The sequence below is a fragment of the Arthrobacter sp. 210 2 genome, assembly GCF_059093025.1.
Genome location: NZ_JBNHIE010000001.1, coordinates 681,425 through 737,516 on the forward strand (window position 1 = coordinate 681,425; position 56,092 = coordinate 737,516).

General features: G+C 66.3%; 57 protein-coding genes and 2 tRNA genes (2 of these 59 cut by a window edge). 33 read left to right on the top strand and 26 right to left on the bottom strand.

Annotation, left to right across the window (positions count from 1 at the left end; all coding sequences use genetic code 11):
* Positions 1-744, bottom strand: partial view of an efflux permease Rv1217c-related protein gene (locus AC5RWA_RS03215; protein ID WP_494056540.1) — the 5' portion only. Its footprint begins 57 nt before the window's first position; the window shows 744 of its 801 coding nt (coding positions 1-744); it begins with the start codon at positions 742-744; its stop codon lies off the left edge, out of view.
* On the bottom strand, positions 741-1,664 hold the full coding sequence (locus AC5RWA_RS03220) for an ABC transporter ATP-binding protein (RefSeq protein WP_115526318.1): 924 nt from the start codon (positions 1,662-1,664) through the stop codon (positions 741-743). Before AC5RWA_RS03220 ends, AC5RWA_RS03215 begins: the two co-directional genes overlap by 4 nt.
* A 149-nt stretch (positions 1,665-1,813) precedes the next feature.
* On the opposite strand from AC5RWA_RS03220, the gene AC5RWA_RS03225 reads away from it, so the two are divergent.
* Positions 1,814-2,236 carry a thioredoxin family protein gene (locus tag AC5RWA_RS03225; RefSeq protein WP_494056541.1) on the top strand — a complete coding sequence of 141 codons (423 nt, stop codon included), beginning with the start codon at positions 1,814-1,816 and terminating at the stop codon, positions 2,234-2,236.
* Positions 2,237-2,323: 87 nt separating this feature from the next.
* Here the strand turns inward: AC5RWA_RS03225 and AC5RWA_RS03230 are convergent, their stop codons facing one another.
* On the bottom strand, positions 2,324-2,602 hold the full coding sequence (locus tag AC5RWA_RS03230; protein ID WP_079596724.1) for a putative quinol monooxygenase: 279 nt from the start codon (positions 2,600-2,602) through the stop codon (positions 2,324-2,326).
* A 99-nt stretch (positions 2,603-2,701) separates the two neighbouring features.
* Between AC5RWA_RS03230 and AC5RWA_RS03235 the strand changes: the two genes are divergently transcribed.
* Positions 2,702-4,381 (top strand): AMP-binding protein, encoded by a 1,680-nt coding sequence (locus AC5RWA_RS03235; protein WP_494056542.1) that lies wholly within the window; start codon positions 2,702-2,704, stop codon positions 4,379-4,381.
* A gap of 133 nt (positions 4,382-4,514) precedes the next feature.
* Entirely contained in the window at positions 4,515-5,447 is a 933-nt protein-coding gene (locus AC5RWA_RS03240; protein WP_494056543.1) for a type IV toxin-antitoxin system AbiEi family antitoxin, read from the top strand.
* A 77-nt stretch (positions 5,448-5,524) separates the two neighbouring features.
* Here the strand turns inward: AC5RWA_RS03240 and AC5RWA_RS03245 are convergent, their stop codons facing one another.
* The 3 genes from AC5RWA_RS03245 to AC5RWA_RS03255 all read right to left on the bottom strand — a co-directional run bounded on the left by AC5RWA_RS03245 (position 5,525) and on the right by AC5RWA_RS03255 (position 8,411).
* On the bottom strand, positions 5,525-6,331 hold the full coding sequence (locus tag AC5RWA_RS03245; protein ID WP_494056544.1) for an ABC transporter permease: 807 nt from the start codon (positions 6,329-6,331) through the stop codon (positions 5,525-5,527).
* Positions 6,331-7,299: an ATP-binding cassette domain-containing protein gene (locus tag AC5RWA_RS03250; protein ID WP_494056545.1), complete on the bottom strand. Its 969-nt coding sequence runs from the start codon at positions 7,297-7,299 to the stop codon at positions 6,331-6,333. The genes AC5RWA_RS03245 and AC5RWA_RS03250 overlap by 1 nt, the downstream gene beginning before the upstream one ends.
* Positions 7,300-7,412: 113 nt before the next feature.
* Positions 7,413-8,411, bottom strand: a complete 999-nt coding sequence (locus AC5RWA_RS03255) for a DNA-3-methyladenine glycosylase family protein (RefSeq protein ID WP_494056546.1) — start codon at positions 8,409-8,411, stop codon at positions 7,413-7,415.
* A gap of 151 nt (positions 8,412-8,562) precedes the next feature.
* Here AC5RWA_RS03255 and AC5RWA_RS03260 point away from each other — a divergent pair, with 151 nt between their 5' ends.
* The 6 genes from AC5RWA_RS03260 (at position 8,563) to AC5RWA_RS03285 (ending at position 14,355) form a co-directional block, all read left to right on the top strand.
* Positions 8,563-8,982: a VOC family protein gene (locus AC5RWA_RS03260; protein WP_176156827.1), complete on the top strand. Its 420-nt coding sequence runs from the start codon at positions 8,563-8,565 to the stop codon at positions 8,980-8,982.
* A 17-nt stretch (positions 8,983-8,999) separates the two neighbouring features.
* Positions 9,000-10,385 (top strand): cystathionine beta-synthase, encoded by a 1,386-nt coding sequence (locus AC5RWA_RS03265; protein ID WP_079596577.1) that lies wholly within the window; start codon positions 9,000-9,002, stop codon positions 10,383-10,385.
* Between the two features lie 38 nt (positions 10,386-10,423).
* Complete coding sequence (locus tag AC5RWA_RS03270) at positions 10,424-11,587, top strand: cystathionine gamma-synthase (RefSeq protein ID WP_494056547.1); 1,164 nt, start codon at positions 10,424-10,426, stop codon at positions 11,585-11,587.
* A 119-nt stretch (positions 11,588-11,706) separates the two neighbouring features.
* On the top strand, positions 11,707-12,216 hold the full coding sequence (locus AC5RWA_RS03275; protein ID WP_494056548.1) for a winged helix-turn-helix transcriptional regulator: 510 nt from the start codon (positions 11,707-11,709) through the stop codon (positions 12,214-12,216).
* On the top strand, positions 12,213-13,559 hold the full coding sequence (locus AC5RWA_RS03280) for an MFS transporter (RefSeq protein ID WP_494056549.1): 1,347 nt from the start codon (positions 12,213-12,215) through the stop codon (positions 13,557-13,559). The genes AC5RWA_RS03275 and AC5RWA_RS03280 overlap by 4 nt, the downstream gene beginning before the upstream one ends.
* A gap of 25 nt (positions 13,560-13,584) precedes the next feature.
* A complete protein-coding gene (locus AC5RWA_RS03285; RefSeq protein ID WP_275728525.1) occupies positions 13,585-14,355 on the top strand; it encodes an SDR family oxidoreductase in 771 nt (256 codons plus the stop codon).
* Between the two features lie 99 nt (positions 14,356-14,454).
* Here the strand turns inward: AC5RWA_RS03285 and AC5RWA_RS03290 are convergent, their stop codons facing one another.
* The 4 genes from AC5RWA_RS03290 to AC5RWA_RS03305 are packed head-to-tail and all read right to left on the bottom strand — an operon-like array spanning position 14,455 to position 19,004.
* Positions 14,455-15,654, bottom strand: a complete 1,200-nt coding sequence (locus AC5RWA_RS03290) for an acyl-CoA dehydrogenase family protein (RefSeq protein WP_494056550.1) — start codon at positions 15,652-15,654, stop codon at positions 14,455-14,457.
* 7 nt (positions 15,655-15,661) lie between these two features.
* Positions 15,662-17,185: an APC family permease gene (locus AC5RWA_RS03295; protein ID WP_494056551.1), complete on the bottom strand. Its 1,524-nt coding sequence runs from the start codon at positions 17,183-17,185 to the stop codon at positions 15,662-15,664.
* Entirely contained in the window at positions 17,182-18,393 is a 1,212-nt protein-coding gene (locus tag AC5RWA_RS03300; RefSeq protein WP_494056552.1) for a glutathionylspermidine synthase family protein, read from the bottom strand. Before AC5RWA_RS03300 ends, AC5RWA_RS03295 begins: the two co-directional genes overlap by 4 nt.
* A 2-nt stretch (positions 18,394-18,395) precedes the next feature.
* Positions 18,396-19,004, bottom strand: coding sequence for a Tat pathway signal protein (locus AC5RWA_RS03305; protein ID WP_494056553.1), 609 nt, complete (start codon positions 19,002-19,004; stop codon positions 18,396-18,398).
* A 159-nt stretch (positions 19,005-19,163) separates the two neighbouring features.
* Here AC5RWA_RS03305 and AC5RWA_RS03310 point away from each other — a divergent pair, with 159 nt between their 5' ends.
* From AC5RWA_RS03310 to AC5RWA_RS03345, 8 genes are all read left to right on the top strand, one after another.
* Complete coding sequence (locus AC5RWA_RS03310; protein WP_494056554.1) at positions 19,164-19,820, top strand: MOSC domain-containing protein; 657 nt, start codon at positions 19,164-19,166, stop codon at positions 19,818-19,820.
* Positions 19,821-20,224: 404 nt separating this feature from the next.
* The gene (locus tag AC5RWA_RS03315; protein WP_494056555.1) at positions 20,225-22,360 is read left to right on the top strand and encodes a DEAD/DEAH box helicase; all 2,136 of its coding nucleotides are present in this window, start codon (positions 20,225-20,227) and stop codon (positions 22,358-22,360) included.
* Between the two features lie 438 nt (positions 22,361-22,798).
* Positions 22,799-22,870, top strand: a tRNA-Thr gene (locus AC5RWA_RS03320).
* Positions 22,871-22,931: 61 nt separating this feature from the next.
* Positions 22,932-23,005, top strand: a tRNA-Met gene (locus AC5RWA_RS03325).
* 298 nt (positions 23,006-23,303) lie between these two features.
* Positions 23,304-24,251: a hypothetical protein gene (locus AC5RWA_RS03330; RefSeq protein ID WP_275726472.1), complete on the top strand. Its 948-nt coding sequence runs from the start codon at positions 23,304-23,306 to the stop codon at positions 24,249-24,251.
* A gap of 137 nt (positions 24,252-24,388) precedes the next feature.
* Positions 24,389-25,204, top strand: coding sequence for a membrane protein insertase YidC (gene yidC, locus AC5RWA_RS03335; protein ID WP_494056556.1), 816 nt, complete (start codon positions 24,389-24,391; stop codon positions 25,202-25,204).
* On the top strand, positions 25,197-25,754 hold the full coding sequence (locus AC5RWA_RS03340) for a dihydrofolate reductase family protein (protein ID WP_494056557.1): 558 nt from the start codon (positions 25,197-25,199) through the stop codon (positions 25,752-25,754). The genes yidC and AC5RWA_RS03340 overlap by 8 nt, the downstream gene beginning before the upstream one ends.
* A gap of 16 nt (positions 25,755-25,770) precedes the next feature.
* Positions 25,771-26,430: an SDR family oxidoreductase gene (locus tag AC5RWA_RS03345; protein WP_494056558.1), complete on the top strand. Its 660-nt coding sequence runs from the start codon at positions 25,771-25,773 to the stop codon at positions 26,428-26,430.
* Here AC5RWA_RS03345 and AC5RWA_RS03350 read toward each other — a convergent pair.
* Positions 26,423-27,628, bottom strand: a complete 1,206-nt coding sequence (locus AC5RWA_RS03350) for an ROK family protein (RefSeq protein WP_494056559.1) — start codon at positions 27,626-27,628, stop codon at positions 26,423-26,425. The two genes, AC5RWA_RS03345 and AC5RWA_RS03350, sit on opposite strands and share 8 nt — an antisense overlap.
* 98 nt (positions 27,629-27,726) lie before the next feature.
* Between AC5RWA_RS03350 and AC5RWA_RS03355 the strand changes: the two genes are divergently transcribed.
* From AC5RWA_RS03355 to AC5RWA_RS03395, 9 genes are all read left to right on the top strand, one after another.
* Positions 27,727-29,439, top strand: coding sequence for a glycoside hydrolase family 13 protein (locus AC5RWA_RS03355; protein WP_494056560.1), 1,713 nt, complete (start codon positions 27,727-27,729; stop codon positions 29,437-29,439).
* A gap of 16 nt (positions 29,440-29,455) precedes the next feature.
* The gene (locus tag AC5RWA_RS03360; RefSeq protein WP_494056561.1) at positions 29,456-30,397 is read left to right on the top strand and encodes an aldo/keto reductase; all 942 of its coding nucleotides are present in this window, start codon (positions 29,456-29,458) and stop codon (positions 30,395-30,397) included.
* A gap of 166 nt (positions 30,398-30,563) precedes the next feature.
* Positions 30,564-31,427: an HpcH/HpaI aldolase/citrate lyase family protein gene (locus AC5RWA_RS03365; RefSeq protein ID WP_079596621.1), complete on the top strand. Its 864-nt coding sequence runs from the start codon at positions 30,564-30,566 to the stop codon at positions 31,425-31,427.
* 29 nt (positions 31,428-31,456) lie between these two features.
* Positions 31,457-32,398, top strand: coding sequence for a DUF2797 domain-containing protein (locus tag AC5RWA_RS03370; protein WP_494056562.1), 942 nt, complete (start codon positions 31,457-31,459; stop codon positions 32,396-32,398).
* Positions 32,399-32,418: 20 nt separating this feature from the next.
* Complete coding sequence (locus tag AC5RWA_RS03375) at positions 32,419-32,643, top strand: DUF3188 domain-containing protein (protein ID WP_275727684.1); 225 nt, start codon at positions 32,419-32,421, stop codon at positions 32,641-32,643.
* Positions 32,644-32,696: 53 nt separating this feature from the next.
* Complete coding sequence (locus AC5RWA_RS03380; RefSeq protein WP_494056563.1) at positions 32,697-33,158, top strand: FAS1-like dehydratase domain-containing protein; 462 nt, start codon at positions 32,697-32,699, stop codon at positions 33,156-33,158.
* A 2-nt stretch (positions 33,159-33,160) separates the two neighbouring features.
* Positions 33,161-33,598 (top strand): MaoC family dehydratase, encoded by a 438-nt coding sequence (locus AC5RWA_RS03385; protein ID WP_494056564.1) that lies wholly within the window; start codon positions 33,161-33,163, stop codon positions 33,596-33,598.
* 7 nt (positions 33,599-33,605) lie between these two features.
* Positions 33,606-34,883, top strand: coding sequence for an MFS transporter (locus tag AC5RWA_RS03390; RefSeq protein ID WP_494056565.1), 1,278 nt, complete (start codon positions 33,606-33,608; stop codon positions 34,881-34,883).
* A 22-nt stretch (positions 34,884-34,905) separates the two neighbouring features.
* A complete protein-coding gene (locus tag AC5RWA_RS03395; RefSeq protein ID WP_494056566.1) occupies positions 34,906-35,973 on the top strand; it encodes a UDP-N-acetylmuramate dehydrogenase in 1,068 nt (355 codons plus the stop codon).
* On the opposite strand, the gene AC5RWA_RS03400 is transcribed toward AC5RWA_RS03395, so the two are convergent.
* Positions 35,954-36,445 (bottom strand): hypothetical protein, encoded by a 492-nt coding sequence (locus AC5RWA_RS03400; RefSeq protein ID WP_494056567.1) that lies wholly within the window; start codon positions 36,443-36,445, stop codon positions 35,954-35,956. The two genes, AC5RWA_RS03395 and AC5RWA_RS03400, sit on opposite strands and share 20 nt — an antisense overlap.
* Before the next feature lie 55 nt (positions 36,446-36,500).
* On the opposite strand from AC5RWA_RS03400, the gene AC5RWA_RS03405 reads away from it, so the two are divergent.
* Positions 36,501-37,613 (top strand): winged helix DNA-binding domain-containing protein, encoded by a 1,113-nt coding sequence (locus AC5RWA_RS03405; protein ID WP_494056568.1) that lies wholly within the window; start codon positions 36,501-36,503, stop codon positions 37,611-37,613.
* 169 nt (positions 37,614-37,782) lie between these two features.
* Positions 37,783-38,751, top strand: a complete 969-nt coding sequence (locus AC5RWA_RS03410) for a hypothetical protein (RefSeq protein ID WP_494056569.1) — start codon at positions 37,783-37,785, stop codon at positions 38,749-38,751.
* A 67-nt stretch (positions 38,752-38,818) separates the two neighbouring features.
* Here the strand turns inward: AC5RWA_RS03410 and asd are convergent, their stop codons facing one another.
* The 14 genes from asd to AC5RWA_RS03480 all read right to left on the bottom strand — a co-directional run bounded on the left by asd (position 38,819) and on the right by AC5RWA_RS03480 (position 52,100).
* The gene (asd, locus tag AC5RWA_RS03415) at positions 38,819-39,949 is read right to left on the bottom strand and encodes an aspartate-semialdehyde dehydrogenase (protein ID WP_494056570.1); all 1,131 of its coding nucleotides are present in this window, start codon (positions 39,947-39,949) and stop codon (positions 38,819-38,821) included.
* A gap of 110 nt (positions 39,950-40,059) precedes the next feature.
* Entirely contained in the window at positions 40,060-40,476 is a 417-nt protein-coding gene (locus AC5RWA_RS03420) for a hypothetical protein (protein ID WP_494056571.1), read from the bottom strand.
* Positions 40,477-40,491: 15 nt separating this feature from the next.
* Complete coding sequence (locus AC5RWA_RS03425; protein ID WP_494056572.1) at positions 40,492-40,926, bottom strand: hypothetical protein; 435 nt, start codon at positions 40,924-40,926, stop codon at positions 40,492-40,494.
* 608 nt (positions 40,927-41,534) lie between these two features.
* Positions 41,535-42,194, bottom strand: coding sequence for a hypothetical protein (locus tag AC5RWA_RS03430; RefSeq protein ID WP_494056573.1), 660 nt, complete (start codon positions 42,192-42,194; stop codon positions 41,535-41,537).
* 28 nt (positions 42,195-42,222) lie between these two features.
* The gene (locus tag AC5RWA_RS03435; protein ID WP_494056574.1) at positions 42,223-43,194 is read right to left on the bottom strand and encodes a WXG100 family type VII secretion target; all 972 of its coding nucleotides are present in this window, start codon (positions 43,192-43,194) and stop codon (positions 42,223-42,225) included.
* A 120-nt stretch (positions 43,195-43,314) separates the two neighbouring features.
* On the bottom strand, positions 43,315-43,533 hold the full coding sequence (locus tag AC5RWA_RS03440) for an NF038396 family protein (protein WP_115525250.1): 219 nt from the start codon (positions 43,531-43,533) through the stop codon (positions 43,315-43,317).
* A gap of 4 nt (positions 43,534-43,537) precedes the next feature.
* The gene (locus tag AC5RWA_RS03445) at positions 43,538-44,122 is read right to left on the bottom strand and encodes a dihydrofolate reductase (RefSeq protein ID WP_494056575.1); all 585 of its coding nucleotides are present in this window, start codon (positions 44,120-44,122) and stop codon (positions 43,538-43,540) included.
* Positions 44,119-44,922: a thymidylate synthase gene (locus AC5RWA_RS03450; RefSeq protein ID WP_079596638.1), complete on the bottom strand. Its 804-nt coding sequence runs from the start codon at positions 44,920-44,922 to the stop codon at positions 44,119-44,121. Before AC5RWA_RS03450 ends, AC5RWA_RS03445 begins: the two co-directional genes overlap by 4 nt.
* 37 nt (positions 44,923-44,959) lie before the next feature.
* Positions 44,960-45,349, bottom strand: a complete 390-nt coding sequence (locus AC5RWA_RS03455) for a GntR family transcriptional regulator (protein WP_494056576.1) — start codon at positions 45,347-45,349, stop codon at positions 44,960-44,962.
* On the bottom strand, positions 45,346-46,917 hold the full coding sequence (locus AC5RWA_RS03460) for a hypothetical protein (protein ID WP_494056577.1): 1,572 nt from the start codon (positions 46,915-46,917) through the stop codon (positions 45,346-45,348). The genes AC5RWA_RS03455 and AC5RWA_RS03460 overlap by 4 nt, the downstream gene beginning before the upstream one ends.
* A 121-nt stretch (positions 46,918-47,038) precedes the next feature.
* Positions 47,039-48,007 (bottom strand): NUDIX hydrolase, encoded by a 969-nt coding sequence (locus tag AC5RWA_RS03465; protein ID WP_494056578.1) that lies wholly within the window; start codon positions 48,005-48,007, stop codon positions 47,039-47,041.
* 11 nt (positions 48,008-48,018) lie between these two features.
* Entirely contained in the window at positions 48,019-50,268 is a 2,250-nt protein-coding gene (locus tag AC5RWA_RS03470) for an RNA degradosome polyphosphate kinase (RefSeq protein WP_079596640.1), read from the bottom strand.
* Positions 50,269-50,384: 116 nt separating this feature from the next.
* Positions 50,385-51,368 (bottom strand): mycothiol synthase, encoded by a 984-nt coding sequence (gene mshD / locus AC5RWA_RS03475; protein WP_494056579.1) that lies wholly within the window; start codon positions 51,366-51,368, stop codon positions 50,385-50,387.
* A 33-nt stretch (positions 51,369-51,401) separates the two neighbouring features.
* Complete coding sequence (locus tag AC5RWA_RS03480) at positions 51,402-52,100, bottom strand: winged helix-turn-helix transcriptional regulator (protein WP_079596642.1); 699 nt, start codon at positions 52,098-52,100, stop codon at positions 51,402-51,404.
* 340 nt (positions 52,101-52,440) lie between these two features.
* Between AC5RWA_RS03480 and AC5RWA_RS03485 the strand changes: the two genes are divergently transcribed.
* The 5 genes from AC5RWA_RS03485 to AC5RWA_RS03505 form a co-directional block, all read left to right on the top strand.
* Positions 52,441-53,208, top strand: coding sequence for a permease (locus AC5RWA_RS03485; RefSeq protein ID WP_275727364.1), 768 nt, complete (start codon positions 52,441-52,443; stop codon positions 53,206-53,208).
* A 168-nt stretch (positions 53,209-53,376) separates the two neighbouring features.
* Positions 53,377-53,985, top strand: coding sequence for a nitrobindin family protein (locus tag AC5RWA_RS03490; RefSeq protein ID WP_079596644.1), 609 nt, complete (start codon positions 53,377-53,379; stop codon positions 53,983-53,985).
* An 18-nt stretch (positions 53,986-54,003) separates the two neighbouring features.
* Positions 54,004-54,732, top strand: a complete 729-nt coding sequence (locus tag AC5RWA_RS03495; RefSeq protein WP_494056580.1) for a flavodoxin family protein — start codon at positions 54,004-54,006, stop codon at positions 54,730-54,732.
* Between the two features lie 124 nt (positions 54,733-54,856).
* Positions 54,857-55,939, top strand: coding sequence for a CAF17-like 4Fe-4S cluster assembly/insertion protein YgfZ (ygfZ, locus tag AC5RWA_RS03500; protein WP_176156822.1), 1,083 nt, complete (start codon positions 54,857-54,859; stop codon positions 55,937-55,939).
* On the top strand, positions 55,939-56,092 hold the beginning of the coding sequence (locus AC5RWA_RS03505) for an ankyrin repeat domain-containing protein (protein ID WP_275725488.1). Its footprint extends 251 nt past the window's final position; only the first 154 of its 405 coding nucleotides appear in the window; its start codon is at positions 55,939-55,941; its stop codon lies off the right edge, out of view. The genes ygfZ and AC5RWA_RS03505 overlap by 1 nt, the downstream gene beginning before the upstream one ends.

Consider the following 56,092-nt stretch of genomic DNA (forward strand, 5'->3'; position numbering starts at 1 on the left):
AGAAAGGCTCCAAAGCCACCCGGCTGCCGCCCAGTCGGCACCGTTTGCCACCGGTGAGTTCCCGTAGGCCCAGTGGTACGGGCTGAGATTCAGCAGCCACTCCACGTCCTTACTCTGCCGCCCGACGGCATTGAAGACATATCCCAGCACACCGACGGCAGCCCCGGCGGCCAGTCCATAGGTCCTTCGGCCGGTCACGGCGCCCGCGCAAAGGGCGGCGGTGCCGCTGAGCAGGGCCAGGCCGGCGAAGAGGACCGTGGCGCCCAACAGGTTTCCTGGCTCTATGCCCAGCTGGGACGGCCCGTTGAGCAGGAGCACCAGGACAAAGACCAGGCCTGCCAGGAGCACCACCCGCAGCAGCAGGGCGAGGGCCCGCTCAAGGACCACTTGGACCCGCTTCACACTGTGGGCCAAGGTCAGCTCAAGCTGGCCGGACTCCTCGTCCCCGCCCACGGCAGCCGCGCCCCAGGCCACGGACGCGATGGTCATCAGCAGGAAGCCGAGCAGCCCGAACAGTGTGGCCTGCGTGTAGCCGGGGCCGGTGGCGATCTGGTCGTAGTTGAGGGCCTTGGTCATCTCGGACGGAAGGGCATCGATCATGTCCTGCATCTCAGCGCTGCCGCCGATGGAGGGGTACAGCGGCAGGTAGAGGAAGGCGGCAGCTGCCAGTCCGGCCGCCCAGCCGAGGGTGGAGCGCCAGGTGTCGAAGAAGGACCGGCGGAACAAGGGCAGGGTGGTTGTCACCGGGCATCCCCCCGGGGCCCGGCGTACATCTTCAGTACCGCTTCCTCCAGGTCAGGCTCGTCGAGGACAAGGTCCGTCAGCTCAAGCGAAGCAAGCACCCGGACCAGCGGCTGGATGGCACCCTCCAATGTGGCCGACAGCGTGACAGCGCCGTCGGACTCAAGCATCTCCACCTGCCCGACGCCGGGAACCCCACTGAGCAGCGCAACGGCGTCGTGCTTTCCGATGCCGGTGGCCGTGAGGCGGACGCGGCGCACGGCCCCTTCGCGCAGTCCGCTGACCGATTCGACGGCAATGATGCGTCCGTCCCGGAGGATGGCAACTGTGTCCGCAGTCTGCTGGACCTCGCTGAGGACATGGGAGCTGAGGAAGATGGTTTGCCCGCGGTGCCGGGCCTCGCGCACCATCGCATGGAATTCCTGCTGCACCAGCGGGTCCAGGCCGCTGGTTGGCTCATCCAGCACAAGCAGTTCGGGCTGGTGCATGAAGGCCTGCACAAGGCCGAGCTTTTGCTTGTTGCCCTTGGACAGCTTGCGGGTGTGCCGGTCCAGGTCCAGCGTTAGCCGTTCCGCCAGTTCCTCCACCCGGCCACGCGGGACAGGGCCGCTGATCGCCTGGTAATGGGCCAGCAGCTTGCGGCCCGTCACCCGTCCCTCCAGGAACAGCTCTCCTGGCAGGTAACCGATCCTGCGCCGCAGCTCCGGGCCGCCGGCACGGGGATCACTGCCCAGAACCCTGATTTCGCCAGCTGAGGGACGAATGATGTCCAGCAGGCAGCGCATTGTGGTGGTCTTGCCGGCACCGTTGGGACCGATCATGCCGAAGACGGAACCGGCCGGTACCGTGAAGTCAACGCCATGCAGCACTTCCCGGCGGCCGAAACTCTTGGTCAGGGACCGGGCCGAAATTACGGTGGCCATAGGCCCTCCTGGATGCGGCAGGCAACGCTGATGACCCCCAGACTAGGCCCCCAGCGACCCGCTGTATACGAGCAGGCGCCGGTTATTCCCAATGACGCGGGCAGCGAACAGCCGCGACAATCACGGGGCGTCCCGCGTACCGTTGACTCATGGCTACCCTTGACATCACCGGTGAACAGTTCGCATCAACCATCGAAGGCAATGACATTGTCCTGGTCGATTTCTGGGCTGAATGGTGCGGTCCCTGCAAGCAGTTTGGCCCCACCTACTCGGCTGTCTCCGAGAAGCACCCGGATGTCCTCTTCACCAAGGTGGACACGGAGGCTGAGCAGCAGCTCGCCGCAGAGGCCGGCATCTCGTCCATCCCCACACTGATGGCATTCCGCGAAAAGGTGCTGGTGTTCTCGCAGCCCGGCGCACTGAACGCCCAGCAGCTCGAACAGGTGGTGGACGCCGTGAAGGCTCTGGACATGGAAGAAGTCCACGCCCACGTGGCACGCCAGCGGGAGGAAGCCGCAGCCGCCAGCAAACCGGCCGGGCCGCAGGACGGCTCCCAGATCCCGGATCTCTAACCCCTCCAAAAGCAACGCGGGGTCACACCGCGCCCAATAACCTCGGTTCTGTGGGCGCGGAGTGACCCCGCGTTTTTGGTTTAAGGGCTAGATACGTTCCACCTTGACCGGCTCGGCGAGCAGTGCGCTCAACGATTCGTTCAGGTCCTGCACGGCGATGCCCTTGGAGTGCTTGTCCAGATCCTCTTCGGAGGCCCACTGCTCGGTCAGGACCAGCTTCTCCTCGGTGGCTTCCGTCAGTTCGTAGCGGATGCAGCCCGGCTCGTTCACCACCTCGTCGATGGCGATTTCCAGGGCGAGCTTCACGCGGAAAAACTCGCCGTCGTTGGGGATGAACGTTGCCTGCAGGTCGATGGGTGCACTCATGGATTTCACAATACCGGCCTCCTGCCCCTCCCCAGGTTCTGTTGCGCCGGGCCCGCCTGAATGCTTCTTTTGCCGGGGACGTGTTGGTAGCGTGCCACCATGCGTGCTTATACAGCCGGGGACACTGACGTTCCACTGCTCGAAGAGACCATCGGAGCGAACTTTGAGCGGGTTGTGGCGCGGTTTCCGTACCACGACGCCCTGATCGAGGCGGGGCCGGTGCCGGGTGCGGACGCCCGGCGCTGGAGCTACACCAAGATGAACGACGACGTCGACCGGCTGGCCCGTGCGCTCCTCGCCGTGGGCATCGCCAAAGGGGACCGGGTGGGAATCTGGAGCCCCAACTGCGCGGAGTGGACGCTGCTGCAGTATGCCACTGCCAAGGCCGGCGCCATCCTGGTGAACGTCAACCCCGCCTATCGCAGCCATGAGCTCGAGTTCGTGGTGAAGCAGAACGGCATGCGGATGCTGGTGACTGCGCCGTCGGACCGGAACAGCGACTACGTGGGCATGGCCCGCCATGCGCTTGCCGAGTGCCCCGGGCTGCGCGAACTCGTGTTTCTCCCGGCGCCCGGAGGCGACGTGCGCGACGACGGCGCGACACCACTCACTGACGCGGAACTGACGTACGCCGAACTGCTGAAGAGGGCGGACGGCGTCGGGCATTCCCTACTTAAGGCCCGGATGGCGGAACTGAGCCCGAACGACCCCATCAACCTGCAGTACACCTCCGGCACCACAGGCTTCCCGAAGGGCGCCACCCTGACCCACCACAACATCCTGAACAACGGCTACGCCATCGGGGAACTGCTGGGCTACACCGAGCATGACCGGGTAGTGATCCCGGTGCCGTTCTACCACTGCTTCGGCATGGTGATCGGGAATCTGAACGCGCTGAGCCACGGCGCGGCCACCATCATTCCCGGGCGGGGATTTTCGCCGGCGGCAGCACTGGAGGCGGTGCAGGACTTCGGCGGGACGTCCCTGTACGGCGTGCCCACCATGTTCATCGCCGAGCTCGCCCTCCCGGACTTCGCCTCATACGACCTGTCCACCCTCCGCACCGGCGTCATGGCGGGCTCGCTGTGCCCCATCGAAGTGATGAACCGGGTCATTTCCGACATGAACATGAAGGATGTGGCCATCTGCTACGGCATGACCGAAACGTCGCCGGTTTCCACGATGACGCGGCAGGGGGACACGCTGCAGCACCGGACGGAGACGGTGGGCCGGACCATGCCGCACCTGGAGAACAAGATCGTGGATCCTGCCTCCGGTGAGGTCCTGGGACGCGGGCAGATCGGTGAACTGCTCACCCGCGGTTATGCGGTCATGGCCGGGTACTGGAACCAGCCGGAGAAGACCGCCCAAGCGATCGACGCGGACGGCTGGATGCACACCGGAGACCTGGCCCGGATGGACGATGAAGGATTTGTGATCATCGAGGGCCGGATCAAGGACATGGTGATCCGCGGCGGTGAAAACATCTACCCGCGGGAAATCGAGGAGTTCCTCTATACCCACCCGGCCATTCAGGACGTGCAGGTGATCGGTGTCCCGGACGAAAAGTACGGCGAGGAGCTGATGGCCTGCATCATCCTCAAACCCGGGGCAACGCTCCTGGACTCCGATGCCGTTGCCGGGTTCTGCCGCGGGCACCTGGCGCATTACAAGATCCCGCGCTACGTCGAGGTGTGGGACAGCTTCCCGATGACGGTGTCCGGAAAGGTCCGCAAGGTGGAGATGCGCGAGGAAGCCGTGGCCCGGCTGGGGCTCTAACTGCAACGCGGGGTCAGATCTGGCCCAAAAACCGGGGTCTCTTCGGGCCGGATCTGACCCCGGGTTGGGTGGGTGCGCCTATACCTGTGGATAACTCCAGAATGTGTTCCTTCGGGGGTGCACACTTGTTGCCATGGTTACTGCCAGGCCACTTCCCGAGACTCTCGCCAAGCAGCCTTTTACGATCTATCAGGCACGCGACCTTGGCGTTACACAAAAGCGCTTGCGCGCCAAGGACCTGGTTGGTTCGGGCCGGCTGATTCGAGCCCATGCGGGGCGGGATCTTGACCTGGCCGAGCGGGCCCGTGTGCTCTGCGCGGCAACCCCGGATGCCTGGGTTTCCCACGAGACAGCGGCCATCCTATCGGGATTGGGACTTCCTCCCTGGCTGGGCATCGAGCCGCGGATCCACCTCAGTAAGCCGCACGGGTTGCCGCGTGTTCGGCGGTCCGGCATCATCGGTCACCGCGTGCATGTGATTCCTGGTGAAGTCGTGGAGGTGGACGGAATCAGGGTCAGCGGGCCTGCCAGGACATGGCTTGACCTGGCGCACCAGCTGCCCCTGAAATACCTCGTGGCCATGGGCGACCAGCTGATCCGGATTCCGCGGCCGGAGTTGGAGTCCCGCAGCGCGCCGTTTGCCTACAAGGACGGGCTGCGCCTGCTGATCCGGCAACATCCCAACATGAAGGGGGTGGAGAAGGCGCGCCTGGCCATTGATGAGATGCGGGTGGGGTCTGATTCCTTTCCGGAGACGTTTCTTCGGCTGGCGTTGCTGGACGCGCACCTGCCCGAGCCGGAACTGCAGCTGCGCCTTGACCCCGATGATCCACGATCGCCGGCAGCCGACCTTGGGTACCGGAAGTACCGGATCGCCGTACAGTACGACGGCGAACATCACCGCTCCCGGGAGCAACAGTCACGCGACAACCGGCGCGACGAATTCTTCATCAACGCCGGCTGGTCCTACTTCAAGCCGAACGCAGACGATCTCGCCGACGATTTTCAACGGCTCATCGCCAGGATCAAACGGGCACGCCGCTCTTCCCAAAACCGCTCTTCCTAAACAACGCGGGGTCAGGTTTAGCCCAAAAACCAGGGTCTATTGGGCCAGGAGTGACCCCGCGTTGCTTTAAGAAGTGGTTACTTGATGTTCCGGTTGATGGCCTTCACGCCAACAGCGAGGCCGACGGCGGCTGTCACCGAGGCGGCGAGCAGGCCAAGGAGGGTGTCCGTCCCGAAGCTGCCGGCGAAGAGTTCCCGTTCAGCGTTGACCAGGTAGGTCAAGGGGTTGAAGAGGCTTGCGGTCTTCATCCAGGCCGGCCCGGCTTCGATGGGGAGCATGATGCCGGAGAGGATCATCAGCGGGAACAGCAGCGTCTGCTGCACACCCCAGAAAATCCACTCCTTGTTCTGCGACACGAGCGCCAGGGCGTAGGAGAGGGCGCCCAGCCCGATCCCGAAAATCCCCAGGATCACCAGGCCGATCAGCACATGCAGGGGGTAGAAGACGAATCCGAACGGAATGCACACCAGGGCTATCAGCAGCCCCTGGACCACCAGCGGCGCCCACTCCTTCAGGGCCCGGCCGATCATCAGCGACGACCTGGACAGCGGCGTGGCCAGGATCCGCTCGTAGGAGCCCGTCATCAGTTCATACTGCAGGTTGGACCCGGTCATGGACGTGCCGAACAGGGCAATCATCACCACAACTCCGGGGAGGAACCACTGAAGGGTGGACTGGCCGCCGAATGCCGGCGCGCCCACGGCCGCTCCCAGCAGCGGACCGAACAGCCCCAGGAACACCAGCGGCTGGATCAGCGAGAAGATCAGCGAGAACGGGTCCCGCAGGGGCAGCAGCATCTCGCGCCAGAACACGTATTTGGTGTCGCGGAGGATCCGGCCGAGGCTGGGCTTCTCCCGGACCTCTGACGCGGCGAGCGAAGTCATCAGCGGTTCGCCCCTTCCCTCAGGTTGCGGCCGGTCAGTTCCAGGAACACGTCGTCCAGGGTCGGCGGCTTCAGCTCCAGGGACTGGGCGGGAGCGCCGGCGTCGTGCATTTCCTTCAGGAGCGCAGGTGCCAGACGGGCACCCTCCGGCAGGCGGAGCCGGAACGTCACCACGCCGTCGAGCCGGTTTTCCTGTACCTCGCCGCCCGCTGCAGCACGCCCCAGCAGCCCCCGCACGTCAGGCGCTGCGTCCGCGGCGACCTCCACCGCAAGCAGGTCACCTGCCAAGTTGGCCTTCAGCCGGGATGCGGTGTCATCGGCGATGATCTGGCCGTGGTCTATGACGATCACCCGCTCTGACATCGAATCCGCCTCGTCCATGTAATGCGTGGTCAGGACGATGGTTGTGCCGTTCTCCTCGCGCATCCGCATGATGTGCTCCCACAGATTGGCCCGGTTCTGCGGGTCCATGCCGGTGGACGGCTCGTCCAGGAACAGGAGCTGCGGGGAATGCATCAGGCCCAGCGCCACGTCCATCCGGCGCCGCTGGCCGCCGGACAGTTTTACCACGGTGCGTTTTGCGAGCTCGGCGAGGTCAAGGGATTTCAACAGCTCCTGCGCGCGGGCCATGGCATCCGCGGAATTCATCCCGTAGAAGCGGCCCTGCATCACCAGCTCGTCAATGACCCGGAAGCTGTGCCCTCCGCCGTTGCCCTGGCCGATGTACCCGATCCGTGCGCGCACTCCCGCCGGGTCCGCGGTGACGTTGACGCCGGCGACGGTGGCCATGCCGGAGGTGGGCCGAAGCAGGGTGGTGAGCATCCGCAGCGTGGTGGACTTTCCCGCGCCGTTGGGACCCAGGAAGGCCACCAGTTCGCCCCGGGCAACATCGATATTGACGCCCTTGACGGCTTCTACTGTTTCCTTCTTCACCGTGAAGGTCTTGGTGAGCTTTTCCGTGTGGATCATGCTGACTCCAGAGGTGCGGGGCGGGGCTCCGGGTCGGGCTCCTTGCGCCACGCTACTCCCGCAGGACGTGCCCGTCCACGCATTCCCGTCCGGGCAGGACGTTCTGCCGGGCCTTAGTGCCGGCGGTGGTCCTGGATGGTCATCCGCGGGCCGAAGGTGGGTTTGCGGAAGCCGGTGCTCTGGATCATCCGGACCACGCGCTGCCGCTGTCCCGTCCACGGTTCCAGCAGCCGGAGCATGCCGGCGTCGTCAGTCCTGCGCCCGGTCAAAGCCGCCCCCACATAAGCGGCCAGATGGTAGTCACCCACGGAAATGGAGTCCGGGCAGCCGTGCGTCCGTTGCACCACTTCCGCGGCGGTCCAGATGCCGATGCCGGGGATGGTCTGCATCTTCGCCGAGGCCTCATGGGCCGGCAAGGCTGCCAGGCGTTCAAGCGCGACGGCGGAACGCAGCGCGCGCATGACCGTTGCCGAGCGCTGGGGTCCTACACCTGCCTTGTGCCATTCCCAGCTGGGGATCTGCAGCCACTGCGCGGCGGTGGGGGCAACCACCAGGCCGGCAGGGGTGGAGGCGCCGGCCCGCGGAGCCGGTGTGCCGTACCGGTGCACCAGGTACCGGTAGGCCCGCCTCGCCTCGATGACCGTCACCTTTTGCTCGAGAATGATGGGCACCAGCTGGTCCACCATGCGGCCACTCGCGGGAAGGCGCAGGGCCAGGCTCCGGCGCCGTGCTTCCCGGACCATGAGCGGGAGGGTGGCGTGGAAGGCGGGCTCGTCAAAGGCGCGCCAGTCATCGTCAGCCCCCAGAAGCCGTGGGACTGCCTCCACTGCGGCGGCAGCACCCGGACCCCACGCCTGGACGTCCACGAAAGGTTCAGCCACGGCACTGGGGCCGTCGCCACCGCCCGCCGGGCTGAGCCGCAGCGTTGCCGGACCGTCCGGCGTCGTATATGCATTCCAGATGACGCCGCCCTGGATGCTGAACGACGGATCGCTGGTGCCGCGCAGGAGTGGTCCGAGGGTCCGGCCCAGGCTGAAGGGGCCACCCGGATACCAGCGTAGGGAGACGTCGGCGGCAGCGGCCAGCCGGGGAGGTGCCTCTGCGATGGTCATGCATCCATCGTCCCACGCGGGGCCGACAACGCTGCCGGACGTGCCCCGGCAACCGGCAAAAACACTCTTATCCAACGCTCCATCCGGGACTAGACTCCACCGTGTGGCGCGGAATCGCTGCGCCTTTCCTACAATCCGGCAGGTGAGCGCATTGGGTGCAGTGGTACATTTCGAAATCCCCGCGGACGATCAGGAGCGGGCCAGGAAGTTCTACCAGGAGGCCCTCGGCTGGCGGATCGATCCCGTCCCCGGCATGGACTACAACATGGTGGTCACCACGCCAATGGACGAGTCCACCGGGCAGCCCACGGAAGCAGGCGCCATCAACGGAGGCCTGATGGCCCGGGAACCGGACCTCAAGAACCCGGTCATCACCATTGACGTGCCGGACATCAACGCCACCCTGCAAACCGTTGAATCGATGGGCGGAGCCGTGGTGAAACCCAGGGAAACCATTCCCGGGATGGGCTCCTTCGCGTACTTCAAGGACACCGAGGGCAACGTGATGGGCCTGTGGGAAAACCTTCCGCCGGAGGAGGCAGGGCAGGCGGGGCAGGCCACCGGGCAGTAAGCGGTAGCTTTGTACCTATGAAGTACGCCCAGTCCATCCTGGACCTCATCGGCAATACCCCGCTCATCAAACTCAACCACGTGACCGACGGCGTCAAGGCCACCGTCCTGGTCAAGCTGGAGTACCTGAACCCGGGCGGTTCCATCAAGGACCGCATTGCGGCGCAGATGATTGAGGATGCCGAACGGGAGGGCAGACTGCAGCCCGGCGGCACCATCGTGGAACCCACCTCGGGCAACACCGGAGTGGGCCTGGCGCTCGTGGCCCAGCAGAAGGGCTACAAGTGCGTGTTCGTGGTCCCGGACAAGGTGGGCGAGGACAAGCGCGCCGTACTCCAGGCCTACGGCGCTGAAGTGGTGGTCACGCCCACCGCGGTGCCACCGGACAGCCCGCAAAGCTACTACGGCGTCTCGGACCGGCTGGTCCGCGAAACCCCCGGCGCCTACAAGCCCGACCAGTTCTCCAACCCTGCCGCCCCGGCCAGCCACTACCGCACCACGGGTCCGGAGATCTGGCGCGATACCGACGGCAAAGTCACCCACTGCGTGATCGGCGCCGGCACCGGCGGGACCATCACCGGCACCGGCCGCTACCTTAAGGAGGTCTCGGCTGACAGGCCGGAGTCCGACGGCGGCCTGGTCCGGATCATCGGCGCCGACCCCGAAGGATCGGTCTACTCCGGCGGCACCGGACGCCCGTACTTCGTCGAAGGCGTGGGTGAGGACATGTGGCCCGCGAACTACGACAAGTCTGTCCCGGACCAGGTGATCGCCGTCAGCGACGCCGACTCCTTCGCCATGACCCGCCGCCTCGCCCGCGAGGAAGGCCTGCTCGTGGGCGGCTCCTCCGGCATGGCCGTGGTGGCCGCGCTGCAGGCCGCGCGGGACCTGCCGGAGAGCGCCGTCGTCGTCGTCATCCTGCCGGACTCCGGCCGCGGCTACCTGGCCAAAATCTTCAACGACCAGTGGATGCGCTCCTACGGCTTCCTCTCCGGCGGGGAAGAGACGTCCGTGGGTGAGGTCATCAAGTCCAAGAACGGCGAACTGCCGGACCTGGTGCACATCCACCCGAACGAGTCCGTCCGCGATGTCATCAACATCATGAACGAGTTCGGCGTCAGCCACATCCCTGTCCTGTCGCAGGAACCGCCGGTGGTCATGGGCGAGGTCCTGGGCGCGGTGGACGAACGCACCCTGACCGCCAAGCTTTTCCGCGGCGAGGCCAAGCTGACGGACAAGATCTCCGAACACATGGGCCCCAAGCTGCCGGTGATCGGATCGCTGGAAACCATCTCCGCGGCCAGGGAGCTCCTCTCGGACGTGGACACCGTCATGGTCACGTTCGTGGGCGCGCCGGTGGGCATCCTCACCAGGCACGACCTGCTGGCCTACCTCAGCAACTGAACCTGCTTCCCCGAACTGCTCACCCGATAAGGAGCATCATGTCCGCCTCTGAAAACCAAGGTTTCAACACCCGTGCCGTGCACGCCGGCCAGGCATTCGAACCCCGCACCGGGGCTGTGGTTCCGCCGCTGCACTTCAGCACCACCTATGCGCAGGACGGCATCGGCGGGCTCCGCGACGGCTATGAGTACGGCCGCGGCGGCAACCCCACCCGGGACGCACTGCAGGAACAGCTGGCCGCCCTGGAGCTGGGCACCCACGCCTACAGCTTCAGCTCGGGGCTCGCGGCGGAGGATGCGCTGATCCGCGCGCTGACCCGGCCCGGCGACCACATCGTGCTGGGCAACGATGCCTACGGCGGAACCTACCGGCTCATCAGCCGCGTCCTCGGCGACTGGGGGATCGGCAACACTCCGGTGGACATGGCCAACCTGGATACCGTCCGGCAGGCCGTCGCCGCCAACAAGACCCGCTTCGTATGGGTGGAAACCCCGTCCAACCCGCTCATGAAGATCACCGACATCGCAGCGCTCGCGGACATAGCGCACGACGCCGGGGCCCTCCTGGTGGTCGACAACACCTTCGCGTCCCCCTACCTGCAGACACCGCTCGCCCTGGGTGCCGACGTGGTGGTCCACTCCACCACCAAATACATCGGCGGGCACTCCGACGTGGTGGGCGGCGCCGTGGTGGTCAAGGACGCCGAACTGGCTGAGAAGATCGGCTTCGTCCAGTTCGCGGTCGGCGCGGTGTCCGGCCCCATGGACGCCTTCCTGACCACCCGCGGCCTGAAGACCTTGGGTGTACGGATGGACCGGCACAGCCTCAACGGCCAGGCCGTTGCCGAATGGCTGCTGGAACGCCCGGAGGTGGAGGCGGTCCTGTACCCGGGGCTGCCCAGCCACCCCGGCCACGAGCTCGCGAAGAAGCAGATGCGGAGCTTCGGCGGCATGGTCTCCGTCCAGTTCAAGGGCGGCGAGGCGGCGGCGCGGAAGGTGGCCGAGTCTACGTCCGTGTTCGTGCTGGCGGAGTCGTTGGGCGGCATCGAGTCCCTGATGAACTACCCGTCCGAGATGACCCACGCCTCGGTCAAGGGCACCGCGCTGGCCGTTCCCGTCAACCTGCTTCGCCTGTCCTGCGGCATCGAGGACGTGGAGGACCTGATCGCGGACCTGGAGCAGGCCTTCACCTCCATCCCGTAGTAGTGCTTCCTCGCCCCGCGAGATTGCACTTCACGGCAATGTTTCCGGCAGAGATTGCCGCGAAGTGCCATTTCGACGAGAGCCTGGCTTTCTTCAAAGAAGTCAGCTAGGGTGCCCGTATGGCACTTCGATCTGACTGGTCCCGGCGCACGTGCAGTATGGCCCGGGGCCTGGACATCCTGGGCGACCCGTGGACCATCCTTGTCCTCCGGGAAGTCTTCTTCGGCAACGGGCGCTTTGACGCCATCAAGGCCCGCCTGGAAGTTGCGGACTCGGTGCTCACCAAGCGCCTGGCCGGCCTGGTGGAGTCCGGGCTACTGGAGAAGAAGGCGTACGACGACGGCGGCCGCACCCGCCAGGAGTACGTCCTCACCCCCATGGGCGAAGATGCCCTGCCGGTCCTGAATGCCGTGACCATCTGGGCGGAAAAGCACCTTCCGGCCCCCTCGGACACGGCCCATATGTACGTCATCCATTCGGGCTGCGGGAAGCGGACCGGCTCCGCGGACACCTGCACCGGGTGCGGCGAGCGGCTCACCGCCGCGAACACCAGCTGGCACAGCCAGTCCAGGTCGGAGCAGCCCGTCCCGCTCTCGACCGCGGCGTCCGCAAAGGAAGCTGCAGCATGAGCACCCTTCCCGATGAAGCCGCTGTGCCGGACGAAACAACAGTTCGCCCGAGCCCGCGGCGCCGGCTGCACCCTGCCTGGATTGTGGCGGGCGTGGCCTTCCTCGCCCTGGTGGGTGCCGCCGGTTTCCGCGCCGCCCCGGGCGTCCTCATGGTCCCCCTGCAGCAGGAGTTCGGCTGGTCCACCACCGTGCTGTCCGCGGCGGTCAGCATCAACCTGGTCCTCTTCGGCCTCACGGCACCCTTTGCCGCTGCCCTGATGGAACGCTTCGGCATCCGGAAGGTCACGGCCACGGCGCTGGTGCTGATCGGCGCCGGCAGTGCCCTGACCGTGCTGGTCAACCAGTCCTGGCAGATCCTGCTGACCTGGGGATTGCTGATCGGGCTGGGCACCGGGTCCATGGCACTGGTCTTCGCCGCCACCATCGCCAACACCTGGTTCGTGAAAAGCCGGGGGCTGGTCATCGGCATCCTGACGGCCGGGAGCGCGGCAGGCCAGCTGGTCTTCCTGCCGTTCATCGCGGTGCTCGCGCAGGATCCTGGCTGGCGGCAGGCCTCGCTGCTCATCGCCGCAGGCGCCCTGGCAGTAGTCCCGCTGGTGCTGAAGTTCCTCAAGAACTCCCCGGCCGACGTCGGCGTCCTGCCGTACGGAGCGGAACCACCTGTCACGGCGGCGGCCACTGAAGCCATCGCCGGACACGCAGCCCCGCGCGGCAATGCGGCGATGCGCGCGCTGCAGGTACTCCGGCGGGCCAGCCGGGTCCGGACCTTCTGGGCGCTGGTGGCGGGCTTCGCCATCTGCGGGGCAACCACCAACGGGCTGATCGGCACCCACTTCATCCCGTCCGCACACGACCACGGCATGCCTGAAACCACCGCCGCGGGGCTGCTCGCCGTCGTCGGGATTTTTGACATCGTGGGGACCATCGCGTCCGGCTGGTTGACCGACCGCTTCAACCCCCGCATCCTGCTTGCCGTCTATTACCAGTTCCGGGGCATCGGCCTGCTTGTGCTGCCGCTGCTGCTGAGCGCCGAAGTGCAGCCCAGCATGATTGTGTTTGTGGTGATCTACGGCCTGGACTGGGTTGCCACCGTCCCGCCGACGGCCGCCATCTGCCGGGAAACCTTCGGAGCGGACGGCAGCGTGGTCTTCGGCTGGGTCTTCGCAGCACACCAACTCGGAGCGGCCGCTGCCGCCCTGGGCGCCGGGTTCATCCGGGACGCGACGGGCCAATACACGTACGCGTGGTTCGGTGCGGCGGCCATGTGCACCATCGCGGCGGTCATCAGCGCCACCATCCGCCGGCATGCCGCCCCGCGGGAAGAGCCGGTCCCGGTGCCCTAGGCGAATGGCCTATTACGCTGGTGCCATGGAAACCCCTTCGCAAGGCGCTGTGCGCAACACTGCCCTGATCACGGGTGCCGGACGGCTGGCGGGCATCGGCGCCGGCATTGCCCGCCAGCTCGCCGCCGACGGCTGGGACCTGGTCCTGTCCTATTGGCAGGAGTACGACGAGCGGATGCCGTGGGGGAGTGAACCCGAGGACGTCATCCGGCTGACCGCCGAGCTCGAAGCCATCGGCGCCCGGGTCCACGTCCTGTCCGCTGACCTGCAGGACCCCGGCGTCCCGGACCGGCTGGTAGCGGAGGCCGTTTCGCTTGCGGGACCGCTGCAGGGGATGGTGCTCAGCCACGCGGAGTCCGTGGACTCAGGAATCCTGGACACCAGCCTGGAATCCTTCGAGCGGCATTTCGCCGTGAACACCCGGGCCAGCTGGCAGCTGATTGCCGCATTCGCGCGGCAGGCAACGGACGACGGCGGCGCGATCGTTGCGCTGACCAGTGACCACACCGCGTTCAACCTTCCCTACGGCGCCTCAAAGGGCGCGCTGGACCGGATCGTGATCGCGGCGGCCCGCGAACTGGGTCCGCAGGGCATCTCCGCCAACGTCCTCAACCCGGGTCCGGTGGACACGGGCTGGATGACGGACGAGATCCGGCAAGCCGTCGTCGAACGTCAGCCCACCGGCCGGCTGGGCACTCCCGCTGACGTTGCAGGCACAGCAGCCTTCCTGCTCTCACCGGCAGGCCGCTGGGTGTCCGGCCAGCTGATCAAGTCCGACGGCGGCTTCTCGGCCTAGGTGCCCGGCCCACCTTCCACGGATCCCGCCCAAGTAAGTAGCGCTATCTGTCGTTTTGACCACTCAAAACGACAGATAGCGCTACTTACTTGGGGTGGGTCAGCGGAAGGCGCCGAGGCCGGTGATGTGCTGGCCGAGGATCAGGGTGTGGACTTCGTCGGTGCCCTCATAGGTTCGCACCGACTCCAGGTTGGCGGCGTGCCGCAGCGGCGGATACTCCAGTGTGATGCCGTTGCCGCCCAGGATGGAGCGGGCTTCGCGGGCGATGGCCAACGCCTCCCGGACGTTGTTCAGTTTCCCCAGCGAAATCTGCTCGGGCCTCAGCGTTCCCGCGTCCTTGAGCCGTCCAAGGTGCAGCGCCAGCAGCGTGCCCTTCTGGATCTCCACCAGCATGTTGACCAGCTTCTCCTGGGTCAGCTGGTACCCGGCCAGCGGCTTGCCGAACTGCAGCCGCTCCTGCGAGTACGCCAGTGCCGCCTGGTAGGAATCCCGCGCAGCCCCCATCGCGCCCCAGGCGATGCCGTACCGTGCCTCGTTCAGGCAGGTGAGCGGAGCGCCCAGGCCACGGGCGGCCGGCAGCAGGGCCTCGGGTCCCAGCCGGACGCCGTCGAACACCACATCGCATTGGATGGAGGCCCGCATGGACAATTTCTGCGTGATGGGAGTGGCCGTCACGCCCGGGGTGCCGGCGGGGACCAGGAAGCCGCGAACGCCGTCGTCGGTCCTGGCCCACACCACCATGACGCCCGCCACTGACGCCAGCCCGATCCAACGCTTGGCGCCGTCCAGCACCCAGCCTGCCTGGTCTCCGGCGCCGTCACGGCGGGCGACGGTGGTCATGGAGGAGGGGTCGGAACCGGCCGTCGGTTCGGTCAGGGCAAAACATCCAATGACTTCGCCGGCCGCCATCCGGGGCAGCCATTCCTGTTTCTGCTCCTCGGAACCCCACTTGTGGATGGCGGTCATGGCCAGGGAACCCTGCACCGAAACGAACGTGCGGATCCCGGAATCGCCCGCCTCCAGTTCCATCGCGGCCAGGCCGTATTCGACGGCGGACCTCCCGGGGCACCCATAGCCCTGCAGGTGCATCCCCAGGACGCCCAGCCCGCCAAGTTCAGGGGCAAGCTCCAGCGGGAACACGGCGGCGTCGTACCACGCGGCGATCCCGGGCCGGATCCGCTGGTCGGTGAAGTCGCGGATCTTCTGGCGCACTGCCCGTTCTTCCGGGGTCAGGAGTACATCCAGGTCCAGGACATCGGACGGGTCGGGACTGGCTGATAGGTCGGCTGTTTCGGTCATCAGGGGCCTATGCCGTGGTCGCGGCGGAGGCCACGGCTGTGGGCTTGCCCGTGAAGTAGCCGCGGGTGGAGGGCAGGAACCGGCAGACGACGGCCAGCACCACACCCAGCGCCAGCAGCACCACGCCGCTGATGAACGCCCCGCCGACGCCGAAAATCTCGGTATCGCCGTAGGCCGGGTCCCACATCTGCACGGCCGAGACAAAGAACGCGCCTGTCAGGAGCAGCGCGCCGACCAGCGGCAGGATCCCGCGGAACCAGAGGTTACGGGCCGACTCGCGCAGGGTGCCCCGGAAGTACCAGAAGCAGGCGAAGCCGGTGAGGGCGTAGTAGAAGGCGATGAAGAGGCTGATGGAGCTGATGGAATCCGAGAGCAGGTTTTCGCTGAGGAAGCTCATGGCCACGTAGTAGGCGATGGCTGCCGCGCCCATCACCTGCGTGGAAAAGCCGGGAGTCTGGTTCCGTGGATGGACCCTGCCGAACCTGGCAGGCAGGGCACCATGGACGCCCATCGACAGCGTTCCGCGGGCGGTGGGCAGGATGGTGGTCTGCGTGGAGGACAGCACCGATGCCAGGACAGCGACGACGATCAGCCAGCCCCACGGGCCGAGCACGACGTCCTTCATGGCCACGAACACGTCGTCCTGGTTGGCCTCGTTGCCCAGGCCGATTCCCTCGCTGCCCACGGTTGCGTACATCATCACCAGCAGGGCCACGGAGACGTAGATGGCTACCAGGACAAAGGCCGAGATGACGGCACCGCGGCCCGGCGTGACGGACGGGTTCTCCGTTTCCTCGTTCACGGCCAGGCAGGTATCCCAGCCCCAGTAGATAAACAGTGCCAGGAGCGCCCCGTGCACCACCGCCCCGGGATCGGCGAAGGCACCGGCGGGGTTGAACCATTCAAGGTCGAATGCCTGCCCCTCCGGCGCCCCGCCGACAATCCGCACCACGATGGCAAGCGCGAAAATTCCCAGGGCGATGTACTGCACGTAGGTCAGTACCCGCTGGACGTGTTCGCCCAGCCTGATGCCGCGGTAGTTGACCAGGGTCATTACGGCGATGAACAGCACGCCGGTGGCGGTGACCAGGACCTTGTTTTCCGCCAGCGACCCGTCGCCGACCAGAAGCCAGAGGTACTGGCCGGCCACCTGCGCGAGGTTGGCCAGGACCACGATGCCGGCGAGCGCCACACCCCAGCCGCCCAACCAGCCGGCCCAGGGCCCGAAGGCGCGGCGGGACCAGGTGAAGGTGGTGCCGCAGTCCGGGATGGCGCTGTTCAGCTCGCGGAAGGCGTAAGCGATGAACAGGACAGGGATGAACCCGATGAGCAGGATCAGCGGAGTGTAGTTCCCGTTCACCGCCACGATGAGGCCCAGCGTGGCGGCAAGCGAGTACACCGGCGCCGTGGAGGCCAGGCCCAGCATGACGGAGTCGCCAAGGTCCAGGATTCCGGCGCGCAGTCCCTTGGCGGGGACCGGGGTGCCGGGCGCTCCGCCCTGGCCGCCCGCCGTCGTGGTGTCTGTGCTCATAGTTGGATACCTGCTTTGCTGGAGGAAGCCGCAGCCGAAAGGGGTGCCGGCGCGTCGATGGTGTTGGGCACGAAGCGGCAGAAGTAGTCGGTGACGGGGCCGTCGGATTCGCGGATGCCGCAGCCTACGGATTCGCCGTCCACCACCCACAGGCCCAGGACGGGATGGCTGCCGTCGAAGTCCGGCAGCGGGTGGTACTGCTGGTAGCACCAGCCCTCGCGGCCGTACCCGCCCGGCTGTTCCAGGCTGATGCCTTCGGCGTGGATCCTGATGTTGTCGCCTTCGCGGCCGTGCAGTGGCTTGGCCACCCATTCCTTCAGCGGCCCGGGCTCGTTGAGGTAGGCGGGCAGCAGGTTGGGGTGCTCCGGGTACAGGTGCCAGAGGGCGGCCAGGAGGGCCTTGTTGGAGAGCAGCATCTTCCAGGCAGGCTCCACCCAGCGGGGGTTGTGCGCGCGTTCCAGCAGCCGGTGCCCGAACGGCTCCTTCATCATCAGCTCCCACGGGTACAGCTTGAAGATGGTGCTGATCATGAAGTTGTCCAGGTCCACGAAGCGGTTGAGGTTGGGGTCCCAGCCGATATCGGACATGTTGATCCCGATGGTGGTCCATCCGGCCTGGCTGGCGACATCCCGCATGTAGGCCGCGGTCATCCAGTCTTCACCGGATTCCTCCACCTCCGAGTGCGCCACGTGGAGGGTGCTCATGCCGGTGCGGTACTGGAACTTCTTCCACTGCCGGATCAGGGCTTCGTGGACGCCGTTCCACTGGTCCTTCTCCGGGAAGACGTCCTGCAGCCAGAACCACTGCGCCACTGCGGCCTCGATCAGGCCGGTGGGCGTGTCGGCGTTGTATTCGAGCATCTTCGCCGGGCCGCCCTGCCCGTCGTAGATGAAGTCGAACCGGCCATAGACGTCCACGTCGCCGGCCTGCAGGGATTCAGCGGCCAGCTCCAATGCCTGCGGACCGATGCCGATGGTGCCCATGGCTCCGGTGGCAAGGAATTTTGCCGCCTCGATGCACATCCGGTGCATCTCTTCGGCTGTCTCCTCGAGGGCTTCCACCTCGTCCATCGTGAACTCGTAATAGGCGGATTCGTTCCAGTATTCGATCTTCCGTCCGTCATCCATGGTGGTTGTGGAGAAAACCAGGCCCTGCTCTTCGATCTTCTGCTTCCAGCCCGGCCGGGGTTCAGAGGGCAACCGCTTCACGCTCAGCCCCCCGAGACTTTGCCGCCGCCGCCACCGCTGGTTCCGCTTTTGGCGCTGGTGCCGAAGCCGCCCCTGCTGACGGTGCCGCCCTGGGTGGTGTAGCCCGTTGAGGCTTTCGCGCCGCTGGGCACGGTCCGGGTGTAGTTGGGAGCCGTGGACCGGTTCTGTCCCACTGCCGGAACGTAGGCGCCACGGGAGAAGAAGTACCAGGCGTAGATGCCGCCGGCCCTCCCTGCAGAACTGTCGCAGCTGGCATCCTCGACGCGCTCGCCGGTTTCATCGTTGAAGCACACCTGCGCGTATTCGGGTTCGTCCTGGTTGCTGGCAACCACTGCGGTGATGGTGCCGGCCAGCAGGGCGGTCACGCCAAGGCCGACGACGACGGTGCGCCGCTGGGAGCGCTTCTTCCGGGCCGCCGCGTCGTTGAGCTGCTTCTCCCGGTCCCGGGCAAACGGGTCCACCGGGGTGACGGGTTCGTTGAGCAGTTCCGGGCGGAGTTCCGGTTTGGGTACCTGCCATGGGGGAGGCTTGGGGCTGCTGCCCCCGCCGGCGCCCTGGGCGCTGCCCGGCTCGCGCTCCGGATCCTTCGGATCCCCGGTGTTCGGGTCCACGGTGTCCCCCTCTGTTGTCCACGGAAATTGGGCACAGCGCTGCACCCCCAATGCAAATCTTCAATTCAGCGTAGTCCTTGCCGGCCGGGGCTGCGAGCGGGAACCAGGGGAGCGCTGCCCATCCGGTCCGGCACGGGTCCGGGACCCTACACTGGAGCCATGGAAACCGCGTCCGTGCTTGCCGTCTGCCGTGTCCACCAACTCCTGCCCGACGCCTCGAACGTGGGCGTGACGGCGATTGACAAGCGACCCGTCGAAGGGCCAATCAAGGTGCACCGGCTGGGCCTGCAGGGAGACATCCAGGCAAACCGGGTCCACCACGGCGGCCCGGACCAGGCCATCTACGCCTATTCCCAGGCCGACGCCGACTATTGGGCCGCCAAGCTCCAGCGTGACGTGCCGCCGGGCATCTTCGGCGAGAACCTCCGGGTATCAGGCATCGACGCCACTTCCGCCGTGATCGGAGAGCGCTGGAAGATCGGGCTCGACGTCGAACTGGAAGTCACGTCCCCCCGCACCCCCTGTGCCACCTTCCAACGGCGGATGGGGGAGCGCGGATTCGTCAAACGCTTCACCGATGAGGGCAGGGTGGGCGCCTACCTCCGGGTGATCCGCACCGGAACCATCCAGGCCGGCGACCATATCCACCGGACCTTCGTTCCCCGGCACGGCGTCACGATCGGCCGGTGGTTCAGCGAGCCGGACGTGGAGGCCATGGAAGCGCTCAAGGATGCGGACGCCGACGGCGAGATCCGCCTGCAGCAGCCGGAATTCACCAAGAAGTTCGAGGCGCTCCAGCGGCAGCTCCGCGGCTAGCGGGGGAAAGTACGACGGCGGAGGCGCACCGTGTGCGCAAGCTCACCGCCGCCGTCGGCCGCCTGATTTCCGGTGCGCACCTTCCGTACCGTACACTTGAAACATCCCCCACTCCGGAAATCCCTTATTCCTGCCCAATTTTTGAGGCAGGACTGGCAAGTGTTGGGGCCCGCACAAGCGATGCGGGCATTTTCATAGGGAGAGCCGGCTAAAGAAAACGCTGTACAGACTGCTGGGATAGCAGCCAAGAGATGCAGCGCGAAGTCCTGCCACGGGATTGCGAAAGCGCCGGACTTCTGTGACCGGCCGGTCAATGTTTGCCCGGCATCCACGGCACACGTACTGCGGCTCCACTCACCTCGGGTAGTGCCGCCTGGCCCCCTATGGATGAGGAATATTTCCCTATGCCCGAAAATCACAACGACTCCGTCGACACCCCGAACACCGTGAACGACGCCCCCACCGCGGTTGTCGAATTCACCGAGGCCGTTGCCCCCGCAGCAGAGCCCGCTGAAGAAGCCGCTGCCCCGGCAGCAGAACCCGCCGCACCCGCCGCAGAGACGTCCGCTCCCGCCGCCAAGGTTGAGGAAGACGATGAAGAAGGCATCAAGTTCGCCGACCTCGGCATCGACGGCCGCGTCCTGGCCGCCCTGCAGGACGTCGGCTACGAAAAGCCGTCCCCCATCCAGGCAGCAACCATCCCGCTGCTGCTTGAAGGCCGCGACGTTGTGGGCCTCGCCCAGACCGGCACCGGTAAGACTGCAGCATTCGCAGTACCGGCACTGTCCCGCCTGGCAGAGCTCCACGACCTCAACGGCCCGTCCCGCAAGACGCAGGCCCTGGTGCTGGCTCCCACCCGTGAGCTCGCGCTCCAGGTTGCCGAGGCCTTCACTTCCTACGCCAAGCACATCGACGACTTCACCGTCCTTCCCGTCTACGGCGGCTCCGCCTACGGCCCCCAGCTCGCAGGCCTGCGCCGCGGCGCCCAGGTGGTTGTGGGTACCCCCGGCCGCGTGATCGACCACATCGCCAAGGGCTCCCTTGACCTGTCCGAGCTCCAGTACCTGGTGCTGGACGAGGCTGACGAAATGCTCCGCATGGGCTTCGCGGACGATGTTGAGCAGATCTTCCAGCAGACGCCCGAGGACCGCCAGGTTGCACTGTTCTCTGCCACCATGCCGAGCCAGATCCGCCGCATGTCCAAGCAGTACCTGAACAACCCGGCCGAGATCTCCGTCAAGTCCAAGACCACCACCGGCGCCAACACCCGCCAGCGGTACCTGCAGGTCATGGGCCCGCACAAGCTCGACGCCATGACCCGCATCCTCGAGGTTGAAGAGTTCGACGGCGTTATTGCCTTCGTGCGGACCAAGATGGCCACCGAGGACCTCGCCGACAAGCTGAAGTCCCGCGGTTTCCAGGCGGCCGCCATCAACGGTGACATCCCGCAGCAGCAGCGTGAACGCACTGTGGACGCGCTGAAGGAAGGCCGCATCGACATCCTCGTGGCCACCGACGTCGCAGCCCGTGGCCTTGACGTGGAGCGCATCAGCCACGTCATCAACTACGACATCCCGCATGACACCGAGTCCTACGTGCACCGCATCGGCCGTACCGGCCGTGCAGGCCGTTCGGGTGACGCGATCCTCTTCATGACGCCGCGCGAGAAGTACCTGCTGCGTTCCATCGAGAAGGCCACCCGCCAGCCGGTGGAGCAGATGCACCTGCCCACGGCGGAGACCGTGAACACGCTGCGCCTGGGCAAGTTCGCCGAGCGCATCACGGAGACCCTGGCCTCCGAGGACGTGGCTCCGTTCCGCGACCTCATCGCGTCCTACGAGGAAGAGCACAACGTTCCGGCCTCGGAGATCGCAGCCGCCCTTGCCGTGATGGCCCAGGGCGGACAGCCGCTGCTGGTCAAGGAGCTCCCCGCAGCTCCCGAGTTCCAGAAGCGCGAGCGTTCCAAGGACGGCTTCGGCTCCCGCGGCCCCACCCGTGCGCTCACCGAGGGCAACGCCACCTACCGGATCGCCGTGGGACGCCGCCAGCGCGTCATGCCCGGTTCCATCGTGGGCGCCATCGCCAACGAGGGCGGCATCTCCTCGGCGCAGATCGGCGGCATCGACATCCGCTCGGACCACTCCCTGGTGGAGCTGCCCGCGGACCTGAGCCCCGAGCAGTTGCGTGCCCTGTCCCGCACCCGGATCGGCGGCGAGCTGATCCACCTCGAGCTGGACAACGGCCGCAAGCCCTCGGGCGAACGCGGCGCTTACCAGGGCAACCGCGGCGGTGACCGTGGCGGTGACCGCGGCGGCAACTTCAAGGGCAGCGGCGGGTTCAAGAAGGAGTTCCGCAAGAACGACGGCGAGCGCACCTCCGCGGACCGCGGCGGCCGCTCCTACAGCGAACGTTCCGAGCGCTCCTTCGGCGACCGTGGCCAGTCCAGCGACTCCCGCTTCGGCGGCCACGGCGACGGCTCCCGCAAGCCCCGCGGCAACGAGGGCGGACACCGCGACTTCAACCGCAAGGGCAAGTGGTAACCGTCAGCTAGTCTGACATCCCCGATGGGCCGGCTTTCGAGCTGGCCCATCGGCATTTAACGCACGACGGCGGGTCCGGCCCCGGCGTCGTCCGGTCCTTGCCTTTCCCGCAGCGGGTGACGTCGCCCGCGGCCCAGGACAACGCGGGGTCACTCGTGGCCCGTGCCGGGCCTGGAATTGGGCCGGAAGTGACCCCGCGTTGTTGCCGTGCGCGGACAAAAAGTTTTCGGGTGTGGGACTCGCCACACTTCTGCTGCTCCGCGGCTGCCCACAACCCGCCGGGCCTCGTTTCCAGTCTCCTTCCACGCCGCTTTTCCCCAGTAACGGCGCGGAATTCAGGGGGAAAGAGTGCCCGATTGCAACTGTTGCGCCGCTTCCCGGCCGCCCGCGGAGCCGATTTGTTGGTGGGAAAATCTTCCGGTAGAGTATTTACTCGTTGCCCCCCTAGCTCAGTGGTAGAGCGCGTTCTTGGTAAGAACGAGGTCACCGGATCGATTCCGGTGGGGGGCTCTGAATGAGGGCCTGTGTCAAGGCGGTTTTGACCGGCTTGACACAGGTTTTTCTCATTCGTGGCGGTGTAGCTCAGTTGGTTAGAGCGCACGACTCATAATCGTGAGGTCGGGAGATCGAGCCTCCCCACCGCTACAGGCTAAACCCCCGGAATCCCCGTGATTCCGGGGGTTTTCCTGTTTAACTCCCTCATAGGGTGCCCCCCGGTGCAGGTCCCGGGGGTGGCGTGTCACCGATTGGCTTCCTGCCCGGCGGCCAAGGTAACGTTTAGGTCACCGGCTGGCGCACACGCCTCCCAAAGAGCGTCCTTGATGCTTGCGTGTGGTAAGCCCCCAGGTGGCAGCGCCCTTGCGTTCCGCAGCCGCACCCAACTCCGGGCAGGATCCCCCTGGGACTGCCCGTTCCGCACTCCCATGAAGAGGCTTTGTTTTCCATGCGCAGAAACAATCTGCTGGCCGTCGGCATGCTCTCGGTCCTGCTCGCCACGTCGGCGTGCAGCGGCGTAAGCAGCGACGCAAACTCATCCGCACAGTCCTCGGCGAACGCCGGTATTGAAGCCAGCTCCAGCACCGTCCACGACAAGTCGTCCGCAGAGGTGGGGGCCTCCCAGCGCGCTGCCGCCGAAAAGGCCGCTGCTGCCAAGAAGGCCGAGGAAGCTGCCGCAGCCGAGAAGGCCCAGGCAGCAGCCGAAGCTGAGAAGGCCGCCAAGGCCGCAGCCGAAAAAGCAGAGGCCGAGAAGGCCCAGGCGGCTGCAGCGGCAACCGCCCAGAAGGCAGCTGAAAAGCTGCAGGCCGTGCGCCCCGTGCCCTCGGCTGTCCCGGCACCGGCAGCCCCTGCCGCGGCCCCCGCGCCTGTCCTGCCGGCGTCGTCCTCCGAACGGATCGTCACCACCGCCTACACCACGGCGTACACCTGGTACGACAACACCCCGGCAGGCTCGTCCGCCATCAGCCACCCGGTACTGCACAAGACCGCCGGGGGCACCGGCACCTACGAAGACCCCATTACCATTGCCGTGGGCCACTCGCTCGCCACCGGTGAGGACGTCCTCGACTTCCCGGCCGGCACGCGGATCTACCTCCCGGACGTCCGCCGCTACTTCATCGTCGAAGACACCTGCGGTGACGGCAACGATCCCCAGGGCGGCCCGTGCCACCAGGGCGTCAACGTCCATGGCACCAACTCCACCATCTGGATCGACATGTGGATCGGCGGCCAGAGCATGAGCGCCGACGGCGCCAACGCCTGCGCCAGCAAGGTGACCAACGTCAACACCGCCGTCTTCAACCCGGCCAGCAACTACGTTGTGGCACCGGGGGCAGGAGTCATCCACGACGGCAAGTGCGATGCCGGCTACGGCAACACGCTCGTAAAGCAGTAATCAAACGGAAATGTCCACCAGCGTCAACTGGTGGCCCTGCGGGGGCCGGCGATATTCGCCGGCCCCCGCTTTTTCGTTGCGTGACAAGTTCCCCGTTTCGCCGTAGCTTTGCGGCATCAGCATTGGGGGACCGCCGCATGGACGTTCTTGATGAAATCATGGCTCCGTTCCAGTGGCTTGTGTCCGTCACCATGGTCGGTATCCACGACGGGCTGAGCGCGGCCGGCATGCCGGCAGCCAGCGGCTGGACCTGGACGCTGTCCATCATCGGGCTGGTGCTGCTGATCCGCGCGGCGCTGATTCCCGTGTTCTTGAAGCAGCTCGATGCCCAGCGCCGGATGCGGCTCCTGCAGCCGGACCTGAAGAAGCTGCAGGAAAAATACCAGGGCAAAACGGACCCGCTGTCCCGCCAGGCAATGGCGCAGGAGCAGATGGCGCTGTACCGGGAGCACGGGACCAACCCGTTTTCGGCCTGCCTTCCCGTGCTGGTCCAGGTCCCGTTCTTCCTGGGACTGTTCCAGGTCCTCTCCGGCATCAGTACACGGGCGCGGCAGGGGGATGGGATCGGGGCGATGAACGCCGGCCACGTGGTGCAGTTTGACCAATCCAGCATCTTCGGGGCGTCCTTGACCGCGTCGGTGCTTCATGGCGGTGCCGGCGACCCGGCCGCCGTTGTGCTGCTGACCGTCCTGATGATCCTGGTGATGGTCGCTGCGCAGTTTTTGACGCAACGAAGGATCATAGCCCGGACGGCGGTCCCGGGGGCTCCTGAAAGCCCCTTTGTGAAGCAGCAAAAGATGCTGCTTTACGCGCTGCCCGTCGTCTTCGCTGTGGGCGGCGTCCTGTTTCCCATCGGTGTCCTGGTCTACTGGACGGTCACCAATCTCTGGACCATGGTGCAGCAGTTCCTCGTCAGTGACCGGCAGGCGGGGCAGAATGGGGCGCATGGCTGAGCTCATCTACACCGGCATCGCCTCCCTGGACGGCTACGTCGCAGACAGCAGCGGCAACTTCGACTGGAGCGCCCCGGATGAGGAAGTGCACGCCTTCGTCAACGATCTGGAACGCGAGGTCACCACGTACCTGCTGGGGCGGCGCATGTACGAGGTCATGGCCGTCTGGGAAACCCTTGGCGGCAGCGACGATCCGCACGTGATCCAGGACTACGCCCGCATCTGGCGGGCCGCGGACAAGATCGTCTACTCGGAAACCCTGGACGCGCCGCCGGCTCCGAGGACGAGGATCGAGCGCTCCTTCGATGCCGGTGTGGTCCGGAACCTGAAGGAGAGCACGGAAGGCAGCATCGGCATCGGCGGGTCCACCCTGGCCGCCGCCGCGCTCCGGGCCGGGCTGATGGACGAGTGCCGGATCTTCCTCAACCCGGTATCGGTGGGCGGGGGCCTGCGGTTCCTGCCCGACGGCCTGAACATCCGGCTGGAACTCATGGATGAGCGCACATTCCGGAACGGCGTGGTCTACCTGCGCTACCGCTGCCTGGCTTGAGGGGCAGAATGGGTCCATGACCCGAATCGCAATCATCGGCGGCCACGGCAAAGTGGCCCTCCACCTTTCGACCCTCCTTGCGGAAGAAGGCCACAGCGTCACCTCGTTCATCCGCAACCCGGACCATGCGTCCGATGTCGCGGAAACCGGTGCATCGCCGTCGGTCCTCGACATTGAAAATGCCACGACGGCGGACATCGCCGCTGCGCTGCAGGGCCACGACGCCGTGGTGTGGTCCGCCGGTGCCGGCGGCGGCAACCCTTCGCGGACCTATGCCGTGGACAGGGACGCGGCCATCCGGTCGATGGACGCCGCAGCGCAGGCCGGAGTGAACCGCTACGTGATGGTGTCCTACCTCGGGGCGCGCAAGGACCATGGGGTGCCGGAGAGCAACGGCTTTTTTGCCTACGCCGAGGCGAAAGCCGCGGCTGATGAGTACCTGCGCGCGACAGACCTCGCGTGGACAATCCTGGGGCCGGGCACCCTGACCGATAAACCCGGCACGGGCATGATCAAGGTCAACCCCTCTGCGGGGGAGGACGGACGGGGAACGTCGCGCAGCAACACGGCCATCGTGGCCGCAGCCGTGCTGGACCTGCCGGAGACGGCGGGCCGGACGATCGAGTTCTGCGACGGCTCGCTGCCGGTTGCTGCCGCCCTGGAGTCGCTTAGCTGACCGTTGTGGACAGCTCCAGGTCGAGGGAATTCTTCTCAACGTAGTCCAGCGCCGCGCGGACCGCACCAACAGTCACCATGGCGTCGCCCAGCGGGGAGACGGCGATGCGCGGGGGAGTGGCCGTGAATTCCGGCAGCCGTGCGGCGATAGGGTCCAGCAGCACACCGGCCGAGTTGGCCACCGCGCCGCCGATGACCACAAGCTCCGGGTTGTACATGGTGGCCACGGTGCCAATGACGCGGGCCATCCTGTCTGCCAGGCGCTCCAGGATGTCCTGTGCCACGGCATCGCCGGATGCCGCTGCGGCGAAGACGTGTTCTGCCTCGGCGCCATCGCGGGCGTGGGTGCGCAGGGACGTCCTGGCCGGGCCGGCCACGGCTTCCGCTGCCCAGGTCCGCGCTAGGTGGGCGATGCCATAGGTGTCGCCCACACCCTGCACCAGGTCCAGGAAGGCCAGCTCGCCGGCGCTGCCGCGGCTGCCGTGCAGCAGCCGGCCGCCGTCGATAACCCCGGAGCCCAGGCGTTCGCTGGCAAGGATGACCACCACATCATCCACGCCGGCGGCCGCGCCCAGCCAGCGGTCCCCGAGCGCCGCCAGGTTGGCGTCGTTCTCCAGCAGCACGGTCCAGCCCCGCAGCTCCTTCAGGGACGCCCGCAGGTCGATATCGAACAGGCCCCAGAATTTCTGCGTTGCGAGGACGTCGCCGTGCCGGTCCACGGGGGCGGCAACACCTGCGCAGACAGCGAGGACTTCCGCCGGCCCGGCAGCAGCGCTTTCCAGCGCCGTCATGGCCACCTGGTCGATAAAGCTGATGCGCTGGACGGCAGTAAGGTCGGCGACATCAAAACGCCGGCTCAACCTGGCCACGGTCTTGCCCCGCAAGTCCGCAACAACCGCCGTCACCTTGGAATAGCCGATGTCCAGGCCCAGGACCACGCCGGCCCGGTGGTTCAGTTCAAACCTGCGGGCCGGCCGCCCCTTCTGGTAGTCCCCGAAGGCCCGCTGGTTTTCCAGCTCGCGGATCCACCCTCGGTCCTTCAGGTCCTCGCACACGGAAATGGCGGTTGCCCTCGTCAGGCCGGTCGCGTCCATGACCTCCGTAACCGTCACCGCGCCGGAGAGGCGCATGAACTCCAGCACGGCGCCGGCACTGACCCGCCGCAGCAGGCTGGGAGTGGCAAGAGGCATTTCAGGCATGCTGTTGACCTTTCTGCGGACCACACCAGATAATATTCGAGGAAGTAAATTTAGAGTCAAAATAAATATACGCCGAACCAGAAGAAAAGGATCACCCCTTGTCCACCACTGCCACCCTGGCAACCCTGTCCGACTCCGACCGTCCGGCCGATCCCAACTGGTGGCGCCAGGCGTCCGTCTACCAGATCTATCCGCGCAGCTTCGCCGATTCGAACGGTGACGGCATCGGCGACCTGAAAGGCATCACGTCCAAGGTCCCGTACCTGAAGTCGCTGGGCATCGACGCCATGTGGCTGAGCCCCTTCTACCCGTCAGCGCTCGCCGACGGCGGCTACGACGTTGACGATTACCGCGATGTGGATCCCAAGCTCGGTACCCTGGACGACTTCGACGAGATGGCCAAGGCCCTGCACGACGCCGGCATCAAGCTGATCGCGGACATCGTGCCCAACCACTCCTCGGACCGGCACAAGTGGTTCCAGGAAGCCCTCGCGTCCCCTAAGGGTTCCCCGGCCCGCGACCGCTACATCTTCCGTGACGGCAAGGGCCCCAACGGTGAGTTCCCGCCGTCGGACTGGGACTCGGTGTTCGGCGGACCGGCGTGGGAGCGCATCACCGAGCCGGACGGCACCCCCGGCCAGTGGTACCTGCACATTTTCGCCAAGGAGCAGCCGGACCTGAACTGGTCCAACCGGGAGATCCGGGACGACTTCCTCAAGACCCTGCGCTTCTGGTCGGACCGCGGCGTGGACGGCTTCCGCGTGGACGTGGCCCACGCCCTCACCAAGGACCTCACGGAGCCGCTGCTCTCCAAGCTCGAACTGAGTGCAGCCAACACCGGCGTGGACGGGTTCGACGACGGCACCCACCCGTTCTGGGACCGCGACGAAGTCCACGAAATCTACGCCGAATGGCGCGAGGTGTTCAACGAATACAACCCGCCCCGCACGGCCGTCGCGGAAGCCTGGGTCCACGCCACCCGGCGCGCCCGCTACGCCAGCCCGCAGGGCCTGGGCCAGGCCTTCAACTTCGACCTGCTGCAGGCCGATTTCGATGCCGCCGAATACCAGGAGATCATCACCCGCAACCTCGCAGAAGCGGCCGCGACCGGCGCCTCGTCCACCTGGGTGTTCTCCAACCACGACGTTGTCCGCCACGCCACCCGCTACGGGTTGCCTCAGGTGTCCAAGGGCAAGGGGCACACCAAGGGCCAGGACGGCAAGGACTGGCTGCTCGCCGGCGGACCCGCAGAGGAGCTGGACGTGGAGCTGGGCGAACGCCGGGCCCGCGCGGCCACGCTCCTGATGCTCGCCGTCCCGGGATCCGCGTACCTGTACCAGGGCGAGGAGCTCGGGCTGCAGGAAGTGGCGGACATCCCGGAATCGGAGCGCCAGGACCCGTCCTTCTTCCGCAACAAGGGAGTGGAAATTGGCCGCGACGGCTGCCGCGTGCCGCTGCCCTGGAAGGTGGAAGGAACCTCCTTCGGGTTCGGCGAGGGCGGCTCGCACCTGCCCCAGCCGGACTGGTTCAGAAAGTACGCGGTCGAGGCACAGGACGGGACGGAAGGCTCCACCCTGGAGCTGTACCGCACCGCGCTGAAGCTGCGCCATGAACTGCAGACGGACGAGGAACTCGAATGGGTCGAGGCCGGCAACCCGGAGGTCCTGCACTTCCGCCGCCCCAACGGCTGGCAGTCAGTGACCAACTTCGGGGACACCGCCGTCGACCTTCCTGCCGGAACCGTGCTGGTCAGCAGTGCCCCGCTCGAGGACGGCAAGCTGCCGGCCAACACCACCGCGTGGCTGCGCTGATGCGGGAAGTCATCCGTTGCAGGAGCTGATTTACGGCTGCATGGGCCTGGGCGGCAGCTGGTCCGACGAGCCGCATGGGAGCAGCCATGTGGATGAGGCCGCTGCCGCCGTCCAGGCCGCCCGGGACGCCGGCATCACGCTTTTCGACCATGCGGACATCTACCGCAGCGGCAAGTCCGAGGCGGTCTTCGGCGAAGTGCTGGCCGGCACTCCGGGGCTGCGGGACCGGATCAGGCTCCAGACCAAATGCGGAATCCGGCTGAACGAGCGGGGCCTGCAGACCCACTATGACCTGAGCCGTGACGCCATCCTGGAGCGGGTCAACGGGAGCCTGGAACGGCTGCGGACGGACTACGTGGACATCCTCCTGCTGCACCGCCCGGATCCCCTCGCGGACCCGGCGGAGGTGGCGTCCGCCGTCGGGCAGCTCATGGCTGAAGGCAAGGTCCGGCAGCTGGGTGTGTCCAACATGTCCGGCGCGCAGATCGAGGTGCTGCAGGACCGGCTGGAGACGCCCGTGGTGGCAAACCAGCTGGAGATGAGCCTGCTCAAGCGGGCCTGGCTGGAAAGCCAGGTGCTGGTCAACCATCCCGAGCACCTGGACTACAGCTTTCCGCACGGCACGCTGGAGTACTGCACCCGCAACTCCATTACCCTGCAGGCGTACGGCTCGCTGGCCCGCGGGCTCTATACCGGCGCGGAACCGGAGAGCCCCACCTCGGCGGAGTCCGCCACCTCCGAGTTGGTGGCCCGGCTGGCGGGGGAGCATGGCACCTCCGGGGAGGCCGTGCTGCTCGGCTGGCTGATGAAGCACCCGGCGGGCATCGCCCCGGTGATCGGGACGGTCAACCCGGCGCGCATCCGTGCCTGTGCCGACGCTTCCCGGGTGGCCCGGGAGCTGACGCGCGCCGACTGGTACCGGCTCTGGGTGACGGCGCGGGGCAGCAACATCCCCTGACCTCCCCAACCGGGTGGCAGCACGTGTCGTTATGGAACCCCATAACGACACTTGCCGCTACCTGCCTTTCATCAGGATTGAGTCATATGGGGTTTAGTTCGTATTGAACCTCACATGCCGGCCGTTTTCTTCGACGTGCTGCTTGCCGGGCGGATACGGTAGATACATGACGTCTACCATCGCCGCCGAAACTGTACGGCCCGAACGCAATATCCCCGCAGAGATTGCCCGCTCCTGGCTCCTGGTCAATGCCATGAAGCCCGAGCTCTTCGACCAGTCGGCAGTCTCCCGCGCCGACTCGATCATCCTGGATATTGAAGATGCCGTGGACCCGTCGCAGAAGGACCAGGCGCGCAACAACGTGGTGGACTGGCTCACGGCCGGCGGCAAGGCCTGGGTCCGCATCAACGATGCCACCAGCCGCTTCTGGGCTGATGACCTCGCCGGCCTGCGCGGCACGCCCGGGCTCCTGGGCGTCATGCTCGCCAAGACCGAATCAGCGGACCAGGTGACCGAGAGCTTCCACCGCATGGACGGCAAGACCCCCGTCATCCCGCTGGTGGAATCCGCCCTGGGCATCGAGGAAGCCAACCACATCGCCAAGGCCCAGGGCGCCTTCCGCCTGGCCTTCGGCTCCGGCGACTTCCGCCGCGACACCGGCATGGCCGCCACCGCCGAGGCCATGGCCTACCCCCGCGCCAAGCTTGTCGTCGCCAGCCGCGTCGGCAACCTGCCGGGCCCCATCGACGGTCCCACCGTCGGCACCAACCACCCCATCCTGCGCGAGCAGACCGGCATCACGGTGATGATGGGCATGACCGGCAAGCTCTGCCTGGCCATCGACCAGACCCCCGTCATCAACGAGGTCATCAGCCCCACGCCGTCCGACGTCGCCTGGGCCACCGACTTCATGGCCGACTTCGAAGCCAACGGCCGCGTCATCCGCGACGGCTCCGACCTGCCCCGCCTGGGCCGCGCCGAAAAGATCATGAAGCTCGCGGTAGCCTTCGGCGTGCAGCCGGCGCTGTAGCCGCCCCGCTTTCCACTCCAGGAGACCCCGTGACCGATACCCGCTATCTGGTCCACGGGGTCTTTTGGGATGGGCCGCCGGCTTCCGCAACGGAGTACGACGGCGGCGCCCCGGTTCTGCGCCTTCAGTCACCTTCCGGGAACTTCCGGCAGCTCAGCCTCCACCCGGGTGCCCGGCTCGGCTTCCACGTCGTTGAGCACGGCAGGTCCTGCCTGGGCCACCTTCGCGTCCACTCGTCCACGCGCCGTGACCATATCCTGTGTACGGCCGGCGCCCCGGCGGCCAGGGGCAAGCAGTGCGAACGCTGCTTCACGCTCGACGAGTCCCGGCTGATCCACGACTTTCACCGCGGCGGCCGCGTCACCCCCGGCTTGCGGGACTACCTGATGCAGGAGCACTGGCTGTATGTGGCCACCTTCGCCGGCGGCAGCAGCAAGGTGGGAACGGCGTCCGGGCCCCGGAAATGGCACCGGCTCGCAGAGCAGGGCGCCGTGACGGCCAGGTACGTGGCCAGGGCACAGGACGGCCGCGTGGTGCGGATCCTGGAGGACCTGGTGACGGCCGAAGCCGGGCTGGCGCAGCAGGTGCGGTCCGCCGCGAAGTCGGAGGCGCTGCTGCAGCCGCTCGCCCCAGCCGAACTGGACGCCCTCAACGCCCGGCATGCCGGCGGGGTCCGCGGCCTGCTGGCGCGCGCCGCCGTCGAGGGCTTTGCCGTTGTGGACGAGCAGTGGGTGCGTCCGGCACAGGCCTCCCGCCTTTGCGTCCCCGCGGCCCGCCACGCCTACCCGTATCCGCTGGACAGCGGGCGGCACGGCTTTCATATTGCGGCGCTCAGCGGACCCAACGCGCTGGCCCGGCTGGACGGGACCGACGCTGAGTTCGTGGTGAACCTGGGCCAACTGGCGGCACGCACCATCGTCCTGGGGGACTTCGCTTCGGACGTGCCGGCCGTGCAGGAAGCCCTGTTCTAGGCAGCCGCTAAACTGGGACGGTGCTGAACGAATTCTGGGCCACCGCGCCAACCCGCTACAAAGTCCTGGTCTTCAGCGCGATGGGCTTGATCGCCGTCGGCATCATCCTGAACCTGGTGGGCAACACCAGCGGCAATCAGGGACTGGCCACCGCGTCGCTGCCGCTGATCGGGCTGGGCCTGCTCCTGCACATCGCCGGCATTGTGGTCCGCGGCCAGGCCATCCGCAAGAACCTGCGCCGGTAGCTGTTTCTACCCGGTTTTCTGCCCCCTGACAGGCGGGCGATAGGGTTGAAGCCATGACTATCAATCCGGATCTGCAGGGCCGAAGCTACCCTGCCGCAGAGGTGTACGACGTTGGCCGCGAGAAAATCCGCGAGTTCGCCCGTGCCGTCAAAGCCACCCACCCTGCACACTTCGACGTGGATGCAGCCAAGGCCCTGGGCCACAGCGACCTGGTGGCCCCGCCCACCTTCGCGATCATCATCGCCCAGCGCGCGGACGCGCAGCTCATCGAGGATCCGGAAGCCGGCATCGACTTCTCCCGCGTGGTCCACGCGGACCAGCGCTTCACCCACCACCGGCCCATCGTCGCCGGCGACCGGCTCGTGGCCGAACTGCACGTGGACGGCGTCAGGGCCATGGGCGGCGGCGCGATGATCACCACGCGCTCCGAAATCTTTGCCCTGGCGGCCGACGATTCCAAAGAACCGGTCACCACCACCACGTCATCCATCCTGGTCCGCGGAGAGGGACAGTAGCCATGAGCCCCAGTTTCACCGAACTCAGCGCCGGCCAGGAGATCGGCAGCCGCACCATCGAGGTCACCAGGACGGACCTGGTCAAGTACGCCGGTGCCTCCGGCGACTTCAACCCCATTCACTGGAACGAGGCCTTCGCCACCGGCGTGGAACTGCCCGGCGTCATCGCCCACGGCATGTTCACCATGGGCTCGGCCGTCCAGCTGGTCACCGACTGGGCCGGTGACCCGGCCGCCGTCGTCGACTTCCAGACCCGCTTCACCAAGCCGGTCCTGGTCACGGACACCACCGGGACCGAAGAACCGGGGGCCACTATCGAGGTCAGCGGCACCATCGGAAAGCTCGACGCCGATGCCGGCACCGCCCGCGTTGACCTCACCGTGGTCTCGGCCGGGCAAAAAGTCCTGATGAAGGCCCAGGCCGTCGTCAAGCTTTCCTGAGCGCCCCTTGACCTCACGGGCAACAACAGGGGCCACCACCGCCGAGGTGACGCATTGGCGCAACGCCGTGGTGGTGGCCTACGCTGCCAGCGGCCTGGCGTTTGCCTCATGGGTCTCCCGGCTGCCGGCCATCCGTGACGCGCTGGACCTCACCCCGGGCAACATCGGGGTCCTCCTGCTGTGCATGACCCTGGGATCGTTTGCCTCCGTCTCCGCGTCCGGGCTGATCGTGCTTCGGCTGGGATCCAAGAGGACCATCAGGACCGGCAGCATCCTGGTGGGGACCGGCCTTCTGCTGGCCGGGCTTGGCACCTCGGTCCTGTCCAGCCCTGTGGCAACCGCTATCGGGCTGGCCGTCATCGGACTGGGGACCGGCAGCTGGAACACGGCGTCCAACGTCGAGGGCGCCTCGGTGGAGCGGGCCGTTGGCCGGCACATCATGCCCCGGCTGCACGGCGCCTTCAGCCTGGGGACAGTAGCCGGGGCAGGACTGGGTGCGGGAGCCGCCGCGCTGTCCGTGCCCGTGTCCTGGCATTTGGGCGCAGCCGGGGTGGTGGTCGCCGTCTCGGTGGCAACGGCGGCAGCCTGGTTCCGCGCGGACGTCACCCCCGTGGCAGGGGAGCGGACCTACGCCCCGGACAACTTCGAGGATCCCACCACCGGCCCCATCCCCGTCATTCCGGCAGGCGCTGGCCCGGAAGACGCTCCGCTGGACAACAAACGCAAGATCGCCCAGGCCTGGCGGGACCGGCGGACCCTGCTCCTGGGCGTGCTGGTGCTGGGCCTCGCCCTGGCGGAAGGCGCGGCGGGGGACTGGGTGGCACTGGCCCTGGCTGACGGTCACGGGCAAACCGACGCCGCTGGCGCTGCCGGTTATGGCCTCTTCGTCACGTTCATGACCATCGGGCGCTTTGCCGGGACCCTGGTCCTGGACCGCTTCGGCCGGGTGCCGGTGATGCGCTGGTGCGCCGCCCTCGCCGTGTTCGGGCTCGGCGTTTTTGTCTTCGCGCCGGTTCCCTGGCTGGCTTTTGCCGGGCTGGCGGTGTGGGGCCTGGGAGCGTCCCTCGGTTTCCCCGTAGGTATGTCCGCTGCGGCGGACGATCCCGCCAAGGCCGCCGCCCGGGTGTCGGTGGTTTCCACTATCGGGTACGGGGCGTTCCTCTGCGGGCCGCCGCTGCTGGGCCTGCTCGCCGAGCACGTGGGCATCCTGCATTCCCTGCTGGCCGTGATGGTGATGCTGGTGGTGAGCTTCCTGCTCTCGCCGGTGGCCCGGAAGCTTGCCTGACTTTCCCTAGTATTGTGGTCTGGTGACTCCCACCCTGCTCTCCTCCCTGACCACGTCCGCCGTCGGAGGCCCTGCCGGCTCCTTCATCGAGGCGCGCACCGAGGCCGAAATCATCGACGCCGTCCGCACGGCCGATGCGGCAGGCGAACAGGTCCTGATCATCAGCGGCGGGTCCAACCTCCTGATTTCCGACGACGGGTTCCCCGGGACCGTCGTGAAAATCGCCTCCGAAGGATTCACCGTGAATGCGGAGGACTCCTGCGGCGGTGTGGCCGTGGTGGTCCAGGCGGGCCACAACTGGGACAAGCTGGTTGAGCATGCGGTGCTGCACGCCTGGGCCGGGATTGAAGCGCTGGCCGGCATCCCGGGTTCCACCGGTGCCACACCCGTGCAGAACGTTGGTGCCTATGGTGCCGATGTTTCCCAGACCATCGCCGCGGTGCGTACCTGGGACCGCGAGCGGAATGCTGTAAAAACCTTCACCAACTCCGAGCTCAAGTTCGGGTACCGGGATTCCATCCTCAAGCAGACCACCGTCAACGGCTCGCCCCGCTACGTGGTGCTGACCGTGGAGTTCCAGCTTCCCCTGGGCCGGATGAGTGCCCCCATCCGCTATGCGGAGCTGGCACGGTCGCTGGGTGTGGAGCCCGGAAAACGCGCCTACGCCAACGACGTGCGCCGCGAGGTCTTGAGGCTGCGCGCCTCCAAAGGCATGGTGTGGGATTCCGCGGACAGGGACACCTACTCCACGGGCTCGTTCTTCACCAACCCCATCGTTCCGGCCGAGGTGGCCGAGGCGCTGCCGGAGTCCGCGCCGCGGTACCCGGCGGGTGCTGACGGGCTGGTGAAGCTCTCCGCAGCCTGGCTGATTGACCAGGCCGGCTTCGCCAAGGGCTTTGGCCTGGCAGCGGACAGTGTGTCCGGGGGACGGGCCTCGCTGTCCACCAAGCACACGCTCGCCATCACCAACCGCGGCTCAGCCAGCGCCGCGGACGTGGTGGCCGTTGCACGCGAGGTGCGTGCCGGCGTCGTACGCCGCTTTGGCATCGAGCTGCATCCGGAACCGCTGCTTATCGGCCTGCAGCTGTAGCCTCCAGCGGCTTGTCCGGGGCTTCCTTGTGCCGCAGGACCTCGGCTGCTCCCATGAGGGCCGAGGCCCATCCGGTGAGGACCAGGTAGATCCCCATGAAAAGCCAGACCAGCAGCCCGGGCGCCAGGGGATCCGATGCACCCGAAAGGATGCAGGTCACCAGGCCCGCCACGGCGACGGCCAGTGACAGGACCCAGAGGATCTGGCCTGCACGGGGGTGCCGGCGCCAGTCCCGGTGGATACGGACGCCGCCGGGGCTGACACCGATGCCGGGGAACAATACGGCATATCCGCCGCCCAGGCTCAGCGCGAGCGAGGGGAGCAGCAGCTGGGGCTCGGACTGGCCGCTGTCCAAAAACGCCGCGAGGGAGAGCAGGCCCACCGCGGTTCCTGCCAGGACGCAGACGGTCCCGCCGATCATCCATGTTCTGGTTTTACGCGCGAGCAACTGCCACAAACTCCCCAAAGTCATGCTCCTACCCTAACCGCCGTTTTGCGGACCCCGCCCCGACCCTAGGATGAAGGGCATGGCTGCACAGGTGGGAAAGCGTGTTGACCGCAAGGTGTTGGGCAGGCTGCGCCTGGCCTCGCAGGGGCTGCTTGGTGCGGGGGAACGGCCGGACTCGGCAGGCGGCGTGGTGCGCTGGATGACGGCGATGCAGGCGCAGGACCTGCAGGCGGCCCTGTGGGCGGTGGGCGTGCGGCTCACCGGTTCCGGTGTCAGCGACGTGCGGGCTGCCATCAATGCGGGGACGATCGTGCGTTCCTGGCCGATGCGGGGCACGCTGCACCTGGTGGCACCGGAGGACCTGCGCTGGATGCTGGAGCTGACTGCGGACCGCCTTACCAAGGGCATCGCCGCCCGGCACCGCGAACTGGGAATCACGTGGGCCGACGTTGAGAAGTGCCGTGACATCGCCCTGGCCGCGATCTCCACTGAAGGCCCGGTCAGCCGCAATGGTCTGTTCAAGGTGTTCGACGACGGCGGGCAGCCCACCCAGGGGCAGCGGGGCATCCACATCCTGGGAACGCTGTGCCGGCACGGGTGGCTGGTGCAGGGACCGCTGGCCGGGAACCAGCAGCTGATCGTGGCCTTCGACGACTGGATTCCCGATTCGCGCCGTCTTAACCGGGCGGAGGCTGTCGCGGAATTCCTGCTCCGCTACTTCCGGAGCCACGGCCCGGCGACTGTCCGTGACTTCGCCTGGTGGACGCAGATTCCGCTGACCGAGGTCCGGGCTGCTCTTGAAATGATCCGGGGCGGGCTGGTGGAACTCGAGTTCGAGGGTGCCAGCTACTGGATGTCGCATGAGACGGCGGGTCTGCTGGATACCGGCGTCCCGGGCTCGCGCTCGGTCCTGCTGCTGCCCGGTTTCGACGAGTTCCTGCTCGGGTACACGGACCGGAGCCTGGTCCTCCCGCCGGAGCATGCCAACAAGATCGTTCCGGGCGGGAACGGCGTGTTCAAGAAAACCCTGGTGGCCGGGGGAGAGGTGGTTGGCACCTGGGCCGTCGAGGGCAAAGGCCAGCGCGCCGCCGTCGTACCCCAACTCTTTGACCCGTCCCGGCCGCTCGGCCCGGCAGCCCAGGCTGCCTTCGCCAAAGCCGCCCAGCGCTACCTGGAGTTCCTCAACTCCTGATCGCACGCCGCAACGCAAGAGCTCACCAACGCAAAACCGGCTCTGCCCCGCACAAGCGGTGCTGTCCAGCGCCGGTTGTGCGGGGTGGAGCCGCTCATGCATCTAACGCTGTCCACATAGGCAATCCCGACGCTGACGAGGGTCCAAGCGTCCCGGCAATCTGTGGAGCATGGAACCCAAGAAATTGAAGGCCCTGATTGACGAGCGGTGGCCCGGTACGGCCGTGGCCTCCACTCTGCAATTGGCCAGGGCAGGAATCGATGAGCGCGTAATGACTGCGGGTGTGCGCAGCGGCATGTTGCTCCGGCTACGGCGCGGAGCTTATGTTCAACGAGCGTATTGGAACACCCTCAAGCCGTGGGACCGGGATCGGCTGCTGATTACGGCGCACTATGAATCGACCGGCGGCCAGGCCCGGTACAGCCACATCAGCGCCGCACGGCTGCACTCCTGTTATCTGTGGAACGCAGGGCCGATGGTCCATGTGACAACCCAGTACGCGAATTCGCCGGGCAGCGCAGGAAGCGACGTCAAGGCTCATCGGCTTCCTCTGACTGACAGGGAATTGACCACGATCCGGACGCCCGATGGCCGGGATATGCTCACCACCAGTTTGGAGAGGACGGTGCTGGACTGTGCCCGCATTTTGCCGCTGGACCAGGCCGCGGTTATAGGTGATCATGCGCTGCGCAAAGGAGCTTCGGTGCACGCGATGCACAGACTCCTGTCCGAGACCCCAGCCAAGCGGGGGAGCCGCCGAGCACTCGACCTGCTGAATGTGTTGGACGGCCGGTCGGAATCAGCGGGGGAAACCCGGACCAGGCTGATGCTGCATTCATTTGGCCTGCAGACTTTTACCCCGCAGGTTGAGGTTCCGACTTCTGAAGGGCTCTTCCGGGCGGACTTCGCCGATCCGGAGTCCCGAGTGATCATCGAGTTCGATGGCACAGCCAAGTACACGGATTACAAACCAGCAGAAGAAGTGTTGCTCGCAGAGCGCCGGCGGGAAAACGCCCTGGTGGAAACCGGGTGGCGCGTACTCCGGCTGCACTGGAAGCACTTGGACCGGCCGAGAGAGCTCAAGGAGCGCCTGATCACTTTCCTCGACCGCACGCCCGGCATGCAAAAGCGGTCCTGACCCGCATAACCGGTGCTGGACAGCACCGGTTATGCGGGTCAGGGCCGCTTGTGAGGCTGCTGGAGGGTTACAGGGTGCCGGTGGCGATGTTGAGCATGCGGCGCAGCGGCTCGGCGGCGCCCCAGAGGAGCTGGTCGCCCACGGTGAAGGCGCTGATGTACTGCGGGCCCATCTCCATCTTGCGGATGCGGCCCACCGGGATGTCTAGGGTGCCGGAGGCTGCGACGGGCGTGAGCTCGGCCATGGAGGCTTCCTTGGTGTTGGGAACCACCTTGGCCCATTCGTTGTCCTCAGCCAGGAGCTTCTCGATCTCGGCGACGGACAGGTCCTCGCGGAGCTTGAGGGTGAGGGCCTGGGAGTGCGAGCGCATGGCGCCGATGCGGACGCAGAGGCCGTCCATGATCACGCGGTTTTCCTCGGAGGTGCCCAGGATCTTGTTGGTCTCAACCCCGGCCTTCCACTCTTCCTTGGACTGGCCGTTGCCCAGGTCCGCGTCGATCCAGGGGATCAGGGAGCCGGCCAGCGGCACGCCGAACTGGGTGGCGTCGATGTCCGTGCGCTGGTGGGCGAGGACCTTGCGGTCGATGTCCAGGATGGCCGACGCCGGGTCGTCCAGTTCCGTGCTGACCTGGGAGTTGAGCGTGCCGAACTGGCCGAGCAGCTCGCGCATGTGGCGGGCGCCGCCGCCAGAGGCAGCCTGGTAGGTCATGGAGGTGCCCCACTCCACCAGGTTGTTCTTGAACAGGCCGCCGAGGCCCATCAGCATGCAGGACACGGTGCAGTTGCCGCCGATGAAGTCCTTGGTGCCGTTGACCAGGCCCTTGTCGATGACGTCGCGGTTGATGGGGTCCAGGACGATGATCGAGTCGTCGTTCATGCGCAGGGTGGAGGCGGCGTCGATCCAGAGGCCGTCCCAGCCGCGGCTGCGGAGTTCGCCGTGGACCTGCTTGGTGTAGTCGCCGCCCTGGGCGGTGACAATAATGGGCAGCTTCGCGAGGGTGTCGACGTCAAACGCGTTCTCGAGCTTGCCGGCGCCGTCAGCGAAGGACGGCGCGGCACCTCCCGCGTTGGAGGTGGAGAAGAACACCGGGTTGATGTTGGCGAAGTCGCCCTCGTCCTGCATGCGCTGCATGAGGACGGAACCGACCATGCCGCGCCATCCGACCAGGCCGACGGAAGGGGTAGCTGCTGTAGTCATCCGTCCAGTTTAGACTTTGGAACCGGCTGGGCGCAGTCGGTTACGTCACTCCTGAACGGAACAGACGACGGCGGCACGCACCGACTGCCTACCAATGCCCGGCCAGCGGGTCACCGTGAGACGTGTCCTGCGCCTGGTTCGGGCGCCTTCCGCTCTTTCCGCAGCTTCTTGGCCCGGTACTCGTCACGGGCCATGCTGAAGGTGTACCACGCCCCGAATCCTCCCAGCGCGGTGAGGAACAAGGCGCCCCAGAAGGGCTGCCCGCCGCTTCCCGCCGGGACCAGAAGAATTACCAATGAAAGGATGACTAAAAGCCCTAAGACGGCAGACACAATTCCCATGCCCCACCATGTCCGGACCTGCGCTTGGCCCCGGCCCGGCGAGAAACCGATCTCGTCCGCAGGATAACTGTGCAGTTCGCCGGTTGCGGTCCTCCGGAGGACGCGTTTTTCTCCCCGTGACAGCGCCTCCTTGTGCTCGGCATACACGGCGTCGTTTCGCCGCTCAGCTTCTCGATTGAAAACCATCAGCAGGCTGTCCCCCTACCAGTCGAATTGCTTGGCTGTTGGTTCCGGGATTCCCCGCTCGGCCCGGAGGCGCTTGGCCGTTGAGGCCACCTTCGCCATCCGAATAGCGTAAAGGGTGCCACCCACCCCGGCCGCGGTCAGGAACAGGGCGCTCCACAGCGGTTCCTGGCCTGTACTGGTAGGTCCCGCCACCAGCACGATAGAAAAGACCGCGACGGCGGCGAAGAAAACCGCCAGCACAAGAAAGCCGACGGCGGACCGCACTTGGGCGTGGGAACTGGCAGTAACCACTCCGAGTTCATCTTTGGCGTAGCTGTGAAGTCTGCCCTCCACGGTCCGGAACAGGACCCTCTTTTCCCCGCGTGCCAGCGCCTGTTCGTGGTAGGCACGGACTTGGCCGTCCGAGTTGGGGCCGCTACCCGCATTGCTGCCTGGAATGCCGTTCTGCACGCGAGTCCTGTCGAATCGATTGAATGCGGTTCAGCACCGTTGAGACCTGCACCTCGCCGCGGCGAGAGCAAGGCGGTTGGTCGGCTGTACAACACCCAGAACCAGCCGCCAGTGAAGATGATGGAGCAGACGAGGCTTAGGTGGGTTCCCCTGGAAAGGGGTATGTACTTTCAGGGAAGTTATCTCGGGTGACCGCGACGGAACCGGGGCGGGCAGTAAACCATTCACGCGCCTGGTCGTCGGTGACAACTACTGAGGGACGGGGCAAGCCACGTTCCCTGCGAAGCCGACGTGCACGCAGTTCTCCCCGGAGGGACCGGATCGTGAGAAGCCAACCGCCGGTGCACAGGACGGTGAATACCAACGAAAACAGCATGGCACCGAGGTGTAGGCCAGCGACGCTTATGATCAGCAAAACGGGACCCAAGAGAGCCGGGACCGTTAACACGGCAACCAGCAACGACATGCTGGCGATGCTGCGTGCGGTGTAATTGCCGAAAGGCTGGGCCCCGCCAGCGCCCCATTCTGCTTCCGTGTACGCGAAAATTCTGCGGTCCGTATCTTGGGCGAAGAAATACTTGCGATCGCTTCTTATTCGTCCTGCCGTCTTACTTTCCATTGCCATCCCATCCAGCAGAGGAGGCGCGCACTGCACCGAGAACGTTAATTAAGCCCGCTTCATCCTCAACGGATGTCTGGTCGCCAACAACGCCCCCTGCAACCGAGGCGCATACCCAGTTGTCCTTATCCCGTCGAACGAGGAGTTCGGCGGTTCCGCCCGGGCCTGCAGTCCTGATACGGACCCCGCCGTTCGGGTGGTCCCGAAGGTGCTCGCTGATCAGAAACACTTCAGCCCGTTCCGCCGACACAGTGGAATCCTGAGGCACTGCAAACCACGTCAGCATGGTCCGCGGCTGAAAGAGCAACCTGGTTCTGTCGGCCTCCACATGCAGTACGCTGTCACCCAATTCGCTGGAGCGAAGGAGATCCAACTGGGTCCACCGCACGGCATTGGCCACCGTGTAGGCGACAGCGTCCACACGGGGATCAAAGGTAACGACGGAATCCTGCCCCACCTCGGCGAGCCCTCGGGCAATCAGGGAGGACAGCCCGGCCCGAACGAGTCCAGCGTCTTTGGATTCATCGAGAAGCCGGAACTGCTCTGTGCTGGTTAGCGAAGCTGGTGTGTCCTGGAGTTGTAGAACGTAGGCCATGTCTGCGATGCCGAACCCCAACGAGTAATCTTCGGCATTCCGTATTTCCGTCATTGTTGCTTTCCTCTCAACACGGCCATCTCTACCAGCCGAAGAAGTTTTTCACGCCATCGCTGACGTTCTTGGCGCCGTCCTCGAAGAAGTTGCCGAGACCGTCGAAAGTATCGTCGATGGCATCCTCGGCACCGGGGATCAGCTCCACTGCCGCCCAGGCACCGCTGATCACCATGCATGAGACGCCAATGGGTGGAGGTGCGAAGGATAGAGCACCTAATACTGCCTTCGTTCCCGAACGAATTGCATCGCCGGTTTCACCTGCTTGGATGGCATTGACTGTGTCCAGCCCATCAAGTCCGACGCTCACCACACCCAGCGCATGGCCGGCGGAATTGAGTCCAAACTTGGCGTATTTTCCAATTTCGGCCCCGTCAATACCACGGGTCATTTGAGCGAAATCGCCGAATTTTGCGCTCAGAAGATCCGGCGTGCCTGAGAAGAAGCCCCGCAGGGCGTCTTGTCGTTCAGCCGTATCCCAAAGTGCTCTCTGCCAGATCTTTCCGGGAGCGTCCGCAACCTCGTCTCCATAAACACTTACGAAGTTCGTGATGTCGCGGACACCTAGTGGAACGGTTTTTAGGCCCAGCACACCGTTGTACGCATCCCAGCCCCGGCGGAAGGGCGAATCACCGTTGGAAAGCCATTCAGGACCCCAAGGGCCCGCGGGGCCCGAGTTTCCCGCGCCGGTTCCACCGCCACCCGACATTCCGGCTGGTGAACCGCCGCTGTTGCTCGCATTCTCCTGCTGATTGGCGTGTTCCAGCAGCTTCGCGGACTCCTGCTTCAGCGCCAATGCCGTTTGCTGGAGGAGCGTACGGTGCGTGCCGTTCCACTCCGACCGGAACCTGACGGCATCCTGGCCCTTCCAGGACGAATTGTTGTTGATGGCGCTGCCCAGCGATGTTGATTGCTGCAGCAGCGAATCCGACGTTCGTCCCAGCTCCCGCGCCAGATTGCGCAGTTGCTCGACGTCGGCGCCCCACAAAGTTCCTGCCACCAGGCATCCCCCCCAATATTTTGAACCGCCGTCCCGTAGCGCGGCAGCACCCAGCCTAGGACAGCATCAGACCAGCCGCGATGGGGTGAGCTCCCCATGCGGACTGCAGCGCAGACCGGCTCAGCCCCGCTTGGTCTCCTCCAGCACAGCCGCTTTCCGGGCACGCAGCGCGAAGAAGGCGCCGAAGGCGAACACCTGCGTCACCACCACCAGCACGATCGCCCCGGCGATTTTGTTGCCGCCCAGGATCATGGTGAGCCCAACGATCGCGGACAGGAGCGCCAGCAGGGGGAGCAGCATGTACCCCAGGACAAAGAGGGTTTCAGGTTTCTTCAGCACGTTCCTAGCCCTCGGTCCTTGACCATTTGGTGAATCGGTAGCGGGTGCCGTTGGCGGCGGTCAGCCAGCCGTCCGGCGGGACGGAGGCCGAAGCCTCCCAACTGGTGCCAAGCTCGGGGGCGAACGTGTCGCCGTCGGCCTCCACATCGATGGTGGTGACCACCGCGACGTTGGCGAGATCGGTGGACTGGCGAAAAATCTCCCCACCGCCCAGGATCCAGACCGTGTCGCCGCCCTCGACGAACTGGGACTCCAGCAGCGCGTCATCGAGGGAAGGAACTACGACGGCGCCCTCCGCCTCAGGCGTGTCGGCCCAGCTTTTCTGCCGGGTGATGACGATGTTGGTGCGCCCGGGCAGGGGGCGGTACTTTTCCGGGAAGGACAGCCAGGTCTTGCGGCCCATGATGACCGGGTGCCCGGTGGTCAGCCGGGTGAAGTGTTTGAGGTCCTCCGGAAGGTGCCAGGGCATGTCCCCGTCCTTGCCGATGACGCCGTCGGGGGTCTGGGCCCACACCAGCCCAACGCCGGTGACCGAGGCGGCCAGCTCTTCGGTGAAGGACTGCGGATCCGTGAAGTTTTCGGTGCTCATACTGCGATCGGCGCCTTAATCGTGGGGTGGTGCTGGTAGCCCACCACTTCGAAGTCTTCCAGGGTGTAGTCAAAGATCGAGGCCGGCTTGCGGTTGATCTTCAGCTGAGGGTAATCGTACGGCTCCCGCTCCAACTGCTTGAGGACCTGGTCCATGTGGTTCTCGTAGATGTGCACATCGCCGCCGGTCCAGATGAACTCGCCGGGCTCCAGTCCCACCTGCTGGGCCACCATGCATGTGAGCAGGGCGTAGGAGGCGATATTGAACGGCACACCCAGGAACATGTCCGCGGAGCGCTGGTACAGCTGGCAGGACAGCTTGCCGTCGGCGACGTAGAACTGGAAGAACGCGTGGCACGGCGGAAGTGCCATGTCGTTCAGTTCCGAGACATTCCAGGCGGACACGATATGCCGGCGCGAGTCCGGGTTGGACTTGAGGTTCTCCACCAGCTCCGCGATCTGGTCGATGTGGCCGCCGTCCGGAGTGGGCCAGCTGCGCCACTGCACGCCGTACACCGGACCCAGGTCGCCGTCCGCGTCGGCCCACTCATTCCAGATGGTGACGCCCTGGTCCTGCATCCACTTCACGTTGGTTTCGCCGCGCAGGAACCACAGGAGCTCCACCGCCACGGACTTGAAGTGGACCCGCTTGGTGGTGATCAGCGGGAAGCTTTTCGTCAGGTCAAAGCGCAGCTGGCGCCCGAAAACACTGGTGGTTCCGGTCCCCGTGCGGTCCGACTTGTGCGTGCCTGAGGCCAGGACATCGCGCAGGAGGTCTTCATAAGGCGTTGGAATGCTCACGCCCCAAGTCTATCGGGGTGGTTCTGCCCTTCCTGCATCATTTCCTTCTCAGCCTGCCACGAAGCAGGTTCAGCAGGACCTCGTCGCTGAGTTGCGCTTTCCGCCCGGCGTCGATGTAACGGTCGACGGCGGCAGTCACCTCCTCCGGGACCGGCGCCGGGACTGCGTCCCCGGCACCCGCGGCGACACCGGCAACAATGGTGCCGCCCCGCCGTCGTGATTCAACAACACCGGCGGCCTCAAGTTCTTTGTACGCCCGGGCCACCGTTCCCACGGCAACGCCAAGATCTGCAGCCAGGCTCCTGACCGTCGGCAGCTGGCTGCCGGGCGCCAGGTCGCCGACTGCCACTAACGAACTAATCTGTGACCGGATCTGCTCGTAGGGCGGCGTGGCGGACCGGAGGTCGATGATGATGCCGGCGCTCACGTCACCGGTTCCGGTGCGGGGGCGGGCTTGGCGGCCCACGTGGCGGCGATGCCGCGGACGGGAATCACGGCAATCACCGCGCCCGCGGCTGCCAGGAGGATTCCGACGCCCGGCGCCGCCTGCCACGCGTTGTCCCACAGCACCGGGCCCAAAGGGTACTCGGCCTGAAGCTCGCGTCCGGTGGCCATCAGCAGCACGCCCGCCTGCACCGTGAAGAACGCGGCCAGCGTCCGGACCAGGCGGTGCAGCGAGATTGCGCGGAGGGCGGCGTCCAGGCCGGGAACCGGATCGGGGATGCTGTGGCGCCGCCGGACCATGGCAAGCGGGAGCACGGAGAATACGGCGACGGCTGCGCTGGTCCAGGCTGTTGCGCCCCACGACGCCGGCAGGGCGAGTTCGGACTGGCGGACCGCGACAATTATTGTTACGCCCACCAGGACGGCAGCAGCCGCAATCGCCGTGCTGAGCATGGCAGGCGACACCGGCTGCCGCGGCCAGTGGCGTGGCTCGCCAGGGTCCCCGTAGTTGCGGTGGAGAAGCATCTCGCCCGCAGCAACAACAGCGAGGACTACGGCGGCGGAGACTGCAACGAACAGTGCGGGATGGTCGATGACGGCAGCCGGAATAAGCAATGCGGCCAGCACCGGAACCAGCACCGCGAGCCCCATGGCCGGGCCGATCGACACCGCAAGTTTGGTGGCCGGGTGCCGGTCTATGCGCAGGACCCGGCCCGGCACCCCGCCGGACAGCTTGGGCGGCGCCCACCACCACATGGCCAGCAGGACAGCTAGGTTCAGTAAGCCGGCCGGGTTGAACCAGCTGCCGGTACCGTCGAAGGGGTCCGGGCGCGCCGCGTGATTGCCCGCGATGGCCCCGAGTCCGGAGGCGATGGTGGCCACTGTGCGCAGCAGGCGGTTCATGGCGATGGTCCGCAGGAGGCCATTGTCCTCAGGCGTCAGCGGCTCAAGCTGCCTGCGGTGCGTGATCAGCGCAAGGACTAGCCAGGTTCCCGCGGCCAGGATGATCAGCGCGCCGCCCAAGTAGGCGGCCAGTTCGACACCGGGGATGCGGCCGTCTGCGCCGTAGGTGACGTACTGGTTGTCCGGGGCGGGGCGGTATTCATAAGGGACCGGTGCGAAGCCGGGGAGGGTGGCAGTCCAGGCGATCTGCCCAGCGGCGGCAACGAAAATTGCGAGGACTGTCCAGGCAAGGGGCCGGGGCAGGAAGTCACGCACCCTCCGCACGTCCAGGGTTGCCCGGCGACGGGGGAGCCGTGGGCCGGGATAGCTCAGCTGGCCGATGGCGTGGACGGCCAGGCAGCCCAGCACCGGCCAGGCCAGAGCTGGAAGGATATCCACCGTGCCGGCTGTGGAACCTCGCGAGGGAACCGGCAGGATGCCGGCATTGGCAGCGGGCTGCAGCGAGCTCGCCAGCCAGCCGATAAAGCCCACCCAAGAGGCGTGCTGCGCAGCCGATACGGGCGTGGCTCCGCCGCCCGGGGCCCGAATGACCCAGCGAAGCAGCACATAGATCCCCGCTGCCAGCAGGAACGGCCACAGGACCGCCATCGGTGGAACGTTGGTAAAAACGGCAATGGCGTCGCTGCCCGGCACATCATCCCCCAGATTCGTGCAACTTTGTATCGAGTATTTGATACAAAGCTGGACGGGTCAAGCAGGCTTGGGGGTGCTAGTCGTCGAATGGCTTGAACTGCTCGACGGCGACGATCCGGTTCTTCCCGCCGGACGCCACATGGCACACCACCAGTTCACCCGGCGAAAGGTACGGCTCCTCGGACGGCAGGAGGCTGCGCAGGGCTCCGGGCATGTGCTTCGCAAGCTGCGCGAACACCGTGGGAAGTGCCGGGCGGTGCGTGCAGACGGCCACCGCCCGCTGCTTGTCGAACAGCGACTCGATGACCGCCGCGGTCTTCTTCGGGCTGCGCTCGTGACGGTGTTCCGTCAGCGCCTCGGCCATCTTGACCTTGGCACCCGCGGCCTTCGCATAGGGTGCCACCGTGGCCACGCACCGCAGCCAGGGACTGGTCACCACGCGCGGCGGCTTCCACGCCTGCAGCAGCCGGCCGACTGCCTGCGCCTGCCGTGTTCCCGTCGCTGCGAGCGGCCGCTCGCCTTCGGCCTTGGTCCAGGACGAGCGCGGTTTGGCTTTGGCGTGGCGGACCACCACGAGCGGCCAGGTGTTCAGCTCGCCGCGTTCGTGGGCTTCGCGCAGGTACTGCAGAGGTACGACGTCGGAGGGGTTGGACAGCAGCGTGGCCGCCTTCTCCGGGTCGCACCACATCACGCTGTCCACCTCCTTGCCGTCGGGAACAAGCGTGGCTCCGTTGACCTTGACCGCCCAGTAGTAGACCACCTTCAGGCCGGACGCCACGTGGTAGTGGATGGGCGGCAGGGGAATCCCCAGGGGCGCGTCCAGGCCAATCTCTTCCCGGACTTCCCGGAGGGCGCATTCGGGGACGGTCTCGCCGTCGTCGATTTTGCCCTTGGGCCACGACCAGTCGTCATAGCGGGGACGGTGGATCAGCAGGACTTCAAGCTTGTCCTTGCTGACCCGCCATGGCAGGGCGCCCGCAGCAGTTACTGCTACTGGTTCCCCCGGATGGTCTGTCTGGTCTGCTACGAGTGCATCGCTCGACAAAACAGCTGCCCTTAACGCCGGCTCAGGCTGCGCTGCCGCGGCCGGGACGCCAGCAGCCACGACTGGACGTCCTCCAGCGGCTTGCCGTCTTCCGCCAGGTGGTGCCGGCTCCATGCTCCCTCGTTGTCCAGGTGCCAACTGGCGGTTTCCGGTGCCATGTAGCGCTTGAGCAGGTCAAGGACATAGGCGATGTCGTCGGCGCTCGCCAGCTGGACCAGGGCTTCCACCCGGCGGTCCAGGTTGCGGTGCATCATGTCCGCGGAGCCGATGTACACCACGGGGTCACCGCCGTTGGCGAAGGCGAACACCCGGGAGTGCTCGAGGAACCTGCCCAGGATGGAACGGACCGTGATGTTTTCGCTGAGGCCGGGAACGCCGGGGCGCAGCGAGCAGATGCCGCGGACCACCACGTCCACCTTCACGCCGGCCTGCGAGGCGCGGTACAGCGAATCGATGATGGCCTCATCCACCATGGAGTTCACCTTGATCTGCACCCGCCCGGGCACGCCGGCACGGGCATTGCGGATCTCCGTCTCGATCCGGTCAATCAGCCCGGACCGCACCGAACGCGGCGCAACGAGCAGCCTCTTGAACGTGGACTTCGGGGCATAGCCGGAGAGCTGGTTGAACAGCTTGGACAGGTCCTCGCCCACCTGCTCGTTGGCGGTCAGGAGGCCCAGGTCCTCGTAGTACCGCGCCGTGCGGGGGTGGTAGTTGCCGGTTCCGATGTGGCAGTACCGGCGCAGTCCGTCCACTTCCTGGCGGACCACCAGGGACAGCTTGCAGTGCGTCTTGAGGCCCACGATGCCGTAGACCACATGCACGCCGGCCTGCTCGAGCTTGCGGGCCCAGGAGATGTTGGCCTGCTCATCGAACCGCGCCTTGATTTCCACCAGCGCGAGGACCTGCTTGCCGGCCTCGGCTGCGTCAATCAGGGCGTCAACGATGGGCGAGTCGCCCGAGGTGCGGTACAGGGTCTGCTTGATGGCCTGCACCTTGGGGTCCGCGGCGGCCTGCTCAAGAAACGCCTGGACAGAGGTGGAGAACGAGTCGTACGGGTGGTGCAGCAGGATGTCGCGGCGGCGCATGGCGGCGAAGACGTTCGCAGCTTTGGACGTCTCGGATTCGTTCAGGTACCGGGAGGTGTGCGGAACATGTTTGGGGTAGTGCAGGTCCGCCCGGTCGATGCCGGCGATGACGGACAGGCCCCGGAGGTCCAGCGGCGCGGGCACCGAGTACACCTCGGATTCCTCCACGCCCAGCTCGCGGATCAGGAGCGCACGGATATTGGGGTTGATGTCGTTGGTGACCTCAAGCCGGACCGGCGGGCCGAAGCGGCGGCGCAGCAGTTCCTTCTCGAGTGCCTGCAGGAGGTTTTCGGCGTCGTCCTCTTCCACCTCCACATCCTCGTTCCGGGTGACACGGAAGGTGTGGTGCTCCAGGACCTCCATACCCGGGAACAGCTTGTCCAGATGGACGGCAATGACTTCCTCAAGCGCGATGAAGCGGGCAACGCGGCCTGCGACCGCGCCGGCGCGGGGACCGTCAATGGAGATCAGGCGCGGCAGCTGGTCCGGTACCTTGACGCGGGCGAAGAGCTCTTTGTCGCTGATGGGGTTCCGCACCACCACGGCCAGGTTCAGTGAGAGGCCCGAGATATAGGGGAAGGGGTGGGCCGGGTCCACCGCCAGCGGCGTGAGGATGGGGAACACCTTCTCGGCGAACATGACGCTGAGCTGCTGCTTGGCGGCGTCGTCCAGCTCATCCCAGTGCATGAGGTGGATGTGCTCATAGGCCAGGGCCGGGCGGATCTGCTCCGCGTACACCTGCGCATGCCGCTGCTGGAGCCGGTGGGCTTCCTCGCTGATCCTTTCCAGCACCTCAACCGGACTCAGGCCGGCAGGGGAGGGAACGGCAAGGCCCGTGGCGATGCGGCGCTTCAGGCCGGCCACCCGGACCATAAAGAACTCGTCCAGGTTGGAGGCGAAGATGGAGAGGAAACTGACACGTTCCAAGAGGTGCAGGGTGGGGTCTTCGGCAAGTTCCAGGACCCGGGAATTGAAGCTGAGCCAGCTCAGTTCACGGTCCAGGAAGCGGTCCGGCCGGATGTCGCCTTCGGGCTGAAGGTTCGGCGCGAACTCCGGAATGTCGATGCGGTCCTGGGTGGCGCGGGACGCCGGCACCTCCGAGGAACCGAAGCGGGCGCGCACTGGTACAGCCACATCCTGGGACGTAGCTGTTCCGGAAGGTTCCGGGTTCATGGCATCTCCTTTACCTGGCGCTTGATGCTGGCGCTTCCGGCCCGCGGGGTTCTGTTTCAACCTTACAAGCATTCAGTTCGCGCAAGCCCTCGATTTCGGGCCTCCCGGCCCGTGTGTCAGCCGATTGGACTAACCGCTGCCACCGGCCCGTACATCACGTCCATGTCCCACCGGGTGAACCCCAGCCGGCGGTACAGGGAAACGGCCGGGGCGTTCTCTGCATCGGTGTACAGCATGACCGCGTGCAGCCCCAGATCCTGGAGGTGTTTGATGCCCGCAATCGTGAGGGCTTTGCCAAGACCCTTGCCCTGGGCCTCCGGCGCCACACCCACCACGTAAACCTCGCCAATGGCGGGGTGCGAACCGTGCCGCGGGTGCACCTTGGTCCAGTGGAAGCCCAGTAGCCGCCCATCACGGTCCTCAGCGAGGAGGAAGCCGGCCGGGTCGAACCATTCCTCGTCCATGCGGGCTTCCAAATCCGCCCGGGTCAGGTTGCCCTGCTCCGGGTGATGCGAAAATGCCGCGCGGTTCACTGCCAGCCAGGCGTCCTCATCCTGCCCCGGCACAAAAGCCCGGACGGAAACACCCTCCGGAAAACCGGCGTCGGGAAGATCGGCGCCCGCGGTCGTCATGCGCATCTTCCACAGTTCGCGCACGGGCGCGTAGCCGTAGCGGGCGGCAAGGTCTGCGGCGGCCTCGTGGTTTCCGTGGGACCAGGCCTTCAGCCCGTCAAAGCCCCGCGTTTCCTTCAGCGCGCCCACCAGGCGGTCCGCGACGCCCTGGTTGCGGTAGGAGGGGTGTACGGCAATCTCCAGGATTCCGCTGCCGTCCTGTTCGTCGACCACCGCGGCGAACCCGGCCAGGTCCTGCCCGGTGGAGGGGTCGGAGTCCTCATCGGGGGCGTACAGCGCCAGGGTCAGCAGTGAGTGCTCGGCTGAATCTCCGGCGCGCATCGTGACCAGGGTCTGCTCCGAGATGGACGGATTCCCGTCGGACTCCTCGGCCGCAGCCAGCAGGTCGCGGCAGTCTTTCAGGAGCTGCTGGTCAACCCCGCCTCGGACAACATGGACGGGCCACTTCTCAGGGTGCGCTGAAGTCATGAGGCAAGGCTATACGGGTTGGAGCCCCGGGGCTCAGGCTTCGGTGAGCTCGTCTTCCTGCTGCCGCACCAGCGTCAGCCGGTAGCCCACGTTGCGGACAGTGCTGATCAGGTTCTCGTGGTCCACGCCCAGCTTGGCGCGAAGGCGCCGGACATGGACGTCCACTGTGCGCGTGCCACCGTAGTAGTCGTAGCCCCACACCTCGGTGAGCAGCTGCTGGCGGGTGAAAACGCGGCCGGGGTGCTGGGCCAGGTACTTGAGGAGTTCAAACTCCTTGAAGGTCAGGTTCAGCGGCGCTCCGTTGACGCGGGCGGTGTAGCTTGCCTCATCGATGACTACGCCGGCGGCACGGATTTCGCTGGGGGTGTCTTCCTGTTCGGGCACCGCCCGGGCGACGGAGAGCCTGATGCGGGCTTCCACTTCGGCGGGGCCGGCTGAATCCAGCACGATGTCATCCACTGCCCAGGCGGAGGAAACGGCGGCCATGCCGCCCTCCGTGAGGATCAGCACCAGCGGGGCGCTCAGCCCTGTGGCTTTGAGGAGCTGGGTGAGGGAACGCGCCCCCACGAGGTCTTTCCGGGCGTCCAGCAGCACGATGTCGCAGGGATCCGTCTCGAGCAGGGCCGTGGGCTCGGCGGGGAGGATGTGCACCCGGTGGTTCAACAGTTCCAAGGCAGGAAGGATGTCAACCGAAGAGCCGGTGCTGTTCGTCAATAACAGGATGTGCGACATTGTTCCTCCAAGGGCCGTCCGCGCATCGTTGGGCGACTAAAACCGGATTCTCACCGGCCGGTACTGGCTCCCACCGTGGACGTAAGCCCGGCAAAAACAACTGCCGGCCCGCCATCCCCGCAGGGAGTTTAGCTGAACCTTGAGTATACCCGGCACCCCCTTCTGAGCCAGAGATTCCCGCTCCGCAACGGTACGTTTTGCGACATATCCCGTTCATATAGGGCAGGATTGGGGCAGGGCGGCATGCCCTGCCACGAAGGGGCGGACTCCGCCCTCGGTCTACGCCAGGATGGGATTGCAGCGCAGTGAGTGCAGAGACTAAGCACAGGCCGGGCTCCGAATGACGGCAGATCTGCAGGCGCCCGCGCGTTCGCTCGGCTCCTGGACCATCGGGCTGGTGGGAATCGCCGGACTCGCAGCGATCATCGCCGGGGTCTACACCTCCCGCGAGGTCCTTGTGGCCGTCGCCGTCCTGATCGCCGCCGCCGTCGGCATCGGCTGGCCGCACTTCCTCCGCATCCCCGCCAAAAAAACGCTTGCCGCCGTCATTGCCCTGCCGGGCGCTGGCTCGGCGCTCGCCGCAGCCCTGGCTCCGGCTCCGGGGTACCTGGACTGGACGCCGGGGTTCCTGGCGCTGGGAATGATGGCGGTTTTTGTTGTGCAGCTGATCCGCGGAACCGGGCAGGCGCAGCGGCTCGAATCAACCCTTGGCTGCTGCGTGGGGGTCCTGCTGTCCTGCCTGGGAGCGGGATGGATAGCAGGGGCGCGCCTGGACGGTATCCGGGAGATGCTCCTGGTGGCAGCCATCAGCGCAGCGGTGGCCCTGCTGGCGGGGCTCATCCGGTGGCCGGACAGTGTGGTGGCACCTTTGGGCATCGTCCTGGCCGGGCTGGCAGGACCGCTGGCCGGGCTGGTGCTTTCGGACATCGCCGTCCTCCCTGCCGCCATTTTCGGCGTGGTGGTGGGCGCTGTGCTGGCCAGCTTCCGCCGCCTGGTCACCCTCCGGGGTGCTCCCCTTAACATTCCCGCGGCCCTTGCCATGGGCCTGGCGCCTGTTTCAGCCGTGGGTTCCCTTGCTTACTTCATAGACAAACTACTCATCTACTAACGGTTAGGATGGCATCATGTCCGTACTTGCATTTGAAATCTTCTTCCTTGTCCTGCTCGGCATCGCGAGCCTGTCCATGGCCTGGTTCGCAGGCTTCGTGGTGTACCGCCTCTTCAAAGGCCAGAAGTAGACCGCTCTCCAGCTACCTGTAATCCGAGGTAAATAGCTGTGCCCATTGAGATCCCTACAGACCTGACCCCGGAACTTGTTCCGCTTTCCTGGCTCATTGGTGAGTGGGAGGGCCGCGGCCGGCTCGGCAGCGGAGACGAGGACTCTGAGCATTTCCTGCAGCACGTCTCCTTTACGCACAACGGCCTGCCGTACCTTCAGTACCGCGCCGAGAGCTGGTTGACGGACGACGACGGCACGCGCCTGCGGCCGCTCACCGTCGAGACCGGTTTCTGGGCACTGGAGCGCAAACAGCTGGATGCCGACGGCGGCCCGGGCCTGGTGCCTGCGGACATCGTGCCGGTGCTGAAGAGCGCCGACGAGGTCGAAGCCCTGCGCAACAGCGAAGGCGGCTTCGACATCTCGGTGTCCATCGCCCACCCCGGCGGTATCACTGAGCTGTACTACGGGCAGATCAAGGGTCCGCAGATCCAGCTCACCACCGACATGGTGATGCGCGGCAGCCACTCCAAGGACTACAGCGCGGCTACCCGCATCTTCGGCCTGGTGGACGGGAACCTGTTGTGGCGCTGGGATGTCGCGACAGGGGGAGAAGGAGGCAAGGGCCTGGAAGCCCATGCCTCAGCCTTCCTGAAAAGAGTTACCTGACCCGGAAGGCGCGGCACCGTGGAAAAAGACGCAGCACAAAGCCCCAAGGACTACAGCGACCTCAAGGCTGTCTTTTTCAACGGCACCCTGAAAAGATCCCCGCAGACCTCCAACACGGACGGCCTGATCAACATCAGCCGCCTGATCATGGAAAAGCAGGGCGTCACAACCCGGGTGATCCGCACAGTGGACCACGACGTCGCCAGCGGCGTGTACCCGGACATGACCCAGTACGGCTGGCAGACCGATGAATGGCCACAGCTCTACCCGGCCGTCCAGGAAGCGGACATCGTGGTGGTCGCCGGACCCATCTGGCTTGGCGACAATTCCTCGCAGACCAAAAAACTCATCGAACGCCTCTACGCCCACTCCGGCGAACTCAACAGCAAGGGCCAGTGGGCGTTCTACCCTAAAGTAGGCGGCTGCCTGATCACCGGCAACGAGGACGGCATTAAGCGCTGCTCCATGAACGTGCTCTACAGCCTGCAGCACATCGGCTTCAGCATCCCGCCGCAGGCCGACGCCGGCTGGATCGGGCCCGTGGGCCCAGGCCCCAGCTACCTGGACGAGGGTTCCGGCGGGCCCGAAAGCGACTTCACCAACCGCAACGCCACCTTCATGACCTGGAACCTCCTGCACCTGGCCCGCATCCTCAAGGACGCCGGCGGGCTGCCGGCCTACGGCAACCTGCCCAACGAATGGGCCGCCGGAACCCGGTTCGATTTCGAAAACCCGGAATACCGATAACTGCTGCCGGAGCTTGAGCCTGTCGAAACCCCGGAATACCGATAACTGCTGCCGGTGGTTGAGCCTGTCGAAACCCCGTTGCCAAAGCCGGAATACCCACTGACCGAAGGACGTTGCCCCAAGTATGACTATCCCCAGCCCTCTGTTGTCGCGCCCTGGTGCCGTTGAGGCGGCCGGCGCGGACGCCGGCGTCGCCTCCCACTACGGCGAGCCCCTGCGCGAGCAACGGGCACTCGCAGCCGGAACCGCCGTCGTCGACCTTTCCCACCGCGGCGTGGTCACCGTCAGCGGCCCGGACCGGCTGAGCTGGCTCAACACCCTGTCCTCCCAGCAGGTCACCAACCTGGCGCCGGGGGAGTCCAGCGAACTGCTGCTCCTGAGCGTGCAGGGCCGCATCGACTTTGACGCCCGGGTGGTGGACGACGGCGGGACCACCTGGCTGATTGTCGAGGCCGCCGAAGCAGCGCCGCTGGCGGAGTTCCTCAACAGGATGAAGTTCATGCTGCGGGTGGAGGTGGCTGACGTTTCGAACGACTGGGCCGTGGTGGGCAGCACCAAGGCCGTTCCCGAATGGTCCGGCCTGCTGGCCTGGCAGGACCCGTGGCCGCATGTCAGCGCGGGTGGCTTTTCCTACGCCACCGTCTCCGAGGAACGCCACCCCGGCCTGGAGCGGCCCTGGTTCGAATACCTCGTTCCCTCCTCCGCCCTGGAAGAGACGGTTGCCGGGCGGCCGCTTGCCGGCGTCCTGGCCGCCGAGGCGCTCCGCGTCGCGGCGTGGCGTCCCCGCATCGGCGCGGAAACGGACGACAAGACCATTCCGCACGAGCTGGACCTGCTCCGCACGGCAGTGCACCTGGCCAAGGGCTGCTACAAGGGGCAGGAAACCATCGCCCGCGTCCACAACCTGGGGCACCCGCCGCGGCGCCTCGTCTTCCTGCAGCTGGACGGATCGCAGCACACCATGCCTGCCGCCGGAAGCGCGGTCCTGGTGGGCGACCGCAAGGTGGGCGCCGTCACATCCGTGGCCCAGCACTACGAAATGGGCCCGGTGGCCCTGGCAGTCATAAAGCGTTCCGTCGCTTCGGATGAGATACTGACGGTCCTGGACGGGGACGAGCCGTACACCGCCAGCCAAGAACTCATCGTCGCCCCCGACGCCGGCCAGGTGGTGGGGCGCCAGACCGGATTCCTCAGGGGGCCACGCTGATGACTGACAACGCCGCACCAACGGCAGGGCCCGACGACGACGCCGTCGCCCTCGCGCACACGCTCTTCCAGGGGGCCAGGGAAGGCAACACGGAGCTGCTCCGCGCCTATCTCGAAGCGGGGGCCCCGGCCACCATGACCAACGCCGCGGGGG

What these genes read in the sequence shown, in the direction of transcription:
- AC5RWA_RS03410 (WP_494056569.1), top strand. Translation starts at nt 37,783, where the DNA reads ATGGAACCCAAGAAATTGAAGGCCCTGATTGACGAGCGGTGGCCCGGT.
- AC5RWA_RS03385 (WP_494056564.1), top strand. Translation starts at nt 33,161, where the DNA reads ATGAGCCCCAGTTTCACCGAACTCAGCGCCGGCCAGGAGATCGGCAGC.
- AC5RWA_RS03290 (WP_494056550.1), bottom strand. Translation starts at nt 15,654, where the DNA reads ATGACCGAAACAGCCGACCTATCAGCCAGTCCCGACCCGTCCGATGTC.
- AC5RWA_RS03405 (WP_494056568.1), top strand. Translation starts at nt 36,501, where the DNA reads ATGGCTGCACAGGTGGGAAAGCGTGTTGACCGCAAGGTGTTGGGCAGG.
- AC5RWA_RS03230 (WP_079596724.1), bottom strand. Translation starts at nt 2,602, where the DNA reads ATGAGTGCACCCATCGACCTGCAGGCAACGTTCATCCCCAACGACGGC.
- AC5RWA_RS03330 (WP_275726472.1), top strand. Translation starts at nt 23,304, where the DNA reads ATGCGCAGAAACAATCTGCTGGCCGTCGGCATGCTCTCGGTCCTGCTC.
- AC5RWA_RS03400 (WP_494056567.1), bottom strand. Translation starts at nt 36,445, where the DNA reads ATGACTTTGGGGAGTTTGTGGCAGTTGCTCGCGCGTAAAACCAGAACA.
- ygfZ (WP_176156822.1), top strand. Translation starts at nt 54,857, where the DNA reads ATGACTATCCCCAGCCCTCTGTTGTCGCGCCCTGGTGCCGTTGAGGCG.
- AC5RWA_RS03245 (WP_494056544.1), bottom strand. Translation starts at nt 6,331, where the DNA reads ATGACTTCGCTCGCCGCGTCAGAGGTCCGGGAGAAGCCCAGCCTCGGC.
- AC5RWA_RS03310 (WP_494056554.1), top strand. Translation starts at nt 19,164, where the DNA reads ATGGAAACCGCGTCCGTGCTTGCCGTCTGCCGTGTCCACCAACTCCTG.
- AC5RWA_RS03380 (WP_494056563.1), top strand. Translation starts at nt 32,697, where the DNA reads ATGACTATCAATCCGGATCTGCAGGGCCGAAGCTACCCTGCCGCAGAG.
- AC5RWA_RS03265 (WP_079596577.1), top strand. Translation starts at nt 9,000, where the DNA reads ATGAAGTACGCCCAGTCCATCCTGGACCTCATCGGCAATACCCCGCTC.
- AC5RWA_RS03280 (WP_494056549.1), top strand. Translation starts at nt 12,213, where the DNA reads ATGAGCACCCTTCCCGATGAAGCCGCTGTGCCGGACGAAACAACAGTT.
- AC5RWA_RS03445 (WP_494056575.1), bottom strand. Translation starts at nt 44,122, where the DNA reads ATGAGCACCGAAAACTTCACGGATCCGCAGTCCTTCACCGAAGAGCTG.
- yidC (WP_494056556.1), top strand. Translation starts at nt 24,389, where the DNA reads ATGGACGTTCTTGATGAAATCATGGCTCCGTTCCAGTGGCTTGTGTCC.
- AC5RWA_RS03275 (WP_494056548.1), top strand. Translation starts at nt 11,707, where the DNA reads ATGGCACTTCGATCTGACTGGTCCCGGCGCACGTGCAGTATGGCCCGG.
- AC5RWA_RS03460 (WP_494056577.1), bottom strand. Translation starts at nt 46,917, where the DNA reads ATGGCGGTCCTGTGGCCGTTCCTGCTGGCAGCGGGGATCTATGTGCTG.
- AC5RWA_RS03430 (WP_494056573.1), bottom strand. Translation starts at nt 42,194, where the DNA reads ATGACGGAAATACGGAATGCCGAAGATTACTCGTTGGGGTTCGGCATC.
- AC5RWA_RS03345 (WP_494056558.1), top strand. Translation starts at nt 25,771, where the DNA reads ATGACCCGAATCGCAATCATCGGCGGCCACGGCAAAGTGGCCCTCCAC.
- AC5RWA_RS03255 (WP_494056546.1), bottom strand. Translation starts at nt 8,411, where the DNA reads ATGACCATCGCAGAGGCACCTCCCCGGCTGGCCGCTGCCGCCGACGTC.
- AC5RWA_RS03285 (WP_275728525.1), top strand. Translation starts at nt 13,585, where the DNA reads ATGGAAACCCCTTCGCAAGGCGCTGTGCGCAACACTGCCCTGATCACG.
- AC5RWA_RS03225 (WP_494056541.1), top strand. Translation starts at nt 1,814, where the DNA reads ATGGCTACCCTTGACATCACCGGTGAACAGTTCGCATCAACCATCGAA.
- AC5RWA_RS03365 (WP_079596621.1), top strand. Translation starts at nt 30,564, where the DNA reads ATGACGTCTACCATCGCCGCCGAAACTGTACGGCCCGAACGCAATATC.
- AC5RWA_RS03295 (WP_494056551.1), bottom strand. Translation starts at nt 17,185, where the DNA reads ATGAGCACAGACACCACGACGGCGGGCGGCCAGGGCGGAGCGCCCGGC.
- AC5RWA_RS03350 (WP_494056559.1), bottom strand. Translation starts at nt 27,628, where the DNA reads ATGCCTGAAATGCCTCTTGCCACTCCCAGCCTGCTGCGGCGGGTCAGT.
- AC5RWA_RS03270 (WP_494056547.1), top strand. Translation starts at nt 10,424, where the DNA reads ATGTCCGCCTCTGAAAACCAAGGTTTCAACACCCGTGCCGTGCACGCC.
- AC5RWA_RS03220 (WP_115526318.1), bottom strand. Translation starts at nt 1,664, where the DNA reads ATGGCCACCGTAATTTCGGCCCGGTCCCTGACCAAGAGTTTCGGCCGC.
- AC5RWA_RS03485 (WP_275727364.1), top strand. Translation starts at nt 52,441, where the DNA reads ATGACGGCAGATCTGCAGGCGCCCGCGCGTTCGCTCGGCTCCTGGACC.
- asd (WP_494056570.1), bottom strand. Translation starts at nt 39,949, where the DNA reads ATGACTACAGCAGCTACCCCTTCCGTCGGCCTGGTCGGATGGCGCGGC.
- AC5RWA_RS03420 (WP_494056571.1), bottom strand. Translation starts at nt 40,476, where the DNA reads ATGGTTTTCAATCGAGAAGCTGAGCGGCGAAACGACGCCGTGTATGCC.
- AC5RWA_RS03470 (WP_079596640.1), bottom strand. Translation starts at nt 50,268, where the DNA reads ATGAACCCGGAACCTTCCGGAACAGCTACGTCCCAGGATGTGGCTGTA.
- mshD (WP_494056579.1), bottom strand. Translation starts at nt 51,368, where the DNA reads ATGACTTCAGCGCACCCTGAGAAGTGGCCCGTCCATGTTGTCCGAGGC.
- AC5RWA_RS03240 (WP_494056543.1), top strand. Translation starts at nt 4,515, where the DNA reads ATGGTTACTGCCAGGCCACTTCCCGAGACTCTCGCCAAGCAGCCTTTT.
- AC5RWA_RS03250 (WP_494056545.1), bottom strand. Translation starts at nt 7,299, where the DNA reads ATGATCCACACGGAAAAGCTCACCAAGACCTTCACGGTGAAGAAGGAA.
- AC5RWA_RS03340 (WP_494056557.1), top strand. Translation starts at nt 25,197, where the DNA reads ATGGCTGAGCTCATCTACACCGGCATCGCCTCCCTGGACGGCTACGTC.
- AC5RWA_RS03235 (WP_494056542.1), top strand. Translation starts at nt 2,702, where the DNA reads ATGCGTGCTTATACAGCCGGGGACACTGACGTTCCACTGCTCGAAGAG.
- AC5RWA_RS03315 (WP_494056555.1), top strand. Translation starts at nt 20,225, where the DNA reads ATGCCCGAAAATCACAACGACTCCGTCGACACCCCGAACACCGTGAAC.
- AC5RWA_RS03480 (WP_079596642.1), bottom strand. Translation starts at nt 52,100, where the DNA reads ATGTCGCACATCCTGTTATTGACGAACAGCACCGGCTCTTCGGTTGAC.